At 63.4% G+C, this 50,988-nt stretch carries 78 protein-coding genes (1 of these 78 only partly in view); 52 read left to right on the top strand and 26 right to left on the bottom strand.

The genetic code is table 11. The features are described from left to right. The 24 genes from EOA79_RS02585 to EOA79_RS02470 all read right to left on the bottom strand — a co-directional run. Positions 1 to 459, bottom strand: the 5' portion of a protein-coding gene (locus EOA79_RS02585) for a hypothetical protein (protein WP_128292838.1). The gene continues 294 nt to the left of window position 1, outside the view; 459 of the gene's 753 nt are visible here — the first part of the coding sequence; it begins with the start codon at positions 457 to 459; its stop codon lies off the left edge, out of view. 1 nt (position 460) lies between these two features. Further along, complete coding sequence (locus EOA79_RS02580; protein ID WP_128292837.1) at positions 461 to 1,120, bottom strand: hypothetical protein; 660 nt, start codon at positions 1,118 to 1,120, stop codon at positions 461 to 463. After that, on the bottom strand, positions 1,120 to 1,629 hold the full coding sequence (ssb, locus tag EOA79_RS02575) for a single-stranded DNA-binding protein (RefSeq protein WP_127334855.1): 510 nt from the start codon (positions 1,627 to 1,629) through the stop codon (positions 1,120 to 1,122). Before ssb ends, EOA79_RS02580 begins: the two co-directional genes overlap by 1 nt. Further along, positions 1,630 to 2,190 carry a hypothetical protein gene (locus tag EOA79_RS02570; RefSeq protein WP_127334856.1) on the bottom strand — a complete coding sequence of 187 codons (561 nt, stop codon included), beginning with the start codon at positions 2,188 to 2,190 and terminating at the stop codon, positions 1,630 to 1,632. It lies immediately after the preceding gene. Positions 2,191 to 2,198: 8 nt separating this feature from the next. After that, positions 2,199 to 2,408 (bottom strand): hypothetical protein, encoded by a 210-nt coding sequence (locus EOA79_RS02565; protein WP_128292835.1) that lies wholly within the window; start codon positions 2,406 to 2,408, stop codon positions 2,199 to 2,201. 136 nt (positions 2,409 to 2,544) lie between these two features. After that, the gene (locus EOA79_RS02560) at positions 2,545 to 3,672 is read right to left on the bottom strand and encodes an AAA family ATPase (RefSeq protein ID WP_128292833.1); all 1,128 of its coding nucleotides are present in this window, start codon (positions 3,670 to 3,672) and stop codon (positions 2,545 to 2,547) included. After that, positions 3,669 to 3,890: a helix-turn-helix domain-containing protein gene (locus EOA79_RS02555; RefSeq protein ID WP_128292831.1), complete on the bottom strand. Its 222-nt coding sequence runs from the start codon at positions 3,888 to 3,890 to the stop codon at positions 3,669 to 3,671. Before EOA79_RS02555 ends, EOA79_RS02560 begins: the two co-directional genes overlap by 4 nt. Beyond that, positions 3,890 to 4,300: a hypothetical protein gene (locus tag EOA79_RS02550; protein ID WP_206639226.1), complete on the bottom strand. Its 411-nt coding sequence runs from the start codon at positions 4,298 to 4,300 to the stop codon at positions 3,890 to 3,892. The genes EOA79_RS02555 and EOA79_RS02550 overlap by 1 nt, the downstream gene beginning before the upstream one ends. Continuing rightward, positions 4,297 to 4,995: a DUF3820 family protein gene (locus tag EOA79_RS02545; protein ID WP_128292829.1), complete on the bottom strand. Its 699-nt coding sequence runs from the start codon at positions 4,993 to 4,995 to the stop codon at positions 4,297 to 4,299. The genes EOA79_RS02550 and EOA79_RS02545 overlap by 4 nt, the downstream gene beginning before the upstream one ends. Next, positions 4,995 to 5,363 carry a hypothetical protein gene (locus tag EOA79_RS02540; RefSeq protein WP_127334860.1) on the bottom strand — a complete coding sequence of 123 codons (369 nt, stop codon included), beginning with the start codon at positions 5,361 to 5,363 and terminating at the stop codon, positions 4,995 to 4,997. Before EOA79_RS02540 ends, EOA79_RS02545 begins: the two co-directional genes overlap by 1 nt. After that, complete coding sequence (locus tag EOA79_RS02535; protein ID WP_128292827.1) at positions 5,360 to 5,677, bottom strand: hypothetical protein; 318 nt, start codon at positions 5,675 to 5,677, stop codon at positions 5,360 to 5,362. The genes EOA79_RS02540 and EOA79_RS02535 overlap by 4 nt, the downstream gene beginning before the upstream one ends. Before the next feature lie 4 nt (positions 5,678 to 5,681). Further along, positions 5,682 to 6,896 carry a hypothetical protein gene (locus tag EOA79_RS02530; RefSeq protein WP_128292826.1) on the bottom strand — a complete coding sequence of 405 codons (1,215 nt, stop codon included), beginning with the start codon at positions 6,894 to 6,896 and terminating at the stop codon, positions 5,682 to 5,684. Beyond that, positions 6,893 to 7,447 (bottom strand): HNH endonuclease, encoded by a 555-nt coding sequence (locus EOA79_RS02525; RefSeq protein ID WP_128292824.1) that lies wholly within the window; start codon positions 7,445 to 7,447, stop codon positions 6,893 to 6,895. The genes EOA79_RS02530 and EOA79_RS02525 overlap by 4 nt, the downstream gene beginning before the upstream one ends. Beyond that, positions 7,440 to 8,420, bottom strand: coding sequence for a lambda-exonuclease family protein (locus EOA79_RS02520; protein WP_128292822.1), 981 nt, complete (start codon positions 8,418 to 8,420; stop codon positions 7,440 to 7,442). The genes EOA79_RS02525 and EOA79_RS02520 overlap by 8 nt, the downstream gene beginning before the upstream one ends. Next, positions 8,417 to 8,668, bottom strand: a complete 252-nt coding sequence (locus tag EOA79_RS02515; RefSeq protein WP_128292820.1) for a hypothetical protein — start codon at positions 8,666 to 8,668, stop codon at positions 8,417 to 8,419. Before EOA79_RS02515 ends, EOA79_RS02520 begins: the two co-directional genes overlap by 4 nt. Continuing rightward, complete coding sequence (locus EOA79_RS02510) at positions 8,665 to 8,949, bottom strand: hypothetical protein (RefSeq protein WP_128292818.1); 285 nt, start codon at positions 8,947 to 8,949, stop codon at positions 8,665 to 8,667. Before EOA79_RS02510 ends, EOA79_RS02515 begins: the two co-directional genes overlap by 4 nt. After that, positions 8,949 to 9,131 (bottom strand): hypothetical protein, encoded by a 183-nt coding sequence (locus EOA79_RS02505; RefSeq protein WP_128292816.1) that lies wholly within the window; start codon positions 9,129 to 9,131, stop codon positions 8,949 to 8,951. The genes EOA79_RS02510 and EOA79_RS02505 overlap by 1 nt, the downstream gene beginning before the upstream one ends. After that, entirely contained in the window at positions 9,131 to 9,328 is a 198-nt protein-coding gene (locus EOA79_RS02500; protein ID WP_128292815.1) for a hypothetical protein, read from the bottom strand. Before EOA79_RS02500 ends, EOA79_RS02505 begins: the two co-directional genes overlap by 1 nt. Then, entirely contained in the window at positions 9,325 to 9,519 is a 195-nt protein-coding gene (locus EOA79_RS02495) for a hypothetical protein (protein WP_128292813.1), read from the bottom strand. The genes EOA79_RS02500 and EOA79_RS02495 overlap by 4 nt, the downstream gene beginning before the upstream one ends. Position 9,520: 1 nt before the next feature. After that, positions 9,521 to 9,886: a hypothetical protein gene (locus tag EOA79_RS02490; protein ID WP_128292812.1), complete on the bottom strand. Its 366-nt coding sequence runs from the start codon at positions 9,884 to 9,886 to the stop codon at positions 9,521 to 9,523. Further along, on the bottom strand, positions 9,883 to 10,308 hold the full coding sequence (locus tag EOA79_RS02485; protein ID WP_128292810.1) for a hypothetical protein: 426 nt from the start codon (positions 10,306 to 10,308) through the stop codon (positions 9,883 to 9,885). Before EOA79_RS02485 ends, EOA79_RS02490 begins: the two co-directional genes overlap by 4 nt. Continuing rightward, a complete protein-coding gene (locus tag EOA79_RS02480; protein ID WP_128292808.1) occupies positions 10,305 to 10,556 on the bottom strand; it encodes a hypothetical protein in 252 nt (83 codons plus the stop codon). Before EOA79_RS02480 ends, EOA79_RS02485 begins: the two co-directional genes overlap by 4 nt. Beyond that, positions 10,556 to 10,771: a hypothetical protein gene (locus EOA79_RS02475; RefSeq protein ID WP_128292806.1), complete on the bottom strand. Its 216-nt coding sequence runs from the start codon at positions 10,769 to 10,771 to the stop codon at positions 10,556 to 10,558. The genes EOA79_RS02480 and EOA79_RS02475 overlap by 1 nt, the downstream gene beginning before the upstream one ends. A gap of 493 nt (positions 10,772 to 11,264) precedes the next feature. After that, positions 11,265 to 11,948, bottom strand: a complete 684-nt coding sequence (locus tag EOA79_RS02470) for a S24 family peptidase (RefSeq protein WP_128292804.1) — start codon at positions 11,946 to 11,948, stop codon at positions 11,265 to 11,267. Positions 11,949 to 12,034: 86 nt separating this feature from the next. On the opposite strand from EOA79_RS02470, the gene EOA79_RS02465 reads away from it, so the two are divergent. Then, positions 12,035 to 12,292: a hypothetical protein gene (locus EOA79_RS02465; RefSeq protein ID WP_128292849.1), complete on the top strand. Its 258-nt coding sequence runs from the start codon at positions 12,035 to 12,037 to the stop codon at positions 12,290 to 12,292. 2 nt (positions 12,293 to 12,294) lie between these two features. Here EOA79_RS02465 and EOA79_RS02460 read toward each other — a convergent pair whose 3' ends face one another. Together EOA79_RS02460 and EOA79_RS02455 are read right to left on the bottom strand one after the other, a co-directional pair. Then, complete coding sequence (locus tag EOA79_RS02460) at positions 12,295 to 12,531, bottom strand: hypothetical protein (protein ID WP_128292803.1); 237 nt, start codon at positions 12,529 to 12,531, stop codon at positions 12,295 to 12,297. Between the two features lie 78 nt (positions 12,532 to 12,609). Continuing rightward, a complete protein-coding gene (locus tag EOA79_RS02455) occupies positions 12,610 to 12,858 on the bottom strand; it encodes a hypothetical protein (protein WP_127216202.1) in 249 nt (82 codons plus the stop codon). Between the two features lie 184 nt (positions 12,859 to 13,042). Between EOA79_RS02455 and EOA79_RS02450 the strand changes: the two genes are divergently transcribed. The 51 genes from EOA79_RS02450 to EOA79_RS02205 all read left to right on the top strand — a co-directional run. Next, entirely contained in the window at positions 13,043 to 13,498 is a 456-nt protein-coding gene (locus tag EOA79_RS02450; protein WP_127334875.1) for a hypothetical protein, read from the top strand. Continuing rightward, complete coding sequence (locus tag EOA79_RS02445; RefSeq protein ID WP_128292801.1) at positions 13,495 to 14,121, top strand: GcrA family cell cycle regulator; 627 nt, start codon at positions 13,495 to 13,497, stop codon at positions 14,119 to 14,121. The genes EOA79_RS02450 and EOA79_RS02445 overlap by 4 nt, the downstream gene beginning before the upstream one ends. Continuing rightward, a complete protein-coding gene (locus tag EOA79_RS02440; protein ID WP_128292800.1) occupies positions 14,122 to 14,619 on the top strand; it encodes a hypothetical protein in 498 nt (165 codons plus the stop codon). Positions 14,620 to 14,634: 15 nt separating this feature from the next. After that, positions 14,635 to 14,970 (top strand): hypothetical protein, encoded by a 336-nt coding sequence (locus EOA79_RS02435; RefSeq protein WP_128292799.1) that lies wholly within the window; start codon positions 14,635 to 14,637, stop codon positions 14,968 to 14,970. 63 nt (positions 14,971 to 15,033) lie between these two features. Then, the gene (locus tag EOA79_RS02430; protein ID WP_128292798.1) at positions 15,034 to 15,624 is read left to right on the top strand and encodes a hypothetical protein; all 591 of its coding nucleotides are present in this window, start codon (positions 15,034 to 15,036) and stop codon (positions 15,622 to 15,624) included. Next, positions 15,621 to 15,752: a hypothetical protein gene (locus EOA79_RS34030; RefSeq protein WP_281060249.1), complete on the top strand. Its 132-nt coding sequence runs from the start codon at positions 15,621 to 15,623 to the stop codon at positions 15,750 to 15,752. Before EOA79_RS02430 ends, EOA79_RS34030 begins: the two co-directional genes overlap by 4 nt. A gap of 137 nt (positions 15,753 to 15,889) precedes the next feature. After that, entirely contained in the window at positions 15,890 to 16,477 is a 588-nt protein-coding gene (locus EOA79_RS02425; protein ID WP_164893808.1) for a response regulator transcription factor, read from the top strand. Next, on the top strand, positions 16,474 to 16,941 hold the full coding sequence (locus tag EOA79_RS02420; protein WP_128292796.1) for a hypothetical protein: 468 nt from the start codon (positions 16,474 to 16,476) through the stop codon (positions 16,939 to 16,941). Before EOA79_RS02425 ends, EOA79_RS02420 begins: the two co-directional genes overlap by 4 nt. Next, a complete protein-coding gene (locus EOA79_RS02415) occupies positions 16,938 to 17,132 on the top strand; it encodes a hypothetical protein (RefSeq protein ID WP_128292795.1) in 195 nt (64 codons plus the stop codon). The genes EOA79_RS02420 and EOA79_RS02415 overlap by 4 nt, the downstream gene beginning before the upstream one ends. Beyond that, the gene (locus EOA79_RS02410; RefSeq protein ID WP_128292794.1) at positions 17,122 to 19,146 is read left to right on the top strand and encodes a DNA cytosine methyltransferase; all 2,025 of its coding nucleotides are present in this window, start codon (positions 17,122 to 17,124) and stop codon (positions 19,144 to 19,146) included. The genes EOA79_RS02415 and EOA79_RS02410 overlap by 11 nt, the downstream gene beginning before the upstream one ends. Beyond that, positions 19,143 to 20,555 (top strand): DEAD/DEAH box helicase, encoded by a 1,413-nt coding sequence (locus EOA79_RS02405; RefSeq protein WP_128292793.1) that lies wholly within the window; start codon positions 19,143 to 19,145, stop codon positions 20,553 to 20,555. The genes EOA79_RS02410 and EOA79_RS02405 overlap by 4 nt, the downstream gene beginning before the upstream one ends. After that, positions 20,540 to 21,565: a DNA methyltransferase gene (locus EOA79_RS02400; RefSeq protein ID WP_245489834.1), complete on the top strand. Its 1,026-nt coding sequence runs from the start codon at positions 20,540 to 20,542 to the stop codon at positions 21,563 to 21,565. The genes EOA79_RS02405 and EOA79_RS02400 overlap by 16 nt, the downstream gene beginning before the upstream one ends. Continuing rightward, positions 21,562 to 21,789, top strand: coding sequence for a hypothetical protein (locus tag EOA79_RS02395; RefSeq protein ID WP_128292792.1), 228 nt, complete (start codon positions 21,562 to 21,564; stop codon positions 21,787 to 21,789). Before EOA79_RS02400 ends, EOA79_RS02395 begins: the two co-directional genes overlap by 4 nt. Continuing rightward, on the top strand, positions 21,786 to 22,073 hold the full coding sequence (locus EOA79_RS02390) for a hypothetical protein (RefSeq protein ID WP_128292791.1): 288 nt from the start codon (positions 21,786 to 21,788) through the stop codon (positions 22,071 to 22,073). Before EOA79_RS02395 ends, EOA79_RS02390 begins: the two co-directional genes overlap by 4 nt. Beyond that, positions 22,070 to 22,906 carry a hypothetical protein gene (locus tag EOA79_RS02385; protein ID WP_128292790.1) on the top strand — a complete coding sequence of 279 codons (837 nt, stop codon included), beginning with the start codon at positions 22,070 to 22,072 and terminating at the stop codon, positions 22,904 to 22,906. Before EOA79_RS02390 ends, EOA79_RS02385 begins: the two co-directional genes overlap by 4 nt. 1 nt (position 22,907) lies before the next feature. Further along, positions 22,908 to 24,032, top strand: a complete 1,125-nt coding sequence (locus EOA79_RS02380) for a CHC2 zinc finger domain-containing protein (protein ID WP_164893807.1) — start codon at positions 22,908 to 22,910, stop codon at positions 24,030 to 24,032. Continuing rightward, positions 24,029 to 25,324: an AAA family ATPase gene (locus EOA79_RS02375; RefSeq protein WP_128292787.1), complete on the top strand. Its 1,296-nt coding sequence runs from the start codon at positions 24,029 to 24,031 to the stop codon at positions 25,322 to 25,324. Before EOA79_RS02380 ends, EOA79_RS02375 begins: the two co-directional genes overlap by 4 nt. 137 nt (positions 25,325 to 25,461) lie before the next feature. Next, complete coding sequence (locus tag EOA79_RS02370) at positions 25,462 to 25,773, top strand: hypothetical protein (RefSeq protein WP_128292785.1); 312 nt, start codon at positions 25,462 to 25,464, stop codon at positions 25,771 to 25,773. Next, positions 25,770 to 26,216, top strand: coding sequence for a hypothetical protein (locus tag EOA79_RS02365; protein ID WP_128292784.1), 447 nt, complete (start codon positions 25,770 to 25,772; stop codon positions 26,214 to 26,216). The genes EOA79_RS02370 and EOA79_RS02365 overlap by 4 nt, the downstream gene beginning before the upstream one ends. A gap of 2 nt (positions 26,217 to 26,218) precedes the next feature. After that, the gene (locus EOA79_RS02360; RefSeq protein WP_128292782.1) at positions 26,219 to 26,422 is read left to right on the top strand and encodes a hypothetical protein; all 204 of its coding nucleotides are present in this window, start codon (positions 26,219 to 26,221) and stop codon (positions 26,420 to 26,422) included. Beyond that, positions 26,419 to 27,156, top strand: coding sequence for a hypothetical protein (locus EOA79_RS02355; protein ID WP_128292780.1), 738 nt, complete (start codon positions 26,419 to 26,421; stop codon positions 27,154 to 27,156). The genes EOA79_RS02360 and EOA79_RS02355 overlap by 4 nt, the downstream gene beginning before the upstream one ends. A 3-nt stretch (positions 27,157 to 27,159) precedes the next feature. Next, complete coding sequence (locus tag EOA79_RS32595; protein ID WP_164893806.1) at positions 27,160 to 27,324, top strand: hypothetical protein; 165 nt, start codon at positions 27,160 to 27,162, stop codon at positions 27,322 to 27,324. A 372-nt stretch (positions 27,325 to 27,696) separates the two neighbouring features. Beyond that, positions 27,697 to 27,996: a hypothetical protein gene (locus tag EOA79_RS02350; RefSeq protein WP_128292778.1), complete on the top strand. Its 300-nt coding sequence runs from the start codon at positions 27,697 to 27,699 to the stop codon at positions 27,994 to 27,996. Between the two features lie 22 nt (positions 27,997 to 28,018). Further along, on the top strand, positions 28,019 to 28,369 hold the full coding sequence (locus tag EOA79_RS02345) for a hypothetical protein (RefSeq protein WP_128292777.1): 351 nt from the start codon (positions 28,019 to 28,021) through the stop codon (positions 28,367 to 28,369). Continuing rightward, complete coding sequence (gene terL / locus EOA79_RS02340) at positions 28,293 to 29,918, top strand: phage terminase large subunit (RefSeq protein ID WP_128292775.1); 1,626 nt, start codon at positions 28,293 to 28,295, stop codon at positions 29,916 to 29,918. Before EOA79_RS02345 ends, terL begins: the two co-directional genes overlap by 77 nt. A gap of 268 nt (positions 29,919 to 30,186) precedes the next feature. After that, positions 30,187 to 30,660 (top strand): hypothetical protein, encoded by a 474-nt coding sequence (locus tag EOA79_RS02335; protein WP_128292774.1) that lies wholly within the window; start codon positions 30,187 to 30,189, stop codon positions 30,658 to 30,660. 39 nt (positions 30,661 to 30,699) lie between these two features. Next, a complete protein-coding gene (locus EOA79_RS02330; RefSeq protein ID WP_128292773.1) occupies positions 30,700 to 32,928 on the top strand; it encodes a hypothetical protein in 2,229 nt (742 codons plus the stop codon). Between the two features lie 13 nt (positions 32,929 to 32,941). Further along, positions 32,942 to 33,487: a hypothetical protein gene (locus EOA79_RS02325; protein WP_128292771.1), complete on the top strand. Its 546-nt coding sequence runs from the start codon at positions 32,942 to 32,944 to the stop codon at positions 33,485 to 33,487. Further along, positions 33,487 to 33,702 (top strand): hypothetical protein, encoded by a 216-nt coding sequence (locus EOA79_RS02320; RefSeq protein WP_128292770.1) that lies wholly within the window; start codon positions 33,487 to 33,489, stop codon positions 33,700 to 33,702. Before EOA79_RS02325 ends, EOA79_RS02320 begins: the two co-directional genes overlap by 1 nt. 4 nt (positions 33,703 to 33,706) lie before the next feature. Next, positions 33,707 to 33,919 carry a hypothetical protein gene (locus EOA79_RS02315; protein WP_128292768.1) on the top strand — a complete coding sequence of 71 codons (213 nt, stop codon included), beginning with the start codon at positions 33,707 to 33,709 and terminating at the stop codon, positions 33,917 to 33,919. Continuing rightward, entirely contained in the window at positions 33,919 to 34,239 is a 321-nt protein-coding gene (locus EOA79_RS02310; RefSeq protein ID WP_206639225.1) for a hypothetical protein, read from the top strand. The genes EOA79_RS02315 and EOA79_RS02310 overlap by 1 nt, the downstream gene beginning before the upstream one ends. Then, entirely contained in the window at positions 34,236 to 34,445 is a 210-nt protein-coding gene (locus EOA79_RS02305) for a hypothetical protein (protein ID WP_128292767.1), read from the top strand. Before EOA79_RS02310 ends, EOA79_RS02305 begins: the two co-directional genes overlap by 4 nt. Positions 34,446 to 34,460: 15 nt before the next feature. Continuing rightward, entirely contained in the window at positions 34,461 to 34,844 is a 384-nt protein-coding gene (locus EOA79_RS02300; protein WP_128292765.1) for a hypothetical protein, read from the top strand. An 11-nt stretch (positions 34,845 to 34,855) separates the two neighbouring features. Then, a complete protein-coding gene (locus EOA79_RS02290) occupies positions 34,856 to 35,764 on the top strand; it encodes a hypothetical protein (protein WP_164893805.1) in 909 nt (302 codons plus the stop codon). Between the two features lie 11 nt (positions 35,765 to 35,775). Further along, positions 35,776 to 36,276, top strand: a complete 501-nt coding sequence (locus tag EOA79_RS02285; RefSeq protein ID WP_128292760.1) for a hypothetical protein — start codon at positions 35,776 to 35,778, stop codon at positions 36,274 to 36,276. Beyond that, positions 36,277 to 36,651: a DUF6527 family protein gene (locus tag EOA79_RS02280; RefSeq protein WP_128292758.1), complete on the top strand. Its 375-nt coding sequence runs from the start codon at positions 36,277 to 36,279 to the stop codon at positions 36,649 to 36,651. It abuts the gene before it with no gap. 95 nt (positions 36,652 to 36,746) lie between these two features. Further along, positions 36,747 to 37,343 carry a hypothetical protein gene (locus EOA79_RS02275; protein WP_128292756.1) on the top strand — a complete coding sequence of 199 codons (597 nt, stop codon included), beginning with the start codon at positions 36,747 to 36,749 and terminating at the stop codon, positions 37,341 to 37,343. A 15-nt stretch (positions 37,344 to 37,358) separates the two neighbouring features. Beyond that, positions 37,359 to 38,273 carry a hypothetical protein gene (locus EOA79_RS02270; protein WP_128292754.1) on the top strand — a complete coding sequence of 305 codons (915 nt, stop codon included), beginning with the start codon at positions 37,359 to 37,361 and terminating at the stop codon, positions 38,271 to 38,273. Positions 38,274 to 38,290: 17 nt separating this feature from the next. Next, positions 38,291 to 39,229 carry a hypothetical protein gene (locus tag EOA79_RS02265; RefSeq protein ID WP_127335242.1) on the top strand — a complete coding sequence of 313 codons (939 nt, stop codon included), beginning with the start codon at positions 38,291 to 38,293 and terminating at the stop codon, positions 39,227 to 39,229. 11 nt (positions 39,230 to 39,240) lie between these two features. Continuing rightward, positions 39,241 to 39,522 (top strand): hypothetical protein, encoded by a 282-nt coding sequence (locus EOA79_RS02260; protein WP_128292753.1) that lies wholly within the window; start codon positions 39,241 to 39,243, stop codon positions 39,520 to 39,522. Next, positions 39,515 to 39,718: a hypothetical protein gene (locus EOA79_RS02255; RefSeq protein ID WP_128292751.1), complete on the top strand. Its 204-nt coding sequence runs from the start codon at positions 39,515 to 39,517 to the stop codon at positions 39,716 to 39,718. The genes EOA79_RS02260 and EOA79_RS02255 overlap by 8 nt, the downstream gene beginning before the upstream one ends. 55 nt (positions 39,719 to 39,773) lie before the next feature. Continuing rightward, positions 39,774 to 40,100 (top strand): hypothetical protein, encoded by a 327-nt coding sequence (locus tag EOA79_RS02250; RefSeq protein WP_128292750.1) that lies wholly within the window; start codon positions 39,774 to 39,776, stop codon positions 40,098 to 40,100. Continuing rightward, positions 40,100 to 40,795 (top strand): hypothetical protein, encoded by a 696-nt coding sequence (locus EOA79_RS02245; protein ID WP_128292748.1) that lies wholly within the window; start codon positions 40,100 to 40,102, stop codon positions 40,793 to 40,795. Before EOA79_RS02250 ends, EOA79_RS02245 begins: the two co-directional genes overlap by 1 nt. A 3-nt stretch (positions 40,796 to 40,798) precedes the next feature. After that, entirely contained in the window at positions 40,799 to 41,134 is a 336-nt protein-coding gene (locus EOA79_RS02240) for a hypothetical protein (RefSeq protein ID WP_128292746.1), read from the top strand. Beyond that, positions 41,134 to 41,835 carry a hypothetical protein gene (locus tag EOA79_RS02235; RefSeq protein WP_128292744.1) on the top strand — a complete coding sequence of 234 codons (702 nt, stop codon included), beginning with the start codon at positions 41,134 to 41,136 and terminating at the stop codon, positions 41,833 to 41,835. Before EOA79_RS02240 ends, EOA79_RS02235 begins: the two co-directional genes overlap by 1 nt. Before the next feature lie 3 nt (positions 41,836 to 41,838). Then, positions 41,839 to 43,869: a hypothetical protein gene (locus EOA79_RS02230; protein WP_128292743.1), complete on the top strand. Its 2,031-nt coding sequence runs from the start codon at positions 41,839 to 41,841 to the stop codon at positions 43,867 to 43,869. After that, complete coding sequence (locus EOA79_RS02225; protein WP_127335234.1) at positions 43,869 to 44,114, top strand: hypothetical protein; 246 nt, start codon at positions 43,869 to 43,871, stop codon at positions 44,112 to 44,114. The genes EOA79_RS02230 and EOA79_RS02225 overlap by 1 nt, the downstream gene beginning before the upstream one ends. Before the next feature lie 8 nt (positions 44,115 to 44,122). Further along, positions 44,123 to 44,566: a hypothetical protein gene (locus tag EOA79_RS02220; protein ID WP_128292741.1), complete on the top strand. Its 444-nt coding sequence runs from the start codon at positions 44,123 to 44,125 to the stop codon at positions 44,564 to 44,566. Between the two features lie 10 nt (positions 44,567 to 44,576). Continuing rightward, on the top strand, positions 44,577 to 45,053 hold the full coding sequence (locus tag EOA79_RS02215; RefSeq protein ID WP_128292740.1) for a GNAT family N-acetyltransferase: 477 nt from the start codon (positions 44,577 to 44,579) through the stop codon (positions 45,051 to 45,053). After that, positions 45,053 to 48,739 carry a hypothetical protein gene (locus EOA79_RS02210; protein ID WP_128292738.1) on the top strand — a complete coding sequence of 1,229 codons (3,687 nt, stop codon included), beginning with the start codon at positions 45,053 to 45,055 and terminating at the stop codon, positions 48,737 to 48,739. Before EOA79_RS02215 ends, EOA79_RS02210 begins: the two co-directional genes overlap by 1 nt. Then, on the top strand, positions 48,736 to 50,988 hold a 2,253-nt coding region (locus EOA79_RS02205), incomplete at its 3' end, for a hypothetical protein (RefSeq protein WP_164893804.1). The genes EOA79_RS02210 and EOA79_RS02205, both read left to right, overlap by 4 nt.

Here is a 50,988-nt window from a genome sequence, read left to right as displayed (position 1 = left end):
GGCTCGGAATAGAACCTTGGCCCACGAAGCGAAAGACATGCGGAATGACGTCTCCGCGCCTTCGAACTTCTGCACGCGACGATGCAGCTTGCGGTTTGCTTCGCGCGCCTCGTCCAATTCCTCTTGCAGGGCGCCTTGACGGGCAATGGCGGCCTGCACAAGGCCATCATTCCGGAAAGCCTGAACCTTCTTTGCAAGCGCATCCCGTTCGGCAGAGAGGCTGGTGAGCGCGGCGGCGGCTTCGCTTAATACGTCAGGGTTAACAGCCGCTCCGCCGTACTCACGCTGGTCAGCGCGCTGATCGGTAATGATGTCATTCAGCCGCTCGACCAGGCCCGCGACATCCTCTGCCGGTACCGCCTGTGGGGCGGCGGGAGCGAGACCAGGACAGATATGCGCCGGTCCAGAAAGCAGAAACGTCTGCCCGCACGACTTGCAAATGGCTCTGTGGTCGCTCATTTCATGTCCTCATAGTCAAGGAAGTAGCCTTTGCCGCAGACCTCGCAGCGGTAGCGCTCGCCATCAAAGCCCCCACCACTTCCTTCATATTCGGACAGTCGCTATAGCCTGGGTTAGCTAGGCTGCATTGCCTGGGGCCGTCCAAAGTTTGTGTAGACTTTTCGGCCAGCGGTACCACCGGCTCCGCTCCTGATGGTGCTGGGACGGATGCGAGGGCGGAGAGGATGCGCCGTTCGTAGTCGGCTTGGCATGCAGCCTGAGCGGTGAGCAGATTGTCCCGGCTCATATCTCGCCACGACCATTCGAAGTAGAAGTCGCGCGGCGCCTCATCTCGGCAGGCGTACCAGCCGTCTTCATTGACGACCGAGTAGGTTCCGAATTGGCTGTCGGCGGTCCAACAGTGGTTGTTCTTGCTTGACGGCTCGTGCCATTCCAGCGGCTTCACCACCGCCTTCCCCGCTTCCGGTGCGGAACGGGCCGCGCGACGGTATGCGTCGATCGCGGCACGATAGAGCTTTGGAGCGTGCCATTCGGGCTTATGGATGATCGTGTCTGGGCCTGGATAGTTCTTCACGAAGTATTTCGTGAATGCCGCCAGCCCAAGATCGCGTGTGGGCTGTGCCGGATCGCTTGAGACTTGTTCGGGGGTGCGCGCGGCCATCAGCGCCACTCCATAAAAAATGGAATTTCGTCGTCAAGTTCTCTGGATGAGGGCCTTCCGCCCTGCCCTCCGCCGCCAAAATCGCTCTGCCGACCGCCGCCGTTGCGCGATCCATAGTCATCGTTGCGCTGGGAGCGGCCCTCGTTGCGATCGCCATCGTTCTTGCTGTCGAGCATCTGAAGCTCGCCCCGGAACTTCTGCAGAACGATCTCCGTGGTGTAGCGGTCCTCGCCGTCTTTCTGCCACTTGCGCGTCTGCAGCTGGCCCTCGACGTAGACCTTCATCCCCTTCTTCAGATATTGCTCTGCGACCTTGGCGATACCCTCGTTGTAGATGCACACTTGGTGCCATTCCGTCTTTTCGCGGCGTTCACCGCTGTTCTTGTCGCGCCAGGATTCTGAGGTGGCGATACGTAGATTGACGACCGTGTCGCCGCTGTTCAGGCGTTTGATGTCGGGATCAGCGCCCAAATTTCCGATCAGCATCACGCGATTCAGTGAACCGGCCATTTAGCCTTCCTTCCGCTGTGTCCAGTGTTGTTCCGACGGCGTCGCCCACCGGCAATTGCCGGGCTCGTAATTGCCGTCGTTGTCGGGGTGGCGATCGATTGAATGTGTTTGGCTTGGACGCTCGCCCATGTCGGCGAGGAAGCATTCGAAGCCGGATAGTCCGCCTTCGCCGTTTAGCCACCGGTCGCAGATCGTGATGCCGCGTCCGCCGTATCGGTCGTAGCTTTTGTGGCGCGGCGAGAGACACCGCTCCTTCATCGACTTCCAGGTCTTGTAGGTAGCGCTCGGCGGCTTCGTGCCGGCGCAACTGGATGCGCCATGGGTCCGGTTTGCCCAACCCTGCCGCTGCGCTCGAGCCTTCTTAGCGCAGCCGCATGATATCTTGCGGCCCTGCTTCAGATGCTCGCCGCGTGCAAAGACCTCTTCGCCGCAGTCACACTCGCAGCGGTAGATGTGCTTCGTATCCGCGACGTGCGAGAGGCCCTTGACGACAAGGCGACCATACCTTTTGCCGCTCAGGTCAATGAAGCGACCGCCACGTTTTGCGAGTTGAGCTTCCATCTCTGATCTCAATGCCTGTGACCGACGGCCGGCGTGTTGGTGATGCCCTGCCGCGCCTTGCTCTCGGCGATAGTCGCCTGCAGGTCGGCGACGACCGCGTCAGGATCAATTGGGATCGCCTCGGCGAACATCTGGCCGTTGCGCCAGAGGCCGATGTGAACGGCGCTGCACTCGTCGCAGAGGAAGAACGCGATCGTTTCGGCTCGCTTGACCTTCATCAGTTCGCTCCCACGCTGGCGTTATTGATGCAGATGGCCAGGCAGCCTTCGTGCCGGCCGACGCTTACGGCGGCCGTGCTCACCGATATGCCGGCGCAGACCCAGAAGATCGCCCAGAGGAGTTCTCGGCTCGTCATCACATAACCACCGTGATTTTCTCGGCCGCGCGGGTCAGGCCCGTGTAGAGCCAGCGCGCGCGGTCCGTGCTGAAATTGCTGGATTCATCGAAGAGGCAGACCGTATCCCACTGGCTGCCCTGGGCCTTGTGGACCGTCAGCGCGTAGCCGTAGTCGAACTGCTGCAGGCCGCTGAGTTCCTTCCAGGGGACCTCGTTGCCCTGCCCGAGGAAGAACTCCTGCCGAACGCGGATGTCCACCGGGGTCGTCGATTCGAAGTCGAGTGAGGCGACGTGCATGCGAACGCAATGATCATTGAGATGGCCGCGGCGGCGCCTCAGCAGCTCGACGACCTTCCACAGACCGCCGTTGAAAATGCCTTTGTTGCGGTCGTTCTTGAGGCAGACGAGTTGATCATCGGGCTCTGGCATCGGGCTGGCCCGGCCGAGGATCTCGCGCATCCTGGTGTTGTAGGACGTTCGCGTCTTATTCAAGCCGACGAGGACCTGGCCGGCCCCCATGACGTGATCCTGGGTGAGCGCGGCGCGCCGGATCACCTCGCTGGCGCCATAGGTCCCGTATTCCAGACGGCCGCCTTCCCTGATCGTCGTCGCCATCCGCACGATCGGATTTTCAGCGGCCTGCCGGTGGATCTCGGTCAGCATGACGTCGGGTTCGGCGTCCGTGAAGAAACCGCCGCCCTTCACAGGCGGCAACTGCGCGGGATCGCCAAGCACTAGGACCGGGACTCCGAAGGAGAGGATGTCCTTGCCGATCTCCTCGTCGACCATCGAACATTCGTCGATCACGAAAAGGGCGGCATCGGCGAGCTCGTCGACGTCGCGAAGCACGAATTTCTTAACGCCGGTCTCGTGGTTGAAGTCGACCTGGTAGATAGTGGCGTGAATGGTCATCGCGCCGACGCAACCGTTCTTGCGCATCACCATCGCGGCCTTGCCGGTGTAGGCCATGTAGAGAACGGCACCGCGCAACTCTTCAGCGAAGTGGCGCGCCAAGGTAGTCTTGCCCGTGCCGGCATAGCCGAACACGCGGAAAACCTGCTTGCGGCTCAGCCCGCTGCCGTACCAAGCGGCGACGGCGTCGAGCGCAGCGGCTTGCTGCGGTGACCACGCGCGGATCTCGCTCATGGCTGAGCGACCTCGCGCTTCGTCCGCTCTCGCCTCAGTTGATAGCCAAGACCGGCTTCCGACAGGATCGGATGCCCGGCGGCGCGGAGGTCGCGCATGTAGCGGTAGATCGTGCGCGGTGAGACGCCGACGCTGGCGGCTAACTTGTCCGCTGTCTTGATCTGGTGATCTTCGAGCGCGGCCAGGACCGCGCCGGCTCGGGTGACGGAGCTGGACATCAGAATGGCTCCTCTTCGTCAAATTCCGACGGAGGCTCGATGTGGGAAAGCGGCGGCGCGAAGTCGTCGTCCGGAACCTCGTCCGGCGGCGCGATGTATAGCGCCGGCTTCCGATATGGTGCGCAGCGCCGCAACACCGTGGCCTCGTCCGTCAACGTGTTGGAGAAGATCGAGGCGCCGCCGTAAAAGTGCGACACCCAGCCGGTAACGATGAGCTGCTGCTCCGGCTTCTCGGCCGACGGCGTCGACCACTCAACCTGCGGGACGTCGATGCGCAGCATCTTGGCGCCGAAGCGCTCTACCTCAATGCCGCGACCCCAATGGGATCGATGACCGAAGATTTCGACCATCATCCACTCGAACGGCTGCTCTTCCGGTGCCGCAGATGGAGATTCGTCAGAACCACTCATGATCTTCCCCTCTTTGCGAGTTCAGAACGGGCCGTTGCCTTGATGTCGTCGTTGAGGTCGGACTTGCCGACGATCCACTGCAGGTAATCCCAAGGAAGCTCGGAGAAGCGCGCACCCTTGTGCTTGCCGAAGGGCATGCGCAGCAGCAGCGACGGGCGCCGCGAGATGTCGATCAGCTTCTCGACGTCGATCTCGTTGAGAAGGTCGACGAGGATGTGGGCGGTGACCAGAGTATCGGCGCCGGCCCGGTGAGCGCCAACCCGATGCTCGCGCGCAAGGCACAGCCGGCGGGCGTAGCGGATCGCCATGTTGGCGTGGCTCTCTAGTTCTGGCCACGCGTGTCGGGCGCCCTTAAGCGTGCAAACCCAAGGCAGCTTGCTCTGGCGCACGAACTGGCTATCGAACTCGACGTTGTGGGCGCACAGGAAATCTGCGCCGGCCGTGGCGAACTGGATCGCCTCGTCCGCCGACATGCCGTCAACGACGTCCTCGTCGATGATGTGGTGGATTGCCGATGCCGCCGGAGGGATCGGCCGGCCGGGCTTGACGAAGCGCGACACCGGTTCGCCTTCGACCTGCCAGCCTTCCGGGAACAGCCGCACATTCGTGCGACCGATTTCGACCATAGCGGCGTCGGGCGGAAAGCCGGTCGTCTCGACGTCGACGACGGATATGAGGGAGAGAGGAGCGGCCATCAGAATACCACCTCCGGCTCTTCGCCAGAAATCACCAGGCGGGACGAAGGCCTCTCATATTCGTGGCTAGCCGGCTCGTTTCCGATCAGGCGCAATTCTGCGGCCGCCCAAGTCGCAAAACCGGTCTTGTCGTCAAGTTCAACCCATGCATGGCTGTCTTGGACAGCACGGACGAAGCCGGTCGCGCCGTTGGAATGTATGACGGGGTCGCCGACGTTGAAGTGTGGCGACACCATCGTGATGTCGGATGTCTTGACCATCGCATCTTGGCCGCGACCAACGATCAGCCAGACGACGCCCTCGTCGTTCTGGTCGTATTTGACCCTGGCCGTGATCGACACAAGATCACCTTTGCGGAACTTCATCATGCCGACACCGCCCGCGGCACCTGCCGCTCGACCGTATGGGGATCATCGGCAATAGCCGGCTGTTTGGTGCCGTCTAGGACGGCGCCGGCTGCTTCGAAGGCCGTGATGGCTATGCGGGTCTGCCTAAGTTCCTCGCTGAGCGTTGCGATCTGCTGCGCGAGGTCGGTTTCGCCGGCCCGCAGCCGGTCCAGTGTTTCGCCGACCTTCTGCGCGCTGCGGTCCAGCAGGGACAGTTGTATCAGGGTGTCGGGCTTGAAGTCGGTTTCGACAAGTTCGACCTCGTGCATCGCCCTTCTAAGTTGAAAAAGGCCCATCGTCTCAGTCCTCCTCGACCGAGCCGGGCTCCGGCGCGTCCTTGTCGGCCTCGTCGCGGAAGCCGGCGATCCAAGCCGCCTTTTCAGCCTCCCTGCCCTTCTGCTTGTAGTCGGCCGGGACGGCGCGCTCGCTGAGATCGTTGCGATACGCGGCGCGCCCCAGACGCGTCGCGACGGCGATGGGATCGCCGTCGTCCGCCGGGGGGACGGGGGCGGACGACGGCTTTTGCTCGGTAGCAGTCGCCTTTGGCGTTGAGGCCTGCTTGCCGGGCGCATCGGAGCCGGCCGGAGAAGAGCCGGCTTCCGATTCCTGAGTTTCCTTCTGCTTTGCCGCCTGCTCACCGGCGGTGGATGGTTGGTCCTTCCCCTCGGCCAGCTTGTCGAGCTTACCCTTGAGGTCGGCCGGCTGATCGGCCTTCGGCTTCGCGACGGGGAACATCTCTTCGACGGTCGCTTCCCCACTGCGCAGCGCCTGGTGCATGCCGATCAGGGTCGTGTAGTGCTCCAGGTTGATGTCGGCGAGGCCACCGATCTCCAGCGCCGCGAAGATGCGCTCCGGGGTAACGCCAAATGCCGCAAAGGCCTTCATGGCGTCTTCGCGCTTCTCCGCCATCGTGGTGACGTCGCCGACAATGACGCGCTCCACCTCGGCATAGGCCTTGCGCCACACACCCTTGGGCACGCCGCCAAGGATGGCGTTCCGCTTAGCGATCGATGCCGCGGCGTTGCCGGTGACGATGATCATGTCTTCGGTGAGCAGCTTGCCGCCCTTGTCCGAAATCCGGCGGCGCACACGTGATGTCGTCGCCGAGTTCGTCTCGAGGTCGTGGAACACGCCTTCCGCCTCGACATACTTCTCAATGCGGTCGACGTGCACAACGCGGGTGCCGACGCGGTTGTTGCCGTACTGGCTTTGGATAATCTCCGCCAAGCGAATGGAGGGCCCCTTGATCGGCTTGCCGCCGCGAGGAAGCGCATAGATGCATTCCTTGGCGGTCTCCTCGTCGAGCGTCGCCAAAGTCATGATGTTCTGGACGGCCCGAGCGATGCTCCTGGGCAGCGCCTGCGCCGTGGCGATCTGCTGATCGATCTCCGCGCGCGCCAAATTTACGGCCAGGTTCTGGTTGCCGCTGCTGGCGTCATAGCCTTCCGGCAAACCCGTGACGAGTTCGCCGTCTTTCGTAAGGACCTCAATTTCGCGGCCGGTGTGCTGGTTCATATCCGTGTCTCCGATGTTGCGGCCGTCGGCTGGGTTGCCGTTTCGACCCATGATTTGCCATTGACGATGCCGAAGATGATCGGCTGGCCGACGCCGTATTCCCGGGCGAGTTCGGTCTGCTGGCCGCGCCGGCCAGTGTATCGGGCTCGTATCGCCGCCACGTCGGCGGCCGTCAGTTTCGATCCGGGATGCTGATCGCCGTGGATGCGCGTCCCATGGGCTTTGGAATCGGCGCTGTTCTCGGCGGGCGTCTTCCACGAGAGATTCTCGGCCCGGTTATTGGACTTCACGCCATCGCCGTGCGCGGCCTCATGATCCGGCGTCGGCGGGTCGCCGTGGAATGCGAAAGCGACCACGCGCTGAAGCCAGTGCTTCACGCTCTTGCCGTCGATGCGAAAGGTCACACGGAGGTAACCGTTCGATTCCTGCCAAGGCTTAAGCAAGCGGCCAGGTCGCGTACTGCGCCCTCGCGCCGCGCGGCGAACGCCGCCGAGGTTGGACACCTCGTAAAGCGGAGCAAAAGGCACGCGACGCCATTCGATCTCAGACATTTGACGCCTTCACCCTGAGATCGATGTAAGACGTCGGCTTGACGGTGTAGCCGGCGCGCTGAACGGTCTTGGCGGTGATCATCCGGCCGTCCGAGATCCTGGCGGCCGATGCGCCGGCCATCTTGTCGAGCAGCTCGGCTTTGATCTCCCTCAGGCGCTTGTCGATCGCGCTCTTTTCGGAAGCGATGCGGGCTTTCTCGTCGCAGATCGCCGGCAGCAGGTTGTCTTTCGACAGGTCGATGATGCGGCCGTCGGGCTCGTAGAGGTCTTCGAGCAACTCACCGTCGCGCTTCCAGTCGGGCGCGGGATGCCTACCTTCGGCGACGACGCGCCAGAAATCGGCGACCTCGCGATAGATGCGGGGCATCAGCCCTGATGTGAGCGGGATGTCGATCGGCGGATGCAGCTTCATGCCGTGGCCCGACACGATCAGCGCCACCATGGCATAGCTGGATTTCGTCAATTCCGCCTCGATCAGCGCCTGGACGGCGACGTAGAGCGGCGGCGTGATCTGCTTGGTTTCCGGGTCAATCCAGTTTTTGACCGAGAAATCGGAGGCCGACTTGATCTGGATGATGCCTTTCCCGGGCCGGCCGGGGATGGTGACAAAGGCGTCGGGCGTCGCGCCGATGCGTCCGACGGGATCGCGGAAGTAGCGATTGTTGTAGCTGTGGGTGATCTTCCAGTCGGGGTAATCCTCCCGCAGGAAGTCGATCGCCACGAATTCGAGCGCGCGGCCGCGCCGGAACACCTCGTTGTCTTCCTCGTCCGGCTTGCGGCCGGTCTTCTCCGCCCAAAGCTCATATGAGGTGGTATAGGGATGGATGCCCAGCAAGGCCGATGCGTCGGACGCGGTGACATCGCGTTTGCGCGCCGCCAGCCATTCCGCCCGGTTTGCCGGCTTGATGATCTCGATGTTGCCGACGACGCCGGCGGCGAGATCGCCGATGCTCTGGAAAGTTTCAGCGTTCATAGCTGCTGGCCCTTTGCTGTCTTGGTCGCGATTTCGAGAGCGGTCGTTCCCTTCCCTCTGGCTGGTGTGCCATAGGTGAGGTTCGCTTCGCGGTAGCCGAGGCGCACCTCGAAGGCCTTCACGGTCTCGTCCACCTGGCGCTCGCGCGGCAGCCCGAGGCGCTTCGCCCAGTTGAGGACGTCAAAGGCATCATCGGCGAGCAGGCGCAGTTGTTCGGCGCTGATCCGGTCGGTTGTCGCAGAGGTCATGGCGTGGGCACCTCGAGCGGCGCTATGGGCTTGTGCCAGACGAAGTTCTCGAGGGATTGCGTCTGGCGAACACCGGCGATCGATGCCCGGAGCGGCTCGTCGCCGCCAAGACTGTCGTGAACCTCGACGACCTCCCACCAGTCGACGGCAACGAAGTGCTCTTCGTCATCGGTCCCGTCTTCGGGGATACGCCATTTGGCCCAGTAGAAGCCGGCCTTATCGGGGATGACCTTCGCGGGGTCGGCACTCACCCGGCTTTCGGTGCGATTTTCGTAGCGCATCACGCCGCTTCCTTCTTTTCGGCTTCCATGCGATCAAGCAGCGTCAAGGCGCTGTCGGCATGGGATTTGGCGAGGATCAGGCTGCTCTCGGTTGGGGCGAGGTTGCAGAGCCGGTCGGACTGCCAGTGCTCGATCCAGCCCTTGAGGTCGGTCAGATGCTGGCGGAGGGCGTCGGTGCGCATCACGCTGCAACCTTGGCAGCGCTCCTGGCGCATTCCTTAGTGCCTTGATGCGGGAGGCCGGCTCGGCGGCGATCAGCCGTCGTGAAAAGCTCGATCAGGTCGAAGGGCCGACGATACGCGCCGTACAGGCCGCGCTTCGCCATGCCCATGTCGCGAAATGCCGATGGCAGCGTGAAGGTGGAGGTCTTCTTGGTCACAGCCTGTCTCCCAAGCGCGCGTCGTGGTCGGCGGCGCAGTTGTCGTTGAAATCCTGGATGGCTTCCGCTTCGGTGCGGCCCCAGCCGTAGTTGCCGGCTTCTTCCTCGCCCTCGTAGAAGGCGCACCAGTCGTAATCGCGGACCGGGATAGGCGGGTTCATGTGCGAGGTGACGATCTTGCGGTAGGCCACGTCAGCGGCCCTCCGCTTTGGCGATGGCCTCACGGGCCACCCGCATCCGCTTGATAGCCTCGCCATGGCCGGGGCAGCGGATGCGGATTTCTTCGCCCCAGTAGGACGCGTCGGCATCGCAAAGCGCCTTCAAGGCCGCCAGCATGTCTGGCGCCGCGGCGATCAGGCGGGCATTCGGTTCGGCCATTTCGGCGAGGAACGGGAGGGGCCTGCTGTCACCGCCGTTGCGAACGGACATGCTGCTCGGGTTCGACATCGTGTAGAGGTCGCAAATGGTTGAGCCGAAGTCCGAGGTCACGTAGGGGCCGTGATGCTCGTGGCCCGGCACGTAACCCCAAGGCCCAGGTGTGTGCTTTGCCTCGCTCATGCCACCGCCCTCCGGCAGTCGCGCAGCGCGCGCCGCTCGAGCTCTTCCTCGTCGCGCCAAATGCCGAACGAGGCGTAGGCACCGGACAAGGCGACGGCAGCCCTACGGTTCAGCGGGACGATCGTGTCGAGAGCGACCGGCCGCTGGTTGGCGCACCAGGCAGGCAGCGCCTCGTCGAGCGCGGCTCTGATGCCGGCGCCGCGGTTGAGCGCCAGCGGAAGGTCGACGGTGCGAGCTGCCGAGTAATTGGACGTCGTCCAGAACGCGGCGCGGCCGGAAGCGATGGCCTCGATGGCGCTGGCGCGGAGGTCGTCGTAACCGTTGCCGTAGACGTCGATCGCGTCGTTGAGCCGACGGCGGGTCGCCATGGCCTCGTCGATCGGCGTCGGGACCCTGAAACCGGTGTGAAGGGTTGCGTTCATGCCGCACCTGCCGGGAAAAGGACTTCGCGGAGAATGTCGCGAACGTCGTGGTTCTCAGGCTTTTCAAGCGCGATTGAGATATGATCCCACTGCGCCGAATGAGGCTTCATCGCCTCGACCATGGCCCGGAAAACATGGACCTGTTCCTCGTCGTTCATGGCGGCAAAAACCTCACCGAACGAGGCGGCGTCAGCGTCGATGAAAAATGGAAAGCGGCTTGAGATATCGACCGTGATTTTGTGCGCCATCACGCCACCTCGATGGCTGAGAAGCGGGCGTCACGGCGCTTGGCGGCGACGGCGGCTTCGACGGTGGTGAAGACGGCACCACAGCAGTGCATGCCGTCAGCACGCTGCCAGCGGTACCGGGTAACGATCTGGCCGTTGCGCTTGGTGCGGAAGGGCTTGACGACTGCCGGGACAAGGCCGGCCCAGATGTCGTTGAACATGGCGGTCGCGCTCATCGTGGCGCATCTATCAGGAGCGGGATTAGGGCAACGGCGCATACCAGCGCACACGTCAGGCGCGGATGCTCGGCCAGCCAGTTGCAGGCGTGATCGAGGGCGGTATCGACCGGCTCGGCGGCCGCGACGGGGCGGCGATTTCGGGGTGATGTATTGGGCATCGGTGTCTCCTATGCCCATCACGATAAGCGGTTATCTTACCGCTCGTCAAGCCATTTCGGTAAAAAAACCGCCAAACACGCTCTGCCTCGCGCGCGGAAACGCTAACCCAGATTCGTAAGGCTGTGACGTAGAGGCTGCGTCAGCAGCCTGTCTGATACGTAGCGGGACACATCAACGGTGGAAGGTAGCGGGACACAGAATCGCTGGCGTGAAACCAGAGTCGTTTCACGTAGAGCTCTACGTCTAAAGGTAGAGATAATCACCAACCGGGTGCGCAAGAGCACGCGCGGATAAACCGCGCGCTTCGACGTGGTCAACTACCTCTGGAAAATTATTCTTTGCTGACAGCGTAGACGACACGACCGACGACTCGCACAGTGTCGTCCTCTCCGCCGTCGATCGGTATCGGTTCTTGGAACCTCGGATCGTTCGATTCGGGGAGCAGCCATATCTTGTCGTTTTCGTCTCGCCACAGTGTCTTGACCGTAGCTTCACGCAATCCGTCGGCACGTTCGCGCTCCACGATGTAGCGCTTCCCAAGCTCAAGGGCGGCGCCGGTCTCGATAAGATCGGTGAAGACCAGCACAGTCTTTTCCGGATAGCGCTTGTTCATCGAGGGGCCGCGCGTCTCGGCGGCATGCAGTCCGAACGCCCTGAGCGCCGGGTCATCAGGCACCGGGACGGAATAAACCTCGTCGTCCGACCATTCCCAAGTTTCAGCCCAGGCGCCAGCCTGCACAAAGCCGGTCACCTTGACGTGGCGTACGTCCTCGCTCTCGCCCGGTTCGTCGTCCGCCCGGTCGCCGAGCAGCCATGCCACGTTGGTGTCCAGCACAGGTGCGAGAGCTGCCAGCGTGTTCGTCGAGACGCCCTGGCGCGTGCCGTCTTTTGCGGCGCGCTGCATGTTGCGAATCGCATCCTTGCTGAGGCCTGCACGCGTGGAGGCCGCCGCAGCCGATAGGCCCAGCTCTGACAGACGGCTCTCAACCCGCTTTACGACATCCCTCAGTTCCATGGCGGTATTTTCACCGCACGGCGCTACTGACAAAAGCGGTAATAAGACCGTTGACAGCGGCGGTTATATTACCGCATAATTTGCGCATGATCGAAATTAAGCACCTCCTCGCCATCGTCGATGCATACCGCGCCGCCACTGGGGTCGAAGACACGACCGTCAGCCACCGCGTTTTCGACGACAGCAAGAAGATCGATGCGATGCGACGCGGTGGCGATATCACGCTCGGCCGCTTCAACTCGGCGGTGTTGTGGTTTTCCGAAAATTGGCCGGAAGGAGCGGAATGGCCGCTTGCGATCGCTCGGCCGGCCACGACGGCTCCGCAAAACGAGGCCGCAGAATGACCTCAGTGGCCGCCCTTCGCCAGGCTGACGCGCCCTTCGGCAAGCAGTTTGCGGAAGGTGTCGTTGCTCATCACGAAGTGGGCAACCGGCTCGGCTGCGGACTTTCGTTCCCCGTCCGCCGTCGAGAAACCGACAAGATGCACGACGCCCTCGTCGATAACGACTTTGACGTCGCGGAAAAACAGTGCTGGCTTCATGATCTCGACGCCCTGACGCGCTGGCCCCAAAGCACGCAGCATCAGCACCGGAGGGGCCGATCCGAAATTCTCGTTTCTGTGAATTGCACACGTTCTGTGCAGGATAGTTTCCAAGCGGTTTCACTGCTTGGCGCGGCCAACACGCCGGCCCTCCGAAACCAGGTTCCGGAATGTCTTTGCGGGCATGGCTATACGAGCCTGAAGTCTGGCCTGATGCTCCTGTCCGCCGAGCGGCGGCAGTTCGGTCCAAAGGAGCAGCCGAACGATATTTTCCTCGACGACCTGAATAGCGAACCCGGTCACGAAGAGACTGGGGAGCGGTTCGGGCTCGGTAAGCTTCGGCATTTCGCCGTGGCCGTCGGTCTTCATTTTTCGCATTCCTCGCCTTCAAGTTCGCGCGCTGTGTCACCTGTCCCGCGCGAGCGCCGGCTGCCCAAGGCCGGCAACATGGTGGGCCCCTCGCCTTGGCAACCTGGCTTGGTGGCCCACCCCTCTTTCCGTTCCGCTTGTTCATCGCAGTCTCCGCATTCCGTCGCTGGAAATGGAGATAGCAATGAACGACTCCAGTCGCGTGGAATCTTGCTCCAAGAACGCGGAATCGCGTTCCCCGGGCCAGAAGGGTCGCCGTATGATGTCTAGCGTTTCGGCGGCCCACGAGCTCACCCGCGGCCTTGGCGATCTTCTGGCGCCAGATTCACCCTGTAAGGTGAAGCTGGACCGTCTGTATCGCGAGCTCACGAAACGCTTGCCGAAGATCACGCGTCGCCGTGTGCGGGCGTTGTTCTTTGCGGAAGTGGCCCGCATCGATTACGAGGAAATGCTCGCGCTGAAAGAGCTGCGGGCCGAAGAGGAGCTAAAAGGTGCGAGACGCCAATTCGCCGCCAGCGCGATCGTTCTGGCCTCTCATTATGCCGAGATCGGTTCGACGGTGGATCGCGACGCGCTGCTTGAAATGGGCAGACGCCACGGCTCGATGGATCTATCCGGAAATGGGAGAGGCTCTCGATGAGCGATCTCCCAAACTGGAAGACGATCCCAGCAGCTGATCGCGACCAGCTTCTTCGCGATTTTTGCGCGAAGGGTTTCAGCGCCGCCAAAATCGCCGGCAAGTTCGCTGAGGCCAGCCGCAGCGCCGTCATTGGACGAGCCTACAGGCTGAAGCTGCACCTCAACGGCAGCGCGGAACGGAAGGGCAAGACCGGCCGGCCGAAGAAGGATGCTTCACCACGGGCGAAGGTGGCGAAGCCAAAGGCGAAGAAGCAATCGCCTCGGGTCGCCGAAGCCACGTCGTGGCGCGGTGCCAATAACCCTCACCATGCTGATATCAAGGCGCGCGCCGAGCAGCGCGCCGCCTCCCCCGGATTGCCGGCACATCTCGTGGCCGGCGAGGCGAGCAAGCCGATCGAGACGCCCGACCTAGGCGTTCCAGCCCCGCGCAACCTCAAGCTCGTCGAGCTCACCGAACGCACCTGCAAATGGCCGCACGGCGATCCGCAAGCGGAGAACTTCGCTTTTTGCGGGAACGATGCCGCCGAAAGCGGGCCGTACTGCAAATACCACGCCCGACTGGCCTTCATCCCCGCCACCGTCCGTCAACGCGCCAGCCTTCGCTCGGCAGAAAGGATTTCGTGAATGGCAAAGATCCATGCCGGCTCGAACACAGCCACCGACCAGGAGGCAAGCAGCTTTGTTCAAGAAATGAACCGGATCGAAGAAGACCGCGAGAACCGGCTTCATCAGATCGACGTGGAATTCAAGGCCAAGAAATTGGCGGTGAACCAGTCGGCCAACGCCGAGATCAAGGCGCAGCTCGAGGACGCCAAAAAGGTCGGCCTCGCCAAGGGCACGCTCAAGCTGATCGTCAACGAGAACAAGGCGCTGCGTAAGGCTCAGGAGACGCTGGACCGGCGTCAGGAACTCGCCAACGACCGTCTGAACGATCTGGAGAGCGCGGAGAAGGATCGCGCTGTCTCAATCATCAAGGATCTGGGCGACGACTTCGCCGGCTTCGGCCTCGGCGCCGCGGCTGTCGAACGCGAAGCGGCCAAGCCAGGCAACGGCGCTGACCCTATCGCGACCGCCGCGCAGAAGGCGTGGGAAGGCGAAGACGCTGCCGGCGCGAAACACTGATCCGAGGGCAACAGCATGAACATCTTCAACAGTATCGTCGCGGATGAGTATGCGGGCGACACGCGTCTCGGCAATCCGTCCAAGGATTATGCCGCTCACCGGCGGCGCATGAACGCCATGGCGACCATGACCATGAGCGACGGGTTCCGCATACCGCCCAGGGGTCCGAAGCTTTCCAAGGGCGGCAAGACGCGGCGTGAACTGGAGGCACCATTGAAGGCGGTCTTCCAGCGCAATCTCGCTGCCGAGGTCGCCTTCCGTGAGCAGGCGAAGCGCGATGGCATGGGTATCGCCGCGATCAACCGCGCGATCGAGAAACGCCAGCATTTGAAGCAGGCGCGCCACCAGTAGGCCGCTTATCGACCAGCCCGGGACAGTAGCGGGCACCACTCTTTTCCCCAAGGGATCGCCCCGATGCTGATCACCGGTTTGGACATCGCTTCGACAAGCGGCGTCTCCTTCGTCGAGCCGTCGCGGCCGTCGTCGACATGGCATTGCCTCGCCATTGAGGCCGAGGGTGACGGCGCCTGGGCGAAAATCGACGACTTCGATTGCGCGCTGCGGCCGTTGCTCGCCGACCGGCGCCCCGACCTCGCCGTGATTGAGCGGCCTCTCGGCGTCGTCGTGGACTACGGCGGAGGCGATCAGTCAGGCGGCGACCGTCGCATGATCAATGCGACAACCACGATCACGCTTGCCGCCCTCGCCGGCGCCGCGATCGGGATCCTCAACAGCCTGTCCATTCCGTGGGTGATGATCGCCGACAAGACATGGAGGTCGGCTTACTACGGGAAAGGCTACAAGCCGGCTGTGAACTGGAAGGTATCGGCGGTCGACGCCGCCGAGCGCCAGGGCATCGTCCTGCCACCATCGAAGAAGGCCGCGCACGACGCCGCCGAGGCTGTGGGGATCGCCGTGGCATGGCGGTCCGCGAACTTCATCCCGGTCCGGCATCAAAAGGCGTTCATGGACCTCCGGCTCGGCAACGGGAGGGCAGTGGCATGAGGGCGCGCCCATCCAACAGCCGCGAGCGCGGTTGCCACTCGCTCGGTAAGGCGCTGTCGGCCGGCCTGCTTATCGCCGCGATTGCCTTCGTGATCTTCGCGGCATGCGGGGGCCTCGTCCACAAATGAAGCGCGTCATTGTCTCCGCTCCAAGCGGGGAGATCGAAACCGAGCTTTGCTCCGCTGCCGAACAAGCCGGCTTTGAATGCGACGGCGAGCCACTCCCACAGGGTCTCTGTAGCGCCCTATTCCGCGATCCCGATGCCATGGGCGTCATCCGGGCCGCAAACGCCGCCTACGCAGTGGCGACCTGCAGAGAGTTTCGTCAGGCCGAGGTTAAGAACGTCCTGTTCGTGCTGCTCGACCAAGCAAAATGGGAGGATGGCTGCGCTGGACCCATTCTCCGGGCCGGCGCCGACGACGTCCAACCGGCACCGATCCACGCCGACGAGTTCGTCGCCAGGCTGAAGGCGCTGGCGCGCCGCGGCACCTACAACGACCACCTCTTCATCAAGATGCCGGGATGCGTCTTCGATGCCGAAACCGGCCATGCCGAAAGCGGAACCCGCCGCGCTCACCTCACAGGGACCGAGGCCAAGCTGCTCGCCACGCTCGCGCTCGATCCCGCCAAGGTCCGCACCAAGGCCGATCTCATGGATCACATGTACGGCGACGAGGATGGCGGTCCGGAGATCAAGATCATTGACGTGCTGGTCTGCAAGCTCCGCCGCAAGCTGATCGAGATGAACGGCGGATTGGACGTCATCCGGACCGTCTGGGGCAGAGGGTATCAGTTCGAGCCGGCCGGCTTCGTTCCGGATTATCGCGACGGCCGTTCCCGGAGGTCTAGATGAGCCGGCCCGTGCGCGATATCGTCGGCGAATGCCTGAGACGCGAGCGCTACGGTCTTATCCGGCCGCTCTGGACCGAGGCTGACGACGACAGCCGGGAGGAGGTCCGGCGCCGCGCCGACCACCTGATCCGGCTGCTTTCCGACTATGGCGTTGACCTAGTCCAGCGCAACGTCGTGCCGCCGGCCCCGCCGACAAGCCAGACCATCATCGCAAACCAGGTCGTCGGTCAGCCCGACACGATGCGCGAGGTCCGCGCGGTCGACGGCAAGTTCGCCATCGTCGCCGTGAAGGCCGGCGCCGCGACCGTCGAGCAAACGTTCTCGCTTAACGAGGCCATGCTCAACGAGGGCTTGGTGCTGGCCGGCGACCCGGCCGCGAAGACCATCAAGGATCTCGGGCGGCAGCTGGCCGCGACGGCCGCCATTTACCGGCTGAACGCCGCCGGTCTCGGAGGCGGCAAGTGACAGGCCTGCTCTCCACCGCCTCCCGCGCGCTCGAAGAGATGGTCGACAGCACCGCCGACTGGGCGGTCGAGCTTTTGCGTCGCACAGCCGCCGAGATGAGCCATGCGCTCGACCGGGACGCGATGCGCGACGTCGAGGGCGCCGAAGAGTGGCGCGATGTGAAATCAAAGGAGAACCGGTATGCAGGCTGAGCTTCCGCTCATCGTCGATAGTTTTGCGGGCGGCGGCGGTGCCTCGACCGGCATAGAGATGGCCCTCGGGAGATCGCCTGACATCGCCATCAACCATTCCGCCGATGCGCTCGCCATGCACATGGTGAACCATCCGGAGACGCTGCATCTCGATTCGAACATCTGGGATGTCTCACCGGCAGAGGTGTGCAAGGGACGCCGCGTCGGTCTCTTCTGGGCATCGCCCGACTGCAAGCATTTCTCAAAGGCGAAAGGCGGCAAACCGCTCGACCGCAACATCCGAGACCTCGCATGGGTGGTCGTGCGCTGGGCGGAGGAGGTGAAGCCCGACGTCATCATCCTCGAGAACGTCGAGGAGTTCGTCACCTGGGGCCCTCTTTACGAAGACGGCAAGCCGATCGTCGAGCTGCGCGGCCACACCTTCGAGGAATGGACACGAAGGCTGAAGCGTGCCGGCTACAAGGTCCAGTGGCGCGAGTTGCGCGCCTGCGACTATGGAGCGCCCACGATCCGCAAGCGCTTCTTCATGATCGCTCGCCGTGACGGGAAGCCGATCATCTGGCCAGCCCGCACCCATGGCGATCCGAAGAAGCCGGAAGATGCCAAGCTGATCGACAACGGCGTTCTGAAGCCGTGGCGGACCGCCGCCGAGATCATCGATTGGTCACTGCCCTGCCCTTCGATCTTCGATACCGCTGAGGAGATTTGGGAGAAGTTCGGCGTTCGCGCCGTTCGCCCGTTGGCCGATGCCACGATGCGCCGGATCGCTCGCGGCGTCGTTCGGTACGTGCTGGAAGCGAAAAGCCCCTTCATTGTCCGCACCGACATGGCCAGCGCTGCAAAGCGCAACGGCGTCAACAGCCTCGATGAGCCGATACGGACCCAGACAACGGCCGGCAGCCACGCGCTTGTCGCTCCGGTGGTGACCTATGCCCAGCAAGGTGGCGGCAATCGGCAGGCAGACGAGCCAATCCACACCATTACCGCCAGCCCGAAAGATCAAAACGCCCTCATCGTGCCGTCGTTCGTCGGCTGTGGAGGCCGTGCCGGGCAGAGCGCGCCACGCGGGGGCGACGAGCCGGCCGGGACGATGACAGCAAAGGCCGACGGCTGCGTTGTCGCCGCTCATCTGACTAAGTTCCAGTCGAATTCGACGGGCTCGGAACTCGACGAACCGACCCCGACCATCACCGCCAACAGCTACATCAAACGGCCCGGCGGTGCCGCTCCGATCGGCTTGGTGACCGGCTATCTGGTGCCCAGGTACGGCGAGCGTGACGGTCAGGATCCCCGCGTGCGGTCGGTCGAAGAACCGGCGCCTGTCATCGTGCCCGATGGCAACGGTGGCAGCCTAGCCGCCGTCCACCTTTCCCGCTTCACTCAGAACGGCGTCGGATCAGCCGCCGACGAGCCTGTTGATACGGTCATGGCAGGCGCACCGAAGTTCGGCGTCGTAGCGGCGTTCATGGCGCAGCACAATTCCGGCAATGACGGCCATGACGCTCGGAAGCCGCTCTCGACGTTGACCGGTGGCGGTCAGGGCGGCGTCTCGCAGCAGGGCATCGTTGCTGCGCACATGATGCGGCAGTTCGGGACGTCTGTCGGGCACGAGATGGGCGAGCCGACACACACCGACACTGCCACCGTCAACAAGTCGGCGTTGATCTCCGGCTTCCTCACCAAGTATTACGGAGAGGCCCTCCCAAATCAGGCGCTCGACGAGCCTGTCCACACGGTCACGACGAAGCCTCGCCACGGCGTTGTTACCGTCGATATCGACGGCCAGACCTACGCGATCGCCGACATCGGCATGCGTATGCTCACGCCGCGCGAACGGTTCCGCGCCCAGGGTTTCCCCGACACTTACATCATCGACCGCCGCGCCGACGGCACCCCGATCACCGCGACCGTTCAAGGCTCGTGCTGCGGCAACAGCGTCTGTCCGCCACTCGCCGAGGCCCTCGTCGCCGCAAATTGCAATCACATGGCTGTGCAGCGCGAGGCCGCAGAATGACCGCCTACCTCGATTTCCTCCGCGCCAAGATGAAGGTCGCCGAAGCGACCGGATTCGAGGTCGACGACCCGACGCCACGCGCCGCCAAGGCCTTCCAACGCGATCTGGCTAAATGGTCGCTACGCAAGGGCCGATCGGCGATCTTCGCCAACACGGGGCTGGGTAAGACCCTCATGCAACTGTCGTGGTCTGATGCAGTCGAACGCCATGCCGGCGGCCGGGTTCTGGTGCTGACGCCCCTGGCTGTCGCCCAACAGACAGTCGGCGAGGCATCGAAATTCGATATCGACGGTGTGCGGTATGCCGCCACGGAGGCGACTGCTGACAGCCGCATCGTCGTGACCAATTACGACCGGTTCGAGCGCTTCAACGTCGACGACTTCGCCGCGATCGTTCTCGACGAGTCCAGCATCATCAAGGCGCACGACAGTAAGACCAAGGCAATGCTGATCGATGCGTGCCGAAAGACGCCTTTCCGGTTGTGTTGCACCGCGACGCCAGCGCCGAACGACTGGACCGAACTCGGCAACCATTCCGAGTTTCTCGGCGTCATGACCGAAAAGGAAATGCTGGCGACGTTCTTTGTGCATGACGGCTCGGTGCGCGCGAACGATGCCGGCGGCGACGGCTGGCGCCTCAAGCGGCACGCCATAGGTGCGTTCTGGCAATGGGTATCGACCTGGGGCGCGATGATCCGGTCGCCGGCAGATATCGGCTACGACGAGCCCGGGTATGACCTGCCGCCGCTCCACTACCACCAGATTACGGTTCCCGCACAGTATGACCGGCCAGCAAACGGCATGTTGTTCCCGGTCGCGGCGTCGACGCTGCAGGAGCGCATCGGCGTTCGGCGTGAGACGGTCGGCGACCGCGTCTCTGCCGCCGCCAAGATCGTCAATGCCGCTCCTGATCGTCCCTGGCTGGTCTGGTGCAACCTCAACGCCGAAAGCGAAGCTCTCACCAAGGCGATCCCGGACGCCATTGAGGTTAAGGGATCGGATCATCCGGACTTGAAGGCGGAACGGCTGATCGGGTTTACCGAAGGTCGATATCGCGTTCTTGTCTCGAAACCGTCGATCGCCGGGTTCGGCATGAACTTCCAGCGATGCGCCGACATGATCTTCGTCGGGCTCAACGACAGTTTCGAGCAGCTTTACCAGTCCGTACGCCGGTGCTGGCGTTTCGGCCAAGAGAAGCCCGTTAACGTTTACATGGTGGCGTCCGAGCTTGAAGGCGCCGTCGTAGCCAATCTGCGGCGCAAGGAACTCGCCTACGAGGCGATGTCAGCCGCAATGGCCGAGCACATGCGCGACCTCACGCGCCAGTCCGTCGCCATGCGCGACGATTGTGCCGCAAATTCGATTTCCCCATTCGAGAAGATGGAACTGCCGCAATGGCTGACAGCATGACGCCCTACATTATGGATCAGGCCAGCGGCCCAGACTGGCACCTCTACCACGGCGATTGCGTCGACGTCGTGCGCGGGCTGCCGGAAAACTCGCTGCATTACACGATATTCTCGCCGCCGTTCGAGAGCCTATACACGTTCTCCGACGATCCTCGCGACATGTCGAACTGCAGGGACAGCGAGACGTTCTGGACGCATTTCCGGTTCCTCATAGTCGAGTTGTACCGCGCGACGATGCCGGGGCGCCTCGTCTCGATCCATTGCATGCAGTTGCCGACCTCGAAACTGCGCGACGGCTATATCGGATTGCGCGACTTCCGCGGCGAGATCATCCGGGAGTTTCAGCAGGCCGGGTTCATCTACCATTCCGAGACCTGCATCCGGAAAGACCCTGTTTCGGCGATGCAGCGCACCAAGGCGATCGGCCTGCTGCACAAGCAGGTCGTGAAGGATTCCTCACTGTCGCGCTGCGCTGTTGCCGACTATGTGGTCGACCTCCGCAAGCCTGGTGAGAACCCGGAGCCGATCGCCGGGGCGCTGGCCGAATACCATGGCGACGACATGAGCGACGCCGAGCACGATCAGCTTGTGCGGCGCGATTTCAAGCCAGAGGGCGGCCGGCGATGGGAAGACCACAAGTCGATTATGGTCTGGCAGCGCTATGCGGAGCCGGTCTGGACCGACATCGCACAGTCGGACGTGCTGAGCCATCGCGTCGCCCGCGTCGAGGCCGACGAGCGCCATATTTCGCCGCTGCAGCTGACCGTGATCAGGCGCCGCGTCGACCTCTATAGCAACCCTGGCGACGTCGTCTTCAGTCCGTTCGCCGGCATAGGCTCGGAGCTTTACGTCGCTATTGAACTGGGCCGGCGCGGCCTCGGCGCGGAGATCAAGCAGAGCTATTTCCGGCAAGCCGTCGACAATCTGCGGTCGGCTCAACAGCGCGTCCTTGGCCTATCCCTGGTTGATGCGCCATCGATCGAGCCAACCATTGCCGAGGTTGGCCCATGATCCTCGATTTCACCAAGGAGGTCGCCGAGATCATGAAGGCGGTCGACCCATTCGAACCGAACAACACGCTCCAGCAGAAGGTCGAATTGCACATCAGCATGATCCTGGCCGGCGTGTACGGCCGTGGCATGGAGTTCGAGCGTCGTCGCGTCCTCGATATCATCTCCCGCAAGGCGCTCAACGCCGCCGAGCTGCGCGCCGAGATCACGAGGCCGTTGCGATGAACTCGGCAGAGGTCAAGGCGGTCCCGGTCAGCAATGGCTACGAGGGCCACTTCAAGAAAATTCACCGCTCCGAATGGGAGCCCGTCTGCGAAAACGGCATTGCCCAGCTGTTCGATACCGAGGAACAGGCGGAGGTGGCGGCGTATCGCGCCCTCATGAAGCACATCTTCGGTGACATCGTCCGCGACGGCGAGAAAGCATCCACGGCGCTCAGCGAAGCCGAGGAGAAGTTCGGTAAGCTGCTGCGCGGCGGCGGCAAGACCGTCAAGGTGGTGCGGCGATGACGCGCCTCATTCGAGTGTTTCCCCGCAAGACCAAGGCATCCCCAGACGATGCGCTCGCCTATTTCGGCCCCCCAGACCTTTTTGCAGAGGCCGACGAAGTGCACATCTCTGTGACTTTCACCGCCGACAAGGAAATTGCTGAGCGCCTGGCCGAGCAATGGCGATACGTTGCCCCAGTCAAGATTGGTGGTGTGGCTTATGAAGATGCCAGTCTCGAATTCATCCCGGGCCGCTACATAAAACCGGGATACACGATCACCTCTCGCGGTTGCCCTCGCCGTTGCTGGTTTTGCGACGTGCACCGAAAATGGCCCACGGTGAACGTTCTGCCGATCCATGAAGGGTGGAACATTCTCGACGACAATCTGCTTGCGGCGCCCCGCGATCATGTTGAGGCCGTCTTTGCTATGCTGCGGCACCAAAACCGACGCGTCGAGTTCACCGGCGGGTTGGAAGCGCTGGCCCTGCAAGACTACCAGGTCGATCTTTTGGCGAGCTTGCGGCCGCGTCCCAACATGTTTTTTGCATATGACCCGGGCGATGCCTTCGAGACATTGGTGAGCGCGGCCGACCGCCTGCTTGAGGCTGGCTTCACGGCAGAATCTCACCGCATGCGGGTTTACGTTCTCATCGGCTTCCCGAAAGACACTTTCGATCTTGCTGAAGCTCGGCTGCGGCAGATGTTGTCGATCGGCTTCACGCCACACGCCATGCTTTGGATGCCTACGAAGCCATCGCAGGAGAAATGGCGACCGGCTCCGGAATGGCGAGCGTTCCAACGCCGTTGGGCGAGACCAGCAATCATCCATGCAAAGGCTGGGGTCGACCGATAGCATGTCCAGACGCATCGATCCGACAGAACTGGACGACTTGAAGTCGCGCACGCTGCTTTCCAGCGTGTTCGAAAAGTATGGCGTCAAATCTCGGGGCAGCAAAAAGGCCAAATGGGCGGTCTGCTGCTTTCATGCCGAAAAGTCCGGCAGCCTGAAGATCAACGACGATCGCGGGACATATTGGTGTTTCGGCTGCGGGGCCAAGGGCGATCATTTCAGCGTGTTGCAGGAGCTTGGCGGCAAGACCTTCATGGAAGCCGTCGAGGTGCTTGGCGGGGTCCGCCTCATCACTGCCGAGGAGCGGCACGCTATCGAGGTCCGTAATAAGGAATGGGAGGACGAGGAGCGCAAGGCCGTCGAGCGGACGCGCAAATCGATCACGCATACCTTCACGACCGGCAAGCCGATCGCCGGCACCCACGTCGCAGCCTACCTTCAGGAAACCCGCGGTCTTCGTGTTGGCAAGTCCTGGACCTTCGATCTCCGCTTCATTCCGGATCTCGTCTACCGTGGCTTCGCCTCTCCGGATGCCGAGGAATCGGTCGAGCTCGGCGCGTTCCCGGCGATGGTTGCCGCGATCCGCGCGCCCAGCGGCGACATCATCGGGCTGCATCGTACCTATCTGGATCGCGACGCCCCGAAGAAGCTTACGCCGCCCGGCGATCAACGCCGCAACAAGGCAAAGAAGGTGCTGGGCGAGCAGCGCGGCGGTTATATCCGGCTCTCCCCTGATGCATCGCGCCTCGCCACCGGCGAAGGCATCGAGACCTCGCGCGCATGGCTCGAGCTCGGCTACGGCGGCGATGACGTGGCCGTCGGCGCCGCGGTGTCGCTCGGCAACCTGTCGGGCGGTTCGATGGGCTCCATGGAGCATCCCGACGATCCCGCGAAGCGTATCCCGAACGGCGTCCCCGACATGGATCGGCCGGGCATGCTGCTGCCGGCTTGCGTGCGCCAGCTCATCCTGCTCGGCGATGGCGACAGCGATCCCGCTATGACGCGGGCGCGCCTTCTCGTCGGCGGACGTCGGTTCCGCAATCTCGGGATCGGCGTTTCGATCACGATGGCTCCGGCCGGCCACGACTTCGCGGACCTCCTCCTCCAGGATGTCGGGGCGAACCCATGACGGTGGCGCCAACGATCCAGTCTTTCGATGAGTTCGAGGCCGCCACGGTCGAGGCTTTGAAACCGCCCTTCCGTTCGAAGTTCGGTCTCATCCGGTGGGAAGACCAGAACGCCAGGAGCGCACGGCCGTATGAGTTTCAGGTGCAGGACCTGTTGCCACGCCGTGAAACCGTGCTGTGGTTCGGTGAAAGCCAGTCCGGCAAGTCGTTCTCCGCCTTTGACGCCGGCATCCATGTCGCCGCTGGCATGGCCTACCAAGGGCGCCGCACGCTGCGCGGCGGTGTGGTCTATTGCTGTGTCGAGAAGGGCCACGGCGCCCGCAACCGCATGCAGGCCTTCCGCCAGTTCTATGACCTGCCGATCGAGGATTTCCCCTTCGCGGTGACGACACGGCGCTTCGATATCTTCTCCGAGGAAAGCACGGTCGACGAGCTCGCGGCTGAGTGCATCGAGATTGCGAAGAAATGGAGCTATTCGCTCGATGTCGTCGTCATCGACACCCACGACAAGGCGACGCCTGGTGCCTCCGAGATCGACAAGAAGGATGTCTCCACCATCCTGAAACGCTACGAGCGTCTCCGCGACCTCACCGGGGCCGCCGTCTGGGTGATCGGCCATTCCAACTCGTTCGGCTCCGCGCGCGGCTCCCTCGTCCTCTACAACGCCATCGAAACCGTCATCAGCATTTCGGTGATGAAGGATAAGCAGCTCGGCGAGTTTCGCGACGCCAACAACCGGGTGATCCGGCAGGCCAAAGTGATGAAGCAGTCGGAGGGTGAAGCCGGCTTCAGTTGGAAGTTCGTCTTGCCCGCCGTCGAGATCGACCGCAACGACTATGGCGAGCCGGTGACCTCGTGCGTGGTGACGCCGCCGGCGAAGGAAGAGGGTGAGGTCGTCGACAAGGGTTTCAAGGCGAGTTCGAACGACGCATCGTTCTTGAAGGCGCTGCTTTCCGCCCTGGCAGACAAAGGTCAGGCGCCATCTCCGATGATGGCGCTCCCGCCATCGATCACGCGCGTCGTCGACTATGAGCACGTCAAGGAGGCCTACAAGAAACTCAATCCGGACGACGGCAACGACGCCGTGGCTTGGCGAGGGCGTCTGAAGCAGGGGCTGCGCCGCGCCCGCGAACGGCTATCTGATCATCGCATCATTGGGGTGAACGATACGCTCATGTGGATCACCGGCAAACCAGTGCGCGGGATCATCAGACCGTCCACAAACAGGCCATCAGAGCCCGAACCATCGGCCGGCATGAATGATGTGATGGCAGACGGAGACATCCAGCTGTGACGCGCTCCAGACACGCTAGGGGGTACAAAAGTTAAATGCGGGAAAATGTACCCCCTTCGTCACCACCTCAAACCCTTGCTCCACAAGGGATTGAGCATATTTCGTCACCACCCTCGACGGGGGTGGGTACAGCGAAAATGTACCCCCATGTACCCGGTTTTGTACCCCCTGTTGTACCCCCTGAAATCAGGGTCGAAGCGCTGTCATTCGGCACCTATTACGTCGCGGTGTTCCGGCGGGACGGCCAGCCCGACGAGACCCTCGACGGACCGGACGGAAAGCCGCTGCGGTTCGGGAGCGCATCGGAGGCGATCCGAGCCGGCAAGGCGAAGCTGGTGCCCGAGGCGAAGGCGCTGGCGGCTGCCTCGAAGACCTTCAAGGCTGATCGGCTGCGCGATCTCGACGAGGAGCGTGAGCGCGTCTTTGCCAGGTTCCGAGGCGGCGCATGATCGATCCGCGCGTCCAAGCCCTATGCGACGAGTTTTCGGTGCGCATCATCGACAAGAGCCGGTACCCGGGCCCAGGCGAGACGCGCGCGGTCGCGACGCTGTCGAAGATTATCAACCGCCACGGCATCGAGCACGCCCGCTTCGTGATGACGACGCTGGCCGAGACCGAAAACAATAAGAGCTCGCTCGATGCGGCCGCGTTCGGCGCCGCGTCGGATCTGATCCGCGCGAAGCCTGACTGGGCGGATGACGTCAGCAAATGGCTAGCGGTCTGGGACGCCTGCCCGGTCGGCGAACTGCAGGCGCTGGCATACGAGCTCCGCGGCAAGGTCTCGATGCGCGGAGCCCTCGCCGGCCTGATCTATGAACGCTTGTGGCGGGCGTTCGGGCCAAGATCGAGGCAACTGGATATGCTGGACGATCGCCGGCCGGAATGGAGGTGACGATGCTAGTGACCAATTTTACGCGCCGCGCGCTGGCCTATCGTAAGCAGAAGCGCGACTTGCTCGCCCAAGGCTACGAGGAAATTGGTGAATCGGGCGGCAAACTATGGGAACTCCATCGCGGTAAGCGAATGGGGCACCGCATTGTCGCGGCCGTGATCGCGACCGACGGCAAATCCCTCTACGTGAAATGCGAGCCAACATGAATTTCCGCGAAATCCAAGACCGCCTCATCGGCGCCGAAACAATCATGCGGGAATTATCCGAGGGCCGCGTCGGCCCCGCTCCGCTGCGCGCCCAGCAAATCCCCTACATTCATACCCGCACCGATCGCAACGGCTGGGGCAAAATACCCGGCGAAAAGGACAAATTGCGCAAGGAAGATGGCGACGCCCACGCAATATTCCGCCGGGAATTCTGGGAACAATTCCAGCCCGACCCCTCGCCGGCCGAGGTTTCGCGCGCCATCGCCGAAAAGGACTGGATTCTTCTCGTCGACAACGAAGCGGAGCGCCGTGCGCTTCAGGCATGGGTCCGGGCACAAGCCGGTGGACAGAAGTTTCCGCGCTGGTGCAAAAGAATTGAAAATATCCATCCTGAAACCGGGAGACGGCGCAAAAATCGCGCGATTGAGAAAATTCTCGCGCAATTATCCAGCAAATCGAATTTGCATGACGAAATTGCCGGGAAACCCCTGTTGCCCGTTGGCCCGGAAATCGCGGATATTTCGGGCACAATCCCCGATGGCGTGAGCGGAAGAGAAACGGGCCCGAATTCCTGGGCCGCCGATGAGGCTTTCCAGCCTATTTCGTACGCCAGGATCGAAGGCACCAAGCGCGTCGAGGTTGAGGGGGATTTCTCTTGGAGCCAAAAACGCAACGAGTTGCGGCGCCAGCGTGAGGCCAGGCGCAAGAAGAAGCAGGCGGCGAAGGCGGGGTGACAGATGAAGCGCCGGCTCGAAGAACTGCGCGAATATGACGCCTACAATCCGCGCCGTTTCGAGACCTCAGCCGAGCGTCACAAGCGCGAACGCAAAGAGGAACAAGACGACTACCAACGTCGCTGTGAGGAGCGACGGAAGGCGCGCCTCGCCTCGTTTCTCGACTGAATCGGCCCCTCACGCCCGTTTCGTGTCAAGGGACAGCCCGGGTACACGGCGGGTACAAAATGGCCGTTAACTTTTGTACCCCCTCCGAAAAGCTCAACAAAATCAACACCCGAGGGGGTACACACAAAAAGTGATCGTTTGTACCCCTTGCCCGAATCCGATTTTTCGCCACCCTGCACCCATCCTCGCGCGCGCCCCAGAGCCAACCCCTTCATAGGGCTCTGCCCGATGTGGCGAGCGTACAGCGAGCTTGCCACCCTTCGTAGAGCACAGACCTCTCTAGGTTAGCGCTAAGGAAAAAGCGCTCGCTATCGCTCGCTTCATCCAAGGCCTCTTCCATAAATCGCCAACCTCAACCGTCGCGCTGATGCCATGCGCGCCAAGGAGCACAGTCCGATGTCCCTCTTCTCCGCCATCGCCCCGGAAGTGCAGCGCCTCGAAAGCTATATCGAGGGCATCAAAGCTGCCTTCGCCGGTAAAGCCGCCAGCGATGCCCAGACGCAGCAGCTCGAGGCCGAACTCGCCAGCACCAAGGCTGAGCTCTCCCTCGTCCAGGCTTCTCTTGCCACCGCCGAAGCGACCGAAGCTGACCTCACCGCAAAGCTGAAGGCCGCCAATGATGCGCTCGCCGCGGCCGTTCCGCAGGCTGCTGAGCCGGCGCCGGCTGCCTAGAAAATAATCAAAGGCAAAATTTATGCGTGGTGGGGCTCGAAAGGGCGCCGGCCGGCCGAGGGGGGCGGCGACCAAGAAAACCCGAGCGATAGCCGATCGCGAGAGCAAGAAGGGCATCACGCCGCTCGAGGTGATGCTCACCGCGATGCGTGAGCACGCCGCAAAAAAGAACTGGGATGCCGCGGCATCGTTCGCCAAGGACGCCGCGCCGTACATGCACGCCAAGCTGCAGGCGGTGCAGCATTCCGGCCCGGCCGGCGGCCCGATCCCGATCGATCTAACCAATCTCGGTCACGATGACCTCCAGCGCCTCGAAGCTCTCTTCGGTAACCTTGCCGGTCTCGCCGGCGATGATGCTGAAGCTGATACGTGAGGAAAAGGCGCGTCGGGCTGAGATTGCGGAACGGGAAAGGGTAGCGGAGCGCGCGGAGCAGATCCGTGCAAATTGCGGCTCGCTCATGGGCTTCATTCGTGAGGCCTGGCATGTGTTGGAGCCCGCGACCAAGCTCGAGGAAGGCTGGGCGCTCGATGCGGTGTGCGAGCATTTCGAGGCGATCACGCTCGGTGACATCAATCGCCTTCTCGTGAACGTGCCGCCCGGCTTCATGAAATCGCTGGTCGGCGACGTCTTCTGGCCGGCGTGGGAATGGACCATGTTTCCGCATCTGCGGTACGTGGCGTTCTCCTATGCGGCCACGCTGACCTATCGCGACAACGGCCGCTTTCGCGATCTGCTGATCAGTCCCTGGTACCAGCAGATATTCGGGCACGTCTTCGAGCTTCGCAAAAAGGGCGAGGAGCGCGTCACCAACAACAAGATGGGGTTCAAGTTCGCCTCGTCGGTCGAGGGCGTCGGTACCGGCGAGCGCGGCGACCGCGTCATCCTTGACGATCCGCACAACGTGAAGGAAGCGGAATCGGACCTGGTGCGCAAGGAGACGGTGCGCTGGGTTCGCGAGGGCATGTCGAACCGTCTCAACGACATGGAGAAGTCGGCGATCGCCGTCATCATGCAGCGTGTGCACGAGGATGACGTCTCCGGCGCCCTGATCGAACTTGGCGAGTATGAGCACCTGATGATCCCGATGGAATGGGATGGTCGGCGCTACCACACCTCGATCGGCTGGACAGACCCGCGTGCTGACGACGGCGAGCTCGCCTGGCCAGAACGTTTCTCTCGGCGCGTCGTCGAGAACTTCAAGAGCGTGCTCGGCCCATATGGCTATGCCGGACAGTATCAACAGGCGCCGACGCCTCGAGGTGGCGGCATCTTCAAGCGGGATTGGTGGCAGCTCTGGGGCAATCCCGATGATCCACAGGATCCGGAGTTCAAGAAGTTCCCGGCTTGCGAATACATCATCGCCTCGCTCGACACCGCCTATACCGAAAAACAGGAGAACGACTATTCCGCGCTGACGGTCTGGGGCGTCTGGAAGGATCGCAACGGACTGCCGCGCGCCATCCTGATGAGCGCCTGGCGCGATCGTCTGGCGCTGCATGACCTCGTCGAGCGTGTCGCGGCATCGTGCCGGCGCTTCAAGGTCGACAGGCTGCTGATCGAATCGAAGGCGGCCGGCATCTCGACGGCGCAAGAGATCAGGCGGCTGCATTCGAATGAGGGCTACGGCGTCCAGCTGCTCGATCCTAAGGGCGGCGACAAGGTTGCGCGCGCCTATGCGGTGCAGCACCTGTTTTCGGACGGGATGGTCTTCGCGCCCGACCGGGATTGGTCGGACATGGTGATCACGGAAATGGGATCGTTCCCGCGGGCGCCGCATGACGACCTCGTCGACAGCGCGGTGCAGGCGCTGAAGCATCTGCGCGATGTCGGGCTGCTGATCCACGGCGCCGAGATGGCGCAGGAGATCGAAGAAGAGATGCTGCACAAGCCGCATCGAACGCAACCGCTCTATCCGGTGTGAGGCAAGCATGAGCACAGCAGAATCGTTTGTTTGGGTCGCCTTTATGGCGCCCATCATCGTCATGCTCTGGGCATTGGCCGTTGGCTTTCTGCTGCTGCTGTGGAAGCTGGCCAAGTCGTAAATGCCGATCCCCTTCTCGCGGTCGATCACGTACCGCCAGATCGACGCCAGCACCTGGGGCGCCTTCGTCGGGTTCGAGTGCATCGCCACCGGACCGACGGAGCAGGCGTGCCGCGATCTCGTCGCCAGCAGGCATAGGTAGGGCGCAATGAGCGGATGGAAGTCGGAAGAGATCGCCGCCGAGCGTCGCAAGCGCGCCGAGACTATGCTTGGGGCCGCAACGCGCGAGCAACTGATCGACCGCATCGTGGCGCTGGAGACATCGCTCTACAAGATGACGTACTCGCTGAATGAGCTAGACGTTGACGCAGGCCCGAGGTGTAGCGCGTGGATGGTGTCTAAGATGTTCCCCCACCGTTTTCTTGATCGCGAGCAGAACGCCGAGTTCTGCGTCTACGACAAAGAAAAAGGTCATTTCGTCGGCGTGATGGTCAAGACAGACACCATGCACGAGGTTGATTATGTGCTCGATGACAGCGTGCAAATTGACGATGGGTCGAAGCTGCCCGATGACTTCGAAATCCTGAGCGTACACCAATCGGCCATCGCCGCATCGATCTATGGCGGTTCGATCTTCATGGGCGACGTTCGAGAAGCTGCCAAGCTTCTGTGGGGCAAATAGGCCAACATGGCATCGCCGAAACGAGACGCATTGCCAGCAGTGGCGATGCCCAGCGGGCTATTGGCGCCGTCTGCGCTGCGCGCGCCGGAGCCGCCACCGCCTTCGCTGCTCGACGGTCTCGACATCGACATCCAGACCGATGGCCCGACCGACGGCGCTCTGATCGATCCCGCGACCGGCGCCGCCATGATCGAAATGGACGACGGCGGCGTCATTGTCGACTTCAGCCCGGCCGCCGCGACCGACAAGGCCTCGAAGTTCAACGACAACCTGGCCGAGAAGATCGAACAGGCCGAGCTCGACCGCATCTCGGCGGAACTGCTGCTCGGCATTCAAGAGGATGACCGCTCCCGCTCGGACTGGCTGGACACGCGCGCAAAAGGCATCCGGCTGCTCGGCCTCAAGGTCGAGGACCCGAAGTCCAGCGTCGATTCCTCGGTCGCGCTCGAAGGCATGTCGACCGTTCGTCATCCGCTGCTGCTCGAGGCGGTGCTGCGCTTCCAAGCGAATGCCCGCGGCGAACTGCTGCCGGCCGCCGGCCCGATCAAAGTCGGGGACAAAATCCTTGAGACCGGCGATGATGACGAGCTGGCCGAAAGCCTCGAAAGCGACCTCAACTATTATCTGACGACGACGGCGTCGGAATATTACCCGGACACCGACCGGCTGCTGTTCTACGTCGGCTTCGGCGGGTGCGGCTTCAAGAAGGTCTACAACTGCCCGATCAGGCAGCGCCCGGTCTCGGAATCGGTCGACGCCAAGGATCTCATCGTCTCCGATGCCGCGACCGACATGCGCAACTCGCGCCGGGTCACGCATCAGATCCAGATGAAGCCGTCAACGCTGCGCCGCATGCAGCTTGCCGGCGCCTATCGCGATATCCAGCTCGGCACTCCGAACCCGGCCATGCTGAATGCCGTCGACCAGGAGATCGCCAACACGCAAGGCATCGATCCGATCTCGGCAATCCGTGAGGATGATCGCGATTTCACGATCTACGAGTGTTATTGCGAGCTCAACATCAAGGGGTACGAGGACAAGAAGCGCGGCCAGGCCACCGGGCTGGCTCTGCCGTACCGCGTCGTCATCGACAAGGACAGCACCCGGATCCTCGAGGTGCGGCGCAACTGGGCGGAAGACGACGACGCCAAGCTGCCCAAGGTGCCGTTTGTCAAATACCCATTCGTGCCGGGCCTCGGCTTTTATGACATCGGCCTGGTGCACATCCTCGGCAACACAACCAATGCGCTGACCGCCGCATGGCGCGAGATGCTGGATGCCGGCATGTTCGCGAACTTCCCGGGCTTCCTCTATTCGAAGCTCGGCGGCCGGCAGAACACCAACGAGTTTCGCATCCCGCCCGGCGGTGGGGCGCCCATCGAGACGAATGGGCGGCCGATCGGTGAGGCAGTGATGCCGCTGCCGTACAAGGATGTCAGCCCGGCATTCGCCACCCTCGTCGACAACGTCGCCCAGACCGGTCAGCGCGTCGGCGGCACCGCCGAAATCCAGATCGGCGAAGGCAGGCAGGATGCTCCGGTCGGCACCACGCTGGCGCTGATCGAGCAAGCCACCAAGATCATGGACGCCGTGCACAAGCGGTTGCACGCCGCCCAGGCGGAAGAGTTCCAGATGCTGAAGGAGTGCTTCCGGCAGAACCCGGATGCATTCGTGCGCTCGGTCAAGGGCACGCTCAAGTGGGATGCCAACAAATTCGTGCAGGCGCTGGAAGACGCCTCGCTGGTGCCTCAGGCGGACCCGAACACGCCAAGCCACATGCACCGGCTGATGAAGGCGATGGCGCTGAAGCAGCTGCAGGGCGCCTCGCCGCAGCTCTACAACGCGCGGGCCGTCGACGAGCGCGTGCTGCACATGATTGGGATGGATGACGCGGAAACGCTGATGGTGCCGGCGAACCAGCCGCCGCCGCCTAACCCCGAGATCATGAAGGGGATGGCCGAACTGTCGCTGAAGGCGAAGGCGCAGCAGGCCGATGCCGCCAACGACCAGGCGTTGACCCAACTGAAGGGTCAGGAAGTCGCGGCCAAGGTGCAAGAATCGAAGGCGCGCACCGAAATGGAGGCCCGTGATCTGGCGGTGAAGCAGCAGATGCAGCTGCGCGAAAGCCAGGATCAGCACGAAGACCGGCAATCGCGCGAGCGCATCGCGGCCATGGGCGTCGTCTCGGACATCATCAACCATCCGACCGAGCAGGGCGTTGCCGGTGCGGCGGCGCAGAAGTTCGGGGCGCTCCCCGGTTCCAACTAGGAAGGATCAGGCAATGGCAAACGAGATGCGCCGTGAGGCCGACAAGAGCCGCGCGGAGAAAATGCGCAGCATGAAGGTCACGACGGCCGACCTGGATACGGATCAGGGCGCCGGTCATGTTCTTCCCGGCCCCGGTGGCGCTCTGGGCGAGGCCTCGGGCGAGCCTGCCAAGGGCTATAAGCGCGGCGGCCGTGTCGCGAAGAAGGACGGCGGCTGCGTTGAGGGCGGCGAGACGAAGGCCCGGCGCGATCGCGGCAAGTTCGCCAACGGCGGCAATGTCGGCAAGCCGAAGAAGGGCGGCACCACGGTCAATGTGATCGTGGCGAGCGGCCCCAAGAACTCGATGCCGACGCCTGGTGCTATGCCACCGCCCGGCCCTGCCCCGATGCCGGCTCCGGCCGGCGCGATGCCGCCCGCTCCGCCGGCTGGCCCCGCTGCGCCGCCTCCCGGCTTGCCGATGCGCAAGAATGGCGGCCGCGTCTACACGGCCGGCGCTGGGTCGGGCGAAGGCCGGGAGCAGAAGGTCGCAAAGTACGGCAAGAACGCGAGGGCGAAGTAATGCACGCTTCGACGTTCGAATATCTGAAGCCGACCGACGAGCAAATCGAGCGCATGGCGCGCGTCCGCGCCGCCGCTAAGGCGTTTTGCGACGTGCTCGAAGCCGAGTTGCCCGACGGTCCCGACAAGACATCCACTATCCGCAACCATCGTTCCAACGCCATGTGGGCCAACGTCGCGATCACACGCCAGCCCGACGGCACACCCAGGAGTTAGCGAAATGACCACCGCAGTCATCGTGAAAGCAAATCATGGTTGGCCGGTCGACGTGACGCCGATCACTGCCAGTGGCGAGAACGGTCCGAAGTCTCGTGTCTCGGCTGGCGCGGAAGCGACCTTCTATGTCTACGACGGCCAAGACCTCCGCATCCATGAGGTTCAGCCGCACGAGATCGAAGCCGAAAAGGCTGACGGCGTGTCGAGGGCACCTTGATGCCAGTGCACTACTATTTTGATTATCGCTACAACCAACCCGCAGCCAAGTTCTTCGAAGAGAACACGATGGCAACCGACCGCGAAATGCCTCGTTACCAGTGCCACAAGAAGGTGTGGGCGCTAAAGATCGAGAGAGTTGATGAAAGCCAAACGCTGTATCCGGTCGACAAAGGATACGCGCCGATCCGAGTAAGCGACGAATGGCTTGAGCGCTATCGCGGCTCCGATCAGGACCCAGGCTATTACGTGGTCTATGACGACGGCTTTAGCTCCTGGTCGCCGACAAAGGCGTTCGAAGGGGGTTACACGCGGCTGTGACCGCCTCCGCCCTCGACGTGCGCCTGCTCGACCGGGCGCGCAAGCAACTGACCGACGAGATCGACGCCAGGAGCGAGCAACTCGCCCACGGTCTCGCGGCCGATTTCGCCGACTACCGATACCGCTGCGGTGAGATCGCCGGCATGCGCTCCGCGCTCGGCATGCTCGGCGAGATCATCAAATCCATGGGCGACAACCGCTCTTAAACCAGGAAGGACCTTATGGCTGCCAGTAAGCCCCAATCGACCAAGGAAGAGATCCTCGCCGCCATCGGCGACCTCTCCAAGCTGGAAATCATGCACAACCAAATCCTGGTTGGCATCTACATGCGACCGGAAAAGACCGCCGGCGGCATCATCCTCACCGACAAGACGATCGACGAGGACAAATGGCAGGGCAAGGTCGGGCTCGTGCTCAAGACCGGCCCGCAGGCCTTCAAGAGCGACGGCGCCACCGACTTCGCCGGCCAGAGCGTCGCCGAGGGCGACTGGCTGATCTACCGCGTCTCCGACGGCTTCGCGATCGACATTAATGGAACGCACTGCCGCTTACTGGAAGACGTCCACATCAAGGGCCGGGTGAGCGACCCGACCGTGATCTACTGAGGAGCCATCGAATGGCCAAGAACGAACCGAACAAGCCGGAAGACGAGATCGAAGTCGCCGCCGCAGAACCCGGTGCCGATGCCGATGTGACCGTCGAGGCCGCCGCCGAGCCGGCCGCCGAACCGGACTGGAAAGCCCAGTTCGAAGGCGCGCAGCAGAAGATTGCGGAGGCCGAGGCCAAGCGCGCCGAGGCCGAACGGCTCGCCCAGGCTCGTGCCGATGAACTCGACCGCGCCCAGAAGGAAAGCGCAAAGACCCGCTCGGCGGCGGTCAGCGCCGAGATGCTGGCGATCGACAACGCCATCGCCAACACCGAGCATGAGCGCAACGATGCCAAGGCGGCCTACAAGACCGCCATGGAGGCCGGCGACTTCGAGGCCGCCGCCGAGGCGCAGGCGAAGCTCTCCGAGGTCGCTGTCAAGGCGCAGCGCATCAAGGAGGGCAAGGCCGAACTGGAGCGCCGCGCTGAGGCCGCGAAGGTCCAGGCTGACCCGCTGGAGCAGTATGTCGCCCAGCTATCGCCGCAGTCCGCGGCATGGATCAGGAAGCACCCGGAGACGGTTTCGGACACGGCCAAGCGCGATCTGCTGCAGCGGGCGCATTATAAGGCCCTCGGCGCCGGCATCCGCCCAGACACCGACGAGTATTTCCAGCACATGGATGTCGAGATGGGCTATGCGCAGCGCCAGGCCGCCGCTGACGACATCGACGACGATCCACCCCCTGCTCGCACTCCGGCGGCCCCTGCTGCCCCTGTGAGCCGCGGCGGCGCCGCACAGGCCCCGCAGCCTCGCGGCGGCAACGTGGTGCGCCTCACCGCGGCGCAGCGCGAGATCGCTGCGGCTTGCGGCATGACCGACGCGGAGTACGCCAAGCAGCTCCTCGCCATCCAGCGCGAAAACGGCGCGACAACCCACTGAGGATCATCCATATGGAAACCGAAATCGAACGCCGCGGCCCCGGCCGGCCGCGCAAGGAAGATGTTGCCGCACGCGCCGCCGCTCGCTCCGGTCCTATCCGGGAGCGCAAGCGCAAGGGCGGCCAGCTCAACGATCCGTTCCGCGTCGACAACATCCCGCCCGGCACATCCTACGAGTGGAAGCGCGTCACCACCTACGGCAAGAGCGACCCCTCCTACGACATCCTGATGCGCGAGCAGGGATGGGAGCCGGTCGACGCATCCCGTCATCCCGAGCTCGTGGCCGACGGCCACAAGGGCGCCATCATCCGCGATGGCCTCATGCTCATGGAGCGGCCGATCGAACTGACGCAGGAGGCGCGCGACGAGGACCTCGCCGCGGCCCGCGAAGCGATCTCGGTCAAGAAACAGCAGCTGGGCGAAGCACCCGCCGGCACGCTGCCGCGCGATCACCAGAACGTGCGCCCGCAGCTGCGCACCACCTACGAATCGCTCCCGATCGACGACGAATAGATGGCCGCGCGTGGCATTCTCCGCACCGTCGAGGGCGGCCGGCTCATGTTCTGGTGCCCGGGCTGCAACGAGGCTCATGTCGTCACGGTGGGCGAAGGGCCAGGGCCTCGCTGGGGCTTCAACGGCGACTATGCCCGGCCGACCTTTACGCCCTCAGTTGTGGTCCAGAGCGGGCACTACGTGGCTGGACAGGAAGGCAAAACCTGCTGGTGCAAATATAACGCCGAACAGGTAGCGGCGGGAAAAGAGCCGGCACCGTTCAAATGCTCCGTCTGTCATTCATTTGTGACAGACGGTCAAATCCAGTTTCTTGCCGATTGCACCCATGCCTTGGCCGGTCAGACGGTCGAGCTGCACGCCTTCGACGAGAAATAGTTTCGTATCGCCGTGGCAGGCCGCCGCGGCTTCATCCCCGAGTAAAACTGCCGGGCCGGCAGGGAAAACTCTAAACACCCCCAGGAGCACCGCAAATGAGCAATACGTTTGCACCCTTCGGGTTTTCCCAGCATCGCGGCACCGGTTCCGCGCCGACCTACGAGCAGACCCCTCGTAGCATCGCGCTGACCGCCGGCGCCATTTATGCGGGCGACCCGGTTACCAGCCAGGCCGACGGCACCATCGCGCAGTCCGTCGCCGGCACCACTCAGATCGCCGGCATCTTCGTCGGCTGCGAGTATGTCAGCGCAACCCTCAACCGCAAGGTCTGGTCGCCCTATTGGCCCGGCTCCGGTTCCGCGCTGGCGAACACCACCGTCACCGGCTACGTCATCAACGACCCGAACGCGCAGTTCCTCTGCCAGTCGGGCAACGCCGGCTCTCCCGTTGCCGCCACCGATGTCGGCGCCAACATCAACTTCGCCATCGGCACCGGCAACGCGCTGAACGGCCTGTCCGGCGCCTATGCCAACCAGGCGACCATCAACACCACCGCGACCCTGCCCTTCCGCATCGTCGCCCTGGTGACCGCACCGCCCGGATCGAACGGCACCGACAGCGCCTCGAACGGCAACTGGATCGTCGTTGCGTTCAACAACGTCGACACCAAGTCGCTCACCGGCATCGTGTAATAGGGGAGAACGGATATGGGTGTTAATCTCGCTGCAATCCGCGACCTCCTGCTGCCCGGGCTTCGCGGTGTCACCGGCAAATACGATCAGATCCCGGCCCGCTGGCCGTCGGTCTTCACCAAGGGCAAGTCCAACATGGCGCTGGAGCGTACCGTCTCCATGCGCTATCTGGGCCTCGCCAAGCTCAAGAGCGAAGGTGGCCAGACCTCCTTCGACAACAACGCCGGCGAGCGCTACGTCTACAACCAGGAGCACAACGAAATCGCTCTTGGCTACGCGATCACCCGCAAGGCGATCGACGACAACCTCTACAAGGCGCAGTTCCAGCCCTCGAACCTCGGCCTGATGCAGTCCTTCGCACAGACCAAGGAAATCTTCGGCTGGAACGTGTTCAACACGGCCAACGTCTACAACCCCTCCATCGCCGGCGACGGCGTCGCGCTCTGCTCGACGGCTCACCCGATCGATGGCGGCACGTTCGCGAACACGCCTTCGGTGCAGGTCGACCTCAACGAGGCATCGCTGCTCAACGCGATGACCACGATCCCGACGACCTACCTGGACAATGCCGGTCTCAAGACCTTCGCCCGCGCGCGCAAGCTCGTGGTGCCGAATGCGCTGGAGCCGGTGGCAATCCGCCTCACCAAGACGGAATTGCGTCCCGGCACCGCGGACAACGACGTCAACGCGATCCTGTCGACCTCGGGCGGTCTGCCGGACGGCTATGTCTGCTCGGAGTTCCTCACCAGCAACTTCGCGTGGTTCCTGCTCACCAACATCGAAGGCTTGCTCTATCTCGAGCGCGTCGCCTTCGAGACCGACATGCAGGTCGATTTCACCACGGACAACCTGCTGGTCAAGGGCTACGAGCGCTACTCGTTCGGCTACAACGACCCCCGTGCCATCTACGGCGCGTTCCCGACCTCGTAACCCGGAAAGGAAACAGCATGACGATCACGGCCTTTGCCGGGCCGGCGGTTGTGTTTGGCGGCGGGGTCCCTGGGGGCCTCGCAGCCGACAACAACGCCGATCGCGGCCCCTCGATCTTCGATCAGGGCCAGGCGCTGATGGACCCGCGCGGTCCGTTCGCGTACGTCCCCGGTCAGCGTGCCGGTTCCCCGGTTTACGGGTTCCTCGGCACGACGGCTATCCCGACGCTTTCCGCTGTTCCGGCCGCGCTGGCCGCCAACAACATCGCGGCGTCGCAGGTTCCCGTCGCCAATACTGCGCTCACGCTCGTGTCGGCCACCGGCGCCGGCGTGACGGTCGGTCAGTCGATCCAGCGATCCGACAACAACGTGACGGTCACCGGGCTTCTGGCCCTGGATGGCCCGAGCTCCGGCAAAGCCTTCGGCCAGGGGCCGACGGGCAATGGCGGCTCGGTCTATATCTGGGACCCGACGACGCTGGTCGCCCGTGCCGTTCGCGTCGTGTCGGTCGGCAACGACAGCACGGCGACCTTCACGGTTCGCGGCTATGACATCTATTGGTATCCGATGGTCGAGACGATCACCGGCGCCAATGCTGGCACAGCCACGGGCAAGAAGGCGTTCAAGTATATCGCCTCGATCACGCCGGCGGGCACGCTGTCGGGATCGGCGGTCACCGTTGGCACGACTGATATCCTCGGTCTGCCGATGCGGGCCGATTACTTTGGCGAGTTCGAAGCCAACGTGAACGCAACCTGGATCACCGCGTCGACCGGCTACACTGCGCCGGACGCCACGAGCCCGGCGACTGCAACCACTGGCGATGTTCGCGGCACCTATGCCCTGCAGACCGCATCGGACGGAACCAAACGTTCGATGTTCTTCTCCTCGCCCTCCGTCAACAACATCAGCTCTGCGATCGGCCTCTTCGGCGTGGCGCAGTTCACGAACTTCTGAGGATCAATCCCATGAAAGGCAAAGCAAAGCGTGCTGGTGGCGGTGTCGTCGCGAAAGACCCGTCGCCGAAAGAAGTCTACGCCGGCGGCGGCTCGAACGTCGCCAAGGAAGCCGACGAGCGCAAGGACGGCGGCCGCGTGAAGAAGAAGGAAGGGGGCAAGGTCGAGGGCAAGATGTCCAAGATGCGGCTCGACCGCCCCGGCCGCAAGTCCGGCGGCCGCGTCGGCGCTGATCGCTCCCCGCTCTCGGAAGCCGCCAAGACGACCGGCCCGAGTGCTAAGGAGGGTGACTGACTACGCCGATGGCGGAGCGGTCAAAGACAGGTGGATCGCCGGAGCTGTGAAGCATCCCGGCGCTCTGCACCGTGAGCTCGGCGTTCCCCAGGGAGACAAAATCCCTGAGAAAAAGCTCGCCAAGGCGGCTCATTCGGACAATCCGAAGCTCGCCAAGCGGGCGCGCCTCGCCGAGACGCTGAAATCCCTCCACTGACATCGACGGGGGCCTTCGGGCTCCCGTTTCTCTTTCTTCATCAGCGGGTGACCCGATGAACCCTGTTTCCGTCACATACCCGGCCAGCGCGACCGGAGCGCAGACGCCGATCAGCATCGACTGGCGCATCGCGCCCGTGAATGTCGGCTATGCGGTGATTTTCAATGCCGGCGCCAGCGGCAGCGTCACGGTCGACCACACCTATGACAATGTGAACGATCCGTCAGTCACACCGGTGTGGTTCTCGTCGAGCGCCATCACGGCGAACACCGAGGGCACGATCACGGTGCCGTACCAGTTCGTCAGGATCACGGTCGGCAGCTTGGCCGGTGGCACCCTGACATTCAAGCTCAATCAGGCCACCCAGATCGGCACGACCTGATGACGACTAGCGGTACCACGGCCTTCAACCCGAGCAGCGGTGAATTCGTCACCTATGCTTACGGGCTTTGCGGCATCCGGCGACCGGCCATCACGCAAGAGCATCTCGTCGATGCCCGCATGGCGGTCAACATCATGCTGGCGGAGTGGAACAACGACACCCCGAACCTGTGGAAGGTCGATGTCGTCGAGGTCGATCTGACCGAGGGCGTCGCGACCTACGACGTCGATCCCGCCACGATCATGATCCTGGACGCCTACATCCGCACCACGGACGGCGCAGGCAATCCAACCGATCGCATCATCTGGCCGATCTCGCGCACCGAATACGCCTCAATGCCCAACAAGGCGCAAGAGGGGCAGCCGACGAGCTTCTGGTTCGATCGCCTGCTCGCCCCAACGATCACGCTCTGGACCGTGCCGGACGGCAACGGCCCCTATCTGCTGCGCTACTATCAGGTGAGCCAGATCTTCGACGTCTCGCTGCAGGGCGGCCAGACCGTCGATATCCCGTCGCGCTGGTTCGGCGCTTTCGTCTGGGGTTTAGCCCTCAGGCTGGCGTACAGCTACGCCGCTGAGAAGATCGCCGTGCTGCAGCCGATGGCGGACAAGGCGCTGACCGCCGCGATGGAGCAGGATACCGAAAACGTGCCGCTCTTCATCTCCCCGGCCCTCGGCGGCTATTACGTGAGGTAGCCCATGGCGTGGCGCTTCCACGGCCGGGCGCGCACCAGCCCGAGCAATCCGCACGCCTATGCGGTCTGCGATCGCTGCGGCATTTGGCACAACCTCGTCGACCTGCAGTGGCAGTGGCAATGGGCGGGCACCAGGCTGCAGAACCTTCGCATACTCGTTTGCGAGAGGTGTCTTGACCGACCGCAGCCGCAGCTGAAGACCCGCATCATCCCCCCGGATCCTGTTCCGGTGTTCAACGCGCGGCCTGAGAGCTTTTCGGTAGACGAAAACACGTTCCTCGCCACAAACGACGGTCTCAACCTGGTGACGAATGACGGCCTGCAGCTGGTGACGAACTGATGGTCGACTATACCACCTACGTCTCCCAGCTCGAGACGATGATTGCCATGGATGCCGCTGATGCGGACTTCCCGACGATCATCCCGGCCATAATCAACTATGCCGAGATGCGGATTTACCGCGAGCTCGACCTGATCTCGACGATCTTCCGTGACACCTCGGTCACGCTGGCGCCGCAAATCCAGAACGCCACGCTGCCCAATACCTTCGTGACGGTGCAGGGCATCAACATCCTGACGCCGGTTGGCGGTGCGGTGGCGACGAGTGCCAGGGTGCCGCTGGTCCCCGCGTCGAAGGAACTGATCTACGCGCTCTGGGGCGATCCGACCGTAACCGGGCAGCCTCAGATGTTCGCCATGGTCGACCAGTGGAACGTGCTGTTCGCGCCCTCGCCTGATCTCGCCTACACCATCGAGGCCTACGGCACCCAGCGGCCGGCGCCGCTGTCGGCATCAAACACGACGACGTTCCTGACCACCTATCTCTACGATTTGTTCCTCGCCGCATCGATGATCTTCGCCTCGGGCTACATGCGCAACTTCTCGTCGACCGGCAGCGATCCGCAGATGCCCATCAGCTGGGAGAGCCAATACCAGGCTCTGAAGGCCTCGGCCAACGTCGAGGAACTGCGGAAGAAATCCTGGTCGGATGCGTGGACCGCCTTCTCGCCGACGCCGCTGGCACAGCCGCCGCGGGGCTGATCAATGCCGTTGCAGACCATCGTCCTGTCGCCTGGCGTCAACACCCAGTCGACGCCGATCCAGAATGCCGCCTCAATCCAGACGTCGCAGCTCATCCGCTTCAAGGCGGCCGGCGAAATGGTGTTGGTGGAGAAATTAGGCGGCTGGGAGAAATTTTATTCGGCCTCGATCGGCTCGCCCGTGCGGGAAATGCACGCCTGGGAGGGAATTAATTCCGATACTCACCTCGGAATTGGTGCCGAAAATACCCTTGGCGTGATTTCCTCGGGTTTTTTTCAGGATATTACGCCCAGAATTCTGATTTCCGACACGACGCCGAATTTTTCGACGACGTCGGGCAGCACGACGGTCAACATCGTCGACCCGAACATCACGACCACGATTTACGACACGATTTATATCCGCACGCCGGTCGCGGTCGGCGGCATCGTGCTGCAGGGTGCCTATGCCGTCGCTCTCGTCACCGGGGCGAACAGCTACAACATCACGGCGGCTTCGCCGGCGACCGCAACCGTCGCCAATGGCGGCGCCGTGCCGGTGTTCACGACGACATCGGGCTCGCCGACCATCAATGTGATGCTTGCGAACCATGGTCTCGGCGTCGGCGGGAGCTTCGCGGTGCCGACGCCGACGACTGTCGGCGGCATCACGATTTCGGGCACCTATATCGTCCAGGCGGTCGTGGACGCCAACAACTTCACCATCAACGTGTCGAGCGCGGCGACGTCCTCCGCCTCGGCATCGATGAACGGCGGCAACGTCGAGATCGCCTATTACATTGGCATTGCGCCGGCCGCCACTTCGGCCGGCTACGGCATCGGCGGATACGGGCTTGGCGCCTACGGCACAGGCGTGCCGCCGTCGCCATCGCCGGGCAGCCCGATCACAACCACCAATTGGACGATGGACAATTGGGGCGAGATCCTGATCGCGGCGCCGACCAACGGGCCGATCTACACATGGTCGCCGGACAGCGGCTACGCCGTCGCCGTGAAGGTGCTCAACGCCCCTGTGATCAACGGCGGCATCTTCGTTTCGGAGCCCTCTCAGATCCTGGTGTCGTGGGCATCATCGATCAATGGGGTGCAGGATCCTCTGCTGATCCAGTGGTCGGATGCCGGCGATTACACGAATTGGGCGGTGACGTCGCAGACCCAGGCGGGCGGCTACCGGCTGCCCACTGGATCGAAGATCGTCGGAGGGCTTCAGGGACCGCAGTTTGCCTTCATCTGGACCGACATCGACGTCTGGGCGATGCAATACATCCAGCAGCCCTTCATCTTCGGCTTCGACAAGCTGGCCAAGAGCTGCGGGCTGATCGCCAGGCACGCCGCGGCCGTGGTGAACTCGGCGGTCTACTGGATGGGGAACAACCAGTTCTACGTCTATGCCGGCGCCGGCGTGCAGCCGATCGTGTGCTCGGTCTGGGACTTCATCTTCCAGGACCTTGATCAGAACAATCTCGACAAGATCCATGTGGCTCCGAACAACGGCTTTGGCGAGGTCGCCTGGTACTTCCCCTCGGCATCCGGCGGCACCGGCGAGGTCGATTCCTACGTCAAGTTCAACTTCATCCTGAACTGCTGGGATTGTGGGCGCCTCAATCGCACGGCATGGATCGATCAGTCGGTGCTCGGCCAGCCGATCGGCGCGAGCTCTGCCGGCTACATCTACCAGCACGAGGTCGCGCTCGACGCCGACGGCCAGGCCATGGGCGAATTCTTCGAGACCGGTCTTGCCCAGATCGCCCAGGGCGAAAACCTGATGTTCGTCGACTGGCTGATCCCGGACTTCAGGTACGGCAAATATGCGGGACCGCAGAACGCAAGCCTGAACATCACGCTCAAATACACGGACTATCCGGGGAGCGCGCAGAAGTCGAAGGGGCCCTATCAGGTCTCGTCGAGCGTCGACTTCCGCAATCCGCGCGTGCGGGCGCGAGAGATCGGCTTCACCGCGGCCGGAACCGGTCTCGGCTCTTTCTGGCGCATGGGCGGCCTCCGCTACCGTGCCGCACCTGACGGGAAACGGTAATGGGTGAATCCAGAGACACTTTCGGCGGCAACACCAACAGCCTGTCGAGCATCCTGTCGACGCTGCAGCAAGGCGTGCGGGCGCTCTATGACATTGGCACCAAGATTGGAACGATCTTCCCGCAGGTGAGCGGAACGAGCACCACGGCCACCGGCGGCGCGATCACACCGCCGGCCCAGGTGGTCGGATATGTCACCGTCACGCTGCCGAACGGCACGTCGGCCAAGATCCCCTACTATAGCTGAGCACTGCGATGGCCGACCCGATCCCTTACGCCCTGCAGCTGGCAGGCGAGCCCTATTCAGCGCCCCATGTCGGGCCTATCCGCTCGCATGTCGCCGGGCGAACCGACCACATCGCCATGGACGTGCCCGCGGAATCATTCGTGATCCCGGCCGACATCGTCTCTGGCATTGGCGAGGGGAACACGGAAAACGGCTTCCGCGTCTTCAGCAAGCTGCTCGGTCTTCCCGACAGCGCGACGCCGGCGGCACTGCAGCGCGCCGATGGCGGCAAGGTCGGATCGCCGGTGCCGATCATGGCGGCCGGCGGCGAGATCGTGGTGCCTCCGGATGTCGTCAGCAAGGTCGGCGGCGGCAACATCAAGCGAGGGCATCAGATCCTTGATCACATGGTGCGCCAGCTCCGCAAGGAGCACATCAAGAAGTTGAAGTCCCTCCCCGGCCCTCACAAATAGGCACCCCAGCATGACAGACGATGTGCGCCTCGCGGTCCCGGCCGACGAGGACAAGATCATTTCGATGATCCGCCTGCTTCACGACGAGAACGGTCTGTTCCCGCTCTCGGAGCGCAAGGTGCGCGAGTACATGCAGCGGTTCTTCCGCAAGGAAGGCGCCATGATCGGCGTCGTCGGGCCCGTCGGTGATCCTGTCGGCAGCATCTATCTCGAGATCGGTCAGCCCTACTATTCGGAAAGCTGGTACCTCAACGAGGCATGGAACTTCGTCCATCCCGACCATCGGCGTTCCGACTACGCCAAGAAATTGCTCGCGTGGGCAAAGCAGATGTCGGCCGACATGCATCTTCCGCTGATGATCGGGATCGTCAGCAATCATCGGACCGAGGCCAAGGTCCGGCTCTACGAAAAGCAGCTTGAAAAGGCGGGCGCGTTCTTCGTCTGGAACCGCGAGTTCGCCGGGCCGTGCGCATGGGATAAGCACTGATGGGCGGCAAAACTAGCACAACCACGACTACCAATACGCCACCACCGCAGGTGATGGCGCAGTATGAGAAGCTGCTCGCCCAAGCGAATCCCATCGCGGCCACGCCGTATCAGGCCTACACCGGCGGCGTGAACGGTTCCGGCTTCGAGCAGAACCAGCTGACAGGCTTCAACACCATTGCTGGCCTCAACGGCGCCTCCAATGATGATTTCAGCGCGGCGTCCAATGCGCTGACCGCCGCAGCGGTGCCGACTTCGGCCTCTGTCGGGCAATATATGAGCCCCTACATCTCAGGCGTCGTCAACTCGACGATGGCGAACATGCAGGAGCAGAACGCCCAGCAGCAGCAGGGCGTGCTCGGCAACGCGATCGCGCAGGGCGCCATGGGCGGCAACAGGGTTGGCGTCGCCCAGGCGGAGCTCGCGCGTCAGCAGAACCTCGCCAACCAGTCCACCATCGCGAACCTCTACAACACCGGCTATGGGCAGGCGCTGAGCGCCGCGCAGGCGCAGCAGGCCGCCAACCAGGCTACGGCGGCCGGTTTCGCCAATCTCGGCCAGACCGCCATGCAGACCAATCTGGGTCAAGCCGCCGCCCAGGTCGGCGCCGGCACCCAGCAGCAGCAGTACAACTACCAGCAGTATCAGAACGAGCGGTCCTATCCGTTCCAGACGCTTGGCTGGCTGGCGAACATCTCGGAAGGCCTTGGCTCCGGTATGGGCGGGACGCAAACGACCACAGCGCCGGCCGGCAATACAGGCGCTGGTATCCTCGGTGGTCTGTTGGCCCTCCCATGGGCCAGCGGTGGCGCCGTCCACGAAGGTGGGCGGCCGCGGCGCGCCCAAGGGGGCGTCATCCCGTCGTCTCCGTATTCGGGCGCCTCTGGCATCGTTCCCATGAACGACAATCCGATGCCAGCCGCAAACGACAATGGGGGCGCGAGCTATGTCCCGCAGGCGGCGACAGGCACCAATGGCGGCGGCTCCACGATGCCGACCGGTGGCGCACCGCAGCAGCAGCCGCCCCAGTCAAATCAATCGCTTCAGCAGGGTTTCTCAGGGCTTGGTGCCAATCTCAAGAAGCAATATCCCAACGGCATTCTCGCCGGCCTCAGCGGCGATCCAGGGTTGCCCGCTACCGCACCTATTCCGACGCCAAACCCGATGACGGGTGAGGCAGGGCTCCCGGAGAAGATTGGTGATGTGGCATCGCCTGCCTCTGGCGGGATTCTGTCCGCTCTGGGGTCCATCTTCGGCCTGAAGAATGGCGGTGTTGCGCGCGGCTATGACAGCGGCGGCTATGTCGATCCGCTGGCCTATTCCGACCCGAACAACATGCCCGATCCGCTGATCGAAGGCATCAAGGCGCTTCTGGGCGGCGGTTCGGATGCGCCGAAGCCTCTGACCGATCAGCAGTTCGGCGATCGCGCTGGTGCACCCGCACCGCAGCCTCTGCCCGATCAGCAATTCGCCGATCGGGCCGGCGTGGTGCCTCCCCAATCGGACATTGGTGTCCCGCTCCCGAGGATTTCCAGCACGCCTGTGGTGACGGCGCCGATTTCGCCGTCGGCCTATGCCGACGCGGGCGTCTCCGCGCCTCAGCAGGATGCGTCAGGCGTCGTTGCGGCTCCGCCACTGCCTGCTCCCAAGACCATCGCGGACTTGCCGGTAAAGACCGCGCCGGAATATCAGCCACAGACGCCAAGCCAGTTCTTTGGCCCGGACGTCACTGTCGCCAGCTTGCCGGCCGGCATGCGCAACAACAACCCCGGGAATATCAAGTTTGTGGGACAGCGCGTCCCCGGCATCATCGGGCCTTCGCAGAATACCGACCAGGGCGACCCCCAAGCGGTATTCGATAGCCCTTACTCGGGCATGCGGGCGGCTGCCAGCTTGGCACTGCGCAAGAACCAAGGGGGTGCCACGACTGTCGACCAGCTTGTTGCTGGCCAAGGTGGCTGGACGCCCGGCAACCACGCGGCCGCGGCAAATATCGCCAACACGATGGGCATCTCGCCCACCACGCCGATCGACCTGGCTCAGCCCAGCCAAATGAAGAACTTCCTTCGCGGCCTCGTCACCCAAGAGCATGGACCAGCCGGGCGGTTGTATTCGGACAACCTGATTTCGTCTGCGGTCGACGGGCTCACGGTGCCGACTGACGGGAATGCCATTGCCTACAACGGGGCGACGACCGGCAATGCCGCAACCCCGGCGCTGGCAGCGTTCGCGAACGGCGACAATATCCCGCAATCGCCCTCGGCTGGGGTTGCGCCGACCGGGTCGACCGGTGTGGCGGCACCCTTCACCAACGGCGCGACCCCTGACGCCAATTCGCAGGGCCGTCCATACACCACGGGCATCATCGATGCGATCCGAGGCCTTATGCATGGCGAGACGCCGAACCTTTCGCCCGATGCCCGCATGGCGCTGATGTCGGCTGGTTTCGGCATGATGGCGTCCAAGAGCCCGAATTTCCTTACCGCCGTGGGCGAAGGTGGCCAGCAGGGCGTCAAAACGTATCAGGAGCGCCAGCAGCAGGCTCGCGAGAACGCGCTCGCTCAGTCCGAAATCGCGACGCGCGCCGGCAATCTCGGCCTCGAGGGGCAGCGCGTCGACATCGCGGGGCAGCAGCTGGCGCTTCAGGCGAAAACGACGGCGGCCGATATCGCCCAAACCACGGCCAACACCGCAAAGACCGGCGTCGAGACGGCCGCGCAGCGCTTCCAGCAGACGATCACGCCGGCCGGCATCATCGTGCGCGATGTCACCCAGCCGATGTCCCCGCCGAAGCTGTTGACCTGGGATCAACTGCAGAATGGCCAGTCCATCCCGGGCCTGAGCGATCAGACCGCCGCGCCGCCCGCAGGGGCGACGCCGAGCGCTGCGGTGCCCGCTGCCGAAACTCCGCGGGCCCCGGTCGCCCAAGCAGCGCCGGTGCAGCCGGTTGGGCCGCAACCGGCGGCAGTTGGCCAGGTCTTTACCCGGGCAGCACCGCAGCGCATCCCGCTCGATCCGCGCATGTTCTCGCCGACCGGGACGGAGATCGTGAAGGGAGAAACCACGGACGCGCTGAAGGACGCCCGCGCCAGCTATCAGGCATCGGTGAGCGCAGAAACCCAGCTTGCCGAAATGAAGCACGATCTCGCCACGATCAACAATTCGGCTTGGACGACGCCCGGCACCGGCTTCGCGGCTCGCGTCAATTTCGCGAAATCGGTCAACACCGCCTTCCAGGGTATGGGTATGGAGGCGCCGATCGACGAGAAGGCGGTTGCCGCTGGCGAGGACCTCAACAAGCTCACCACGCGCCTCGGCTTCGACCTCTCGTCGGCTCTCGGCTCGCGCGAGGCTGCCAACATCGTCAACCAGGCGATCGGGGCGGTGCCAGGCGGCGCAAACTCGCCGGAGGGTGCTCGCCGCATCATCGCCGGCATCCAGGCCGCCAACCAGCGCAAGACCGATTACTACAACTTCTTGCAGGACTGGGCGTCGCGGACCGGCGGCTCGATCAAGGGGGCAGATGAGTATTTCAACACGCATCAGCCGCCGGAGCTCTATGCCCTGACCACAATCGTGCCGCCCGAGGCGATGCAGCATCTGCGGCAGCACCCTGAGACCGCCGGTCAGTTCGACCAATACTACGGCGTCCCGGGCGCCTCCCGGATCGTTCTGGGCAGCCAATGACCGACAATCCCTACGCGCAGTTCGGGTTCTCCGGCGATCAGGACGCTGCGGCACCCGCGCCCTCGGGCAGCCCTGACGTCTCGGGCCCGAACCCTTATGCCCAGTTCGGGCCGTCGCCGACTGAGCAAGCGGCGGCCGCTGACGATGATGGCAAGGCCTCGCTCACCTCGGTGGCCAAGAACTTCGGCACCGGCATGCTGGCCGGCATTCCGAACCTTGCCACTACGGTAGAGCACGCCTTGACGCCGCCTGACCTCATCAGCGGTGCCAAGAACTGGTGGGATGTCGTCTCCGATCCCGACGCATGGAAGTTTAGTGGCCCGGCAAGCCCTGAACTGCAGGCCAAGATCGGTCAGGCAAACGCTGATCGGAATGCCAGCCTTGGGCCCGGCATTGGTGAGACCATCAAGCGCGGAATGGGCGAACTGGGCTTTGACCCGGACAATCCGGAACAGTTGCCGCAGCCGCAGAACGCGCCGGAGCGCATCGCGAGAACGGGCGGCGAAGGCCTGTCCAGCGCCGTGGTGTTCCCCGGCAGCCCGTTGGTCAACGCGACCGTGGGGACCGCGTCGGGAATCGGATCCGGCATCGGTCGCGAGGTCGCGCCAGACAAATACAAGGACCTGGGCGGCTTGCTTGGCGGCCTCGTCGGCGGTGGCGTCGGTGCTGTCGCCTCTGAGGTGCCATCGGCGATCGGCGCCGGCGCCCGGTCGGCTGCAGACTATGCGGCACCCTTCACCACGGGCGGTCAGGAGCGGTTAGCGGCAAAGACGATCGCCAACGCGGCCAGCGACCGGGATGCTGCCCTGCAGGCGCTTTCTCAGCCGCAGGAGATCGTCCCGGGCTCGATGCCGACGACGTTCCAGGCGACCGGCGACACCGGCCTTGGCCAGCTGGAGCGCGCCGTCGCAACCAAGTCGCCGGACGAATTCCTGACGCGCCGAGCCGATCAGAACGCGGCCCGTCTCGATGCGCTTTCCGATATACAGGCCGAAGGTCACCCCGAGGCCGTCGGATCGTTCTTCCGCGACCAACTCGACCAGATCGACCAGCAGATGCAGGCCGCGCAGGATGCTGCAGCGACTTCGGCCAGATCGGCGACCGAAGGCCTTGGCGGTGCTCAGCCGACAGACGTGCTCGGGGAGAACCTCCGCACGCCGGTCCAAAACAGCGTCGATGCCGCCAAGGCGAGCGAGCGAGCGCTGTGGAAGGCCGTCGACCCCGACGAGACGCTCCAAACCGTGGCGGCGCCGATCAAGACCGCCTATGCGGACGTCTACGGCAATCTCGGGCCGGAAGGCTCCATTGGCCTCACGCCCGTCGAGAAGCAGCTCGGCGACGTCATCCAAGGGTATGGCGACGCGTTGCCGCTTCAGCGCGCCGTTGCGCTGCGCAGCGTCATTTCCAAGGCGATGAGGGATGCAAATTCACCATTGCAGGCCAATTCCATCGCCTACGGCCGGCTCTCTCAGTTGCGAGGGGCTGTCGAGGACGCTATATCTCAGTCCGTGAGCCAGAAGGCGGCCGACGAGCAGTTGGCAGTGCAGACTGGCGCGATGCAGCCGGAAGACATGATGCTGGAGCGGCTGCGTCAAGAGGTCAGCGACTTCCAAAGTGCAAAACGCGCCCAACTCGTTGGAACGGCTGGCGGCGACGCTGGAGGAGCTCTCGCCCGAGGACCGCGAGTATTTCCTCGCCAAATGGGAGCAGGAAATGAAGCGGGACGGCCTGCTGTCGGGGCTGAGAGCGGTTCGCAGCCTCAAGCAACGTTTCTCGACCAAGGAGCCGCCGACCGGCTGAAACAAGCCACCGCGGCCACCGCGCAGCGCAAGCAGACCTTCGGCACCAAGCCAGTCAGCCAGATCCTTCAGCGCCCCGGCTCGACACAGCCCTACAACATGCCGGGCGGTGCGGTCTCGTCGAGCGCGTGGAAGGCTGGTGCCGGCGGCGGTGATGCCGTCAACGCCATCCTGAAGGCCTCGCCGCAAGCTGTCGGACCGCTCAAAGAGATCGCCGCGGCGTCTCTCCGCTCTAAGGCCGCAGACGGCATCATCACGGGAAAGACGCTCGAGGCATGGAAAGCGCAGCACGGGCCGGCGCTGAAGGCATTGGAGCAAGCCTCGCCGGGCTCGACGGCCGCCTTCGAGAATGCAGCACGGGCCGGCGATCATCTCGCCACCCTCGCGCAGCAGCGCAAGGATGCGCTCACGGCCGTCGAGCCCGGCGAGGCTTGCTCCAATGCCTTCAGC

Origin of the sequence: Mesorhizobium sp. M1A.F.Ca.IN.020.03.2.1, from assembly GCF_004023205.1 — a bacterium.
In the GTDB taxonomy this organism is placed as follows: domain Bacteria; phylum Pseudomonadota; class Alphaproteobacteria; order Rhizobiales; family Rhizobiaceae; genus Mesorhizobium.
The sequence above is the reverse complement of the archived record's forward strand: the minus strand, read 5'-3'. Positions and strand labels throughout refer to the sequence as shown.

Bases quoted from the DNA above. Each gene is read 5' to 3' on its own strand.
- EOA79_RS02580 (WP_128292837.1), bottom strand. From the start codon at position 1,120: ATGGCCGCGCGCACCCCCGAACAAGTCTCAAGCGATCCGGCACAGCCC.
- ssb (WP_127334855.1), bottom strand. From the start codon at position 1,629: ATGGCCGGTTCACTGAATCGCGTGATGCTGATCGGAAATTTGGGCGCT.
- EOA79_RS02570 (WP_127334856.1), bottom strand. From the start codon at position 2,190: ATGGAAGCTCAACTCGCAAAACGTGGCGGTCGCTTCATTGACCTGAGC.
- EOA79_RS02565 (WP_128292835.1), bottom strand. From the start codon at position 2,408: ATGAAGGTCAAGCGAGCCGAAACGATCGCGTTCTTCCTCTGCGACGAG.
- EOA79_RS02560 (WP_128292833.1), bottom strand. From the start codon at position 3,672: ATGAGCGAGATCCGCGCGTGGTCACCGCAGCAAGCCGCTGCGCTCGAC.
- EOA79_RS02555 (WP_128292831.1), bottom strand. From the start codon at position 3,890: ATGTCCAGCTCCGTCACCCGAGCCGGCGCGGTCCTGGCCGCGCTCGAA.
- EOA79_RS02550 (WP_206639226.1), bottom strand. From the start codon at position 4,300: ATGAGTGGTTCTGACGAATCTCCATCTGCGGCACCGGAAGAGCAGCCG.
- EOA79_RS02545 (WP_128292829.1), bottom strand. From the start codon at position 4,995: ATGGCCGCTCCTCTCTCCCTCATATCCGTCGTCGACGTCGAGACGACC.
- EOA79_RS02540 (WP_127334860.1), bottom strand. From the start codon at position 5,363: ATGATGAAGTTCCGCAAAGGTGATCTTGTGTCGATCACGGCCAGGGTC.
- EOA79_RS02535 (WP_128292827.1), bottom strand. From the start codon at position 5,677: ATGGGCCTTTTTCAACTTAGAAGGGCGATGCACGAGGTCGAACTTGTC.
- EOA79_RS02530 (WP_128292826.1), bottom strand. From the start codon at position 6,896: ATGAACCAGCACACCGGCCGCGAAATTGAGGTCCTTACGAAAGACGGC.
- EOA79_RS02525 (WP_128292824.1), bottom strand. From the start codon at position 7,447: ATGTCTGAGATCGAATGGCGTCGCGTGCCTTTTGCTCCGCTTTACGAG.
- EOA79_RS02520 (WP_128292822.1), bottom strand. From the start codon at position 8,420: ATGAACGCTGAAACTTTCCAGAGCATCGGCGATCTCGCCGCCGGCGTC.
- EOA79_RS02515 (WP_128292820.1), bottom strand. From the start codon at position 8,668: ATGACCTCTGCGACAACCGACCGGATCAGCGCCGAACAACTGCGCCTG.
- EOA79_RS02510 (WP_128292818.1), bottom strand. From the start codon at position 8,949: ATGCGCTACGAAAATCGCACCGAAAGCCGGGTGAGTGCCGACCCCGCG.
- EOA79_RS02505 (WP_128292816.1), bottom strand. From the start codon at position 9,131: ATGCGCACCGACGCCCTCCGCCAGCATCTGACCGACCTCAAGGGCTGG.
- EOA79_RS02490 (WP_128292812.1), bottom strand. From the start codon at position 9,886: ATGAGCGAGGCAAAGCACACACCTGGGCCTTGGGGTTACGTGCCGGGC.
- EOA79_RS02485 (WP_128292810.1), bottom strand. From the start codon at position 10,308: ATGAACGCAACCCTTCACACCGGTTTCAGGGTCCCGACGCCGATCGAC.
- EOA79_RS02480 (WP_128292808.1), bottom strand. From the start codon at position 10,556: ATGGCGCACAAAATCACGGTCGATATCTCAAGCCGCTTTCCATTTTTC.
- EOA79_RS02475 (WP_128292806.1), bottom strand. From the start codon at position 10,771: ATGAGCGCGACCGCCATGTTCAACGACATCTGGGCCGGCCTTGTCCCG.
- EOA79_RS02470 (WP_128292804.1), bottom strand. From the start codon at position 11,948: ATGGAACTGAGGGATGTCGTAAAGCGGGTTGAGAGCCGTCTGTCAGAG.
- EOA79_RS02465 (WP_128292849.1), top strand. From the start codon at position 12,035: ATGATCGAAATTAAGCACCTCCTCGCCATCGTCGATGCATACCGCGCC.
- EOA79_RS02460 (WP_128292803.1), bottom strand. From the start codon at position 12,531: ATGCTGCGTGCTTTGGGGCCAGCGCGTCAGGGCGTCGAGATCATGAAG.
- EOA79_RS02455 (WP_127216202.1), bottom strand. From the start codon at position 12,858: ATGAAGACCGACGGCCACGGCGAAATGCCGAAGCTTACCGAGCCCGAA.
- EOA79_RS02450 (WP_127334875.1), top strand. From the start codon at position 13,043: ATGAACGACTCCAGTCGCGTGGAATCTTGCTCCAAGAACGCGGAATCG.
- EOA79_RS02445 (WP_128292801.1), top strand. From the start codon at position 13,495: ATGAGCGATCTCCCAAACTGGAAGACGATCCCAGCAGCTGATCGCGAC.
- EOA79_RS02440 (WP_128292800.1), top strand. From the start codon at position 14,122: ATGGCAAAGATCCATGCCGGCTCGAACACAGCCACCGACCAGGAGGCA.
- EOA79_RS02435 (WP_128292799.1), top strand. From the start codon at position 14,635: ATGAACATCTTCAACAGTATCGTCGCGGATGAGTATGCGGGCGACACG.
- EOA79_RS02430 (WP_128292798.1), top strand. From the start codon at position 15,034: ATGCTGATCACCGGTTTGGACATCGCTTCGACAAGCGGCGTCTCCTTC.
- EOA79_RS34030 (WP_281060249.1), top strand. From the start codon at position 15,621: ATGAGGGCGCGCCCATCCAACAGCCGCGAGCGCGGTTGCCACTCGCTC.
- EOA79_RS02425 (WP_164893808.1), top strand. From the start codon at position 15,890: ATGGGCGTCATCCGGGCCGCAAACGCCGCCTACGCAGTGGCGACCTGC.
- EOA79_RS02420 (WP_128292796.1), top strand. From the start codon at position 16,474: ATGAGCCGGCCCGTGCGCGATATCGTCGGCGAATGCCTGAGACGCGAG.
- EOA79_RS02410 (WP_128292794.1), top strand. From the start codon at position 17,122: ATGCAGGCTGAGCTTCCGCTCATCGTCGATAGTTTTGCGGGCGGCGGC.
- EOA79_RS02405 (WP_128292793.1), top strand. From the start codon at position 19,143: ATGACCGCCTACCTCGATTTCCTCCGCGCCAAGATGAAGGTCGCCGAA.
- EOA79_RS02400 (WP_245489834.1), top strand. From the start codon at position 20,540: ATGGCTGACAGCATGACGCCCTACATTATGGATCAGGCCAGCGGCCCA.
- EOA79_RS02395 (WP_128292792.1), top strand. From the start codon at position 21,562: ATGATCCTCGATTTCACCAAGGAGGTCGCCGAGATCATGAAGGCGGTC.
- EOA79_RS02390 (WP_128292791.1), top strand. From the start codon at position 21,786: ATGAACTCGGCAGAGGTCAAGGCGGTCCCGGTCAGCAATGGCTACGAG.
- EOA79_RS02385 (WP_128292790.1), top strand. From the start codon at position 22,070: ATGACGCGCCTCATTCGAGTGTTTCCCCGCAAGACCAAGGCATCCCCA.
- EOA79_RS02380 (WP_164893807.1), top strand. From the start codon at position 22,908: ATGTCCAGACGCATCGATCCGACAGAACTGGACGACTTGAAGTCGCGC.
- EOA79_RS02375 (WP_128292787.1), top strand. From the start codon at position 24,029: ATGACGGTGGCGCCAACGATCCAGTCTTTCGATGAGTTCGAGGCCGCC.
- EOA79_RS02370 (WP_128292785.1), top strand. From the start codon at position 25,462: ATGTACCCCCATGTACCCGGTTTTGTACCCCCTGTTGTACCCCCTGAA.
- EOA79_RS02365 (WP_128292784.1), top strand. From the start codon at position 25,770: ATGATCGATCCGCGCGTCCAAGCCCTATGCGACGAGTTTTCGGTGCGC.
- EOA79_RS02360 (WP_128292782.1), top strand. From the start codon at position 26,219: ATGCTAGTGACCAATTTTACGCGCCGCGCGCTGGCCTATCGTAAGCAG.
- EOA79_RS02355 (WP_128292780.1), top strand. From the start codon at position 26,419: ATGAATTTCCGCGAAATCCAAGACCGCCTCATCGGCGCCGAAACAATC.
- EOA79_RS32595 (WP_164893806.1), top strand. From the start codon at position 27,160: ATGAAGCGCCGGCTCGAAGAACTGCGCGAATATGACGCCTACAATCCG.
- EOA79_RS02350 (WP_128292778.1), top strand. From the start codon at position 27,697: ATGCGCGCCAAGGAGCACAGTCCGATGTCCCTCTTCTCCGCCATCGCC.
- EOA79_RS02345 (WP_128292777.1), top strand. From the start codon at position 28,019: ATGCGTGGTGGGGCTCGAAAGGGCGCCGGCCGGCCGAGGGGGGCGGCG.
- terL (WP_128292775.1), top strand. From the start codon at position 28,293: ATGACCTCCAGCGCCTCGAAGCTCTCTTCGGTAACCTTGCCGGTCTCG.
- EOA79_RS02335 (WP_128292774.1), top strand. From the start codon at position 30,187: ATGAGCGGATGGAAGTCGGAAGAGATCGCCGCCGAGCGTCGCAAGCGC.
- EOA79_RS02325 (WP_128292771.1), top strand. From the start codon at position 32,942: ATGGCAAACGAGATGCGCCGTGAGGCCGACAAGAGCCGCGCGGAGAAA.
- EOA79_RS02320 (WP_128292770.1), top strand. From the start codon at position 33,487: ATGCACGCTTCGACGTTCGAATATCTGAAGCCGACCGACGAGCAAATC.
- EOA79_RS02315 (WP_128292768.1), top strand. From the start codon at position 33,707: ATGACCACCGCAGTCATCGTGAAAGCAAATCATGGTTGGCCGGTCGAC.
- EOA79_RS02310 (WP_206639225.1), top strand. From the start codon at position 33,919: ATGCCAGTGCACTACTATTTTGATTATCGCTACAACCAACCCGCAGCC.
- EOA79_RS02300 (WP_128292765.1), top strand. From the start codon at position 34,461: ATGGCTGCCAGTAAGCCCCAATCGACCAAGGAAGAGATCCTCGCCGCC.
- EOA79_RS02290 (WP_164893805.1), top strand. From the start codon at position 34,856: ATGGCCAAGAACGAACCGAACAAGCCGGAAGACGAGATCGAAGTCGCC.
- EOA79_RS02285 (WP_128292760.1), top strand. From the start codon at position 35,776: ATGGAAACCGAAATCGAACGCCGCGGCCCCGGCCGGCCGCGCAAGGAA.
- EOA79_RS02280 (WP_128292758.1), top strand. From the start codon at position 36,277: ATGGCCGCGCGTGGCATTCTCCGCACCGTCGAGGGCGGCCGGCTCATG.
- EOA79_RS02275 (WP_128292756.1), top strand. From the start codon at position 36,747: ATGAGCAATACGTTTGCACCCTTCGGGTTTTCCCAGCATCGCGGCACC.
- EOA79_RS02270 (WP_128292754.1), top strand. From the start codon at position 37,359: ATGGGTGTTAATCTCGCTGCAATCCGCGACCTCCTGCTGCCCGGGCTT.
- EOA79_RS02265 (WP_127335242.1), top strand. From the start codon at position 38,291: ATGACGATCACGGCCTTTGCCGGGCCGGCGGTTGTGTTTGGCGGCGGG.
- EOA79_RS02260 (WP_128292753.1), top strand. From the start codon at position 39,241: ATGAAAGGCAAAGCAAAGCGTGCTGGTGGCGGTGTCGTCGCGAAAGAC.
- EOA79_RS02250 (WP_128292750.1), top strand. From the start codon at position 39,774: ATGAACCCTGTTTCCGTCACATACCCGGCCAGCGCGACCGGAGCGCAG.
- EOA79_RS02245 (WP_128292748.1), top strand. From the start codon at position 40,100: ATGACGACTAGCGGTACCACGGCCTTCAACCCGAGCAGCGGTGAATTC.
- EOA79_RS02240 (WP_128292746.1), top strand. From the start codon at position 40,799: ATGGCGTGGCGCTTCCACGGCCGGGCGCGCACCAGCCCGAGCAATCCG.
- EOA79_RS02235 (WP_128292744.1), top strand. From the start codon at position 41,134: ATGGTCGACTATACCACCTACGTCTCCCAGCTCGAGACGATGATTGCC.
- EOA79_RS02230 (WP_128292743.1), top strand. From the start codon at position 41,839: ATGCCGTTGCAGACCATCGTCCTGTCGCCTGGCGTCAACACCCAGTCG.
- EOA79_RS02225 (WP_127335234.1), top strand. From the start codon at position 43,869: ATGGGTGAATCCAGAGACACTTTCGGCGGCAACACCAACAGCCTGTCG.
- EOA79_RS02220 (WP_128292741.1), top strand. From the start codon at position 44,123: ATGGCCGACCCGATCCCTTACGCCCTGCAGCTGGCAGGCGAGCCCTAT.
- EOA79_RS02215 (WP_128292740.1), top strand. From the start codon at position 44,577: ATGACAGACGATGTGCGCCTCGCGGTCCCGGCCGACGAGGACAAGATC.
- EOA79_RS02210 (WP_128292738.1), top strand. From the start codon at position 45,053: ATGGGCGGCAAAACTAGCACAACCACGACTACCAATACGCCACCACCG.